This window comes from Pantoea sp. JZ2, assembly GCF_035191405.1.
Taxonomy (GTDB): domain Bacteria; phylum Pseudomonadota; class Gammaproteobacteria; order Enterobacterales; family Enterobacteriaceae; genus Pantoea; species Pantoea stewartii.
The window spans coordinates 687773-744028 of sequence record NZ_CP045247.1 but is presented as its reverse complement, the minus strand read 5'-3'; the positions used below and the strand labels follow the sequence as shown (position 1 = coordinate 744028).

The 56256-nt window shown below is 49.7% G+C and carries 60 protein-coding genes and 5 pseudogenes (1 of these 65 running past the window's edge); 18 read left to right on the top strand and 47 right to left on the bottom strand.

What is annotated here, in order from left to right; all coding sequences use genetic code 11:
• A protein-coding gene (locus GC087_RS03740; RefSeq protein WP_324029702.1) for an Eco57I restriction-modification methylase domain-containing protein crosses the window boundary here: on the bottom strand, positions 1 to 3141 show its 5' portion. It extends 63 nt beyond the left edge of the window; 3141 of the gene's 3204 nt are visible here — the first part of the coding sequence; the start codon lies at positions 3139 to 3141; its stop codon lies beyond the left edge, outside the window.
• A gap of 732 nt (positions 3142 to 3873) precedes the next feature.
• Between GC087_RS03740 and GC087_RS03735 the strand changes: the two genes are divergently transcribed.
• Complete coding sequence (locus GC087_RS03735) at positions 3874 to 6525, top strand: TrlF family AAA-like ATPase (protein WP_324029700.1); 2652 nt, start codon at positions 3874 to 3876, stop codon at positions 6523 to 6525.
• A 439-nt stretch (positions 6526 to 6964) separates the two neighbouring features.
• Here the strand turns inward: GC087_RS03735 and GC087_RS03730 are convergent, their stop codons facing one another.
• The 4 genes from GC087_RS03730 to GC087_RS03715 all read right to left on the bottom strand — a co-directional run bounded on the left by GC087_RS03730 (position 6965) and on the right by GC087_RS03715 (position 10808).
• Positions 6965 to 7591, bottom strand: coding sequence for an inovirus Gp2 family protein (locus tag GC087_RS03730; RefSeq protein ID WP_324029698.1), 627 nt, complete (start codon positions 7589 to 7591; stop codon positions 6965 to 6967).
• Between the two features lie 314 nt (positions 7592 to 7905).
• Complete coding sequence (locus tag GC087_RS03725; RefSeq protein WP_324029696.1) at positions 7906 to 9321, bottom strand: YfjI family protein; 1416 nt, start codon at positions 9319 to 9321, stop codon at positions 7906 to 7908.
• 126 nt (positions 9322 to 9447) lie between these two features.
• A complete protein-coding gene (locus GC087_RS03720; protein WP_324029694.1) occupies positions 9448 to 9684 on the bottom strand; it encodes a helix-turn-helix transcriptional regulator in 237 nt (78 codons plus the stop codon).
• A gap of 125 nt (positions 9685 to 9809) precedes the next feature.
• On the bottom strand, positions 9810 to 10808 hold the full coding sequence (locus tag GC087_RS03715) for a hypothetical protein (RefSeq protein ID WP_324029692.1): 999 nt from the start codon (positions 10806 to 10808) through the stop codon (positions 9810 to 9812).
• A gap of 254 nt (positions 10809 to 11062) precedes the next feature.
• Here GC087_RS03715 and GC087_RS03710 point away from each other — a divergent pair, with 254 nt between their 5' ends.
• A complete protein-coding gene (locus tag GC087_RS03710) occupies positions 11063 to 11221 on the top strand; it encodes a hypothetical protein (protein WP_324029690.1) in 159 nt (52 codons plus the stop codon).
• On the opposite strand, the pseudogene GC087_RS03705 reads toward GC087_RS03710, so the two are convergent.
• A pseudogene (locus tag GC087_RS03705) lies at positions 11218 to 11419 on the bottom strand (cell filamentation protein Fic); the annotation flags it as partial. The gene GC087_RS03710 and the pseudogene GC087_RS03705 sit on opposite strands and share 4 nt — an antisense overlap.
• 496 nt (positions 11420 to 11915) lie before the next feature.
• On the opposite strand from GC087_RS03705, the gene GC087_RS03700 reads away from it, so the two are divergent.
• Genes GC087_RS03700 through ptuB form a run of 3 tightly spaced genes read left to right on the top strand, consistent with a single transcriptional unit; the run spans position 11916 to position 15150 of the window.
• Positions 11916 to 12848, top strand: a complete 933-nt coding sequence (locus GC087_RS03700; protein ID WP_324029688.1) for a retron St85 family RNA-directed DNA polymerase — start codon at positions 11916 to 11918, stop codon at positions 12846 to 12848.
• On the top strand, positions 12845 to 14500 hold the full coding sequence (gene ptuA / locus GC087_RS03695; RefSeq protein WP_324029686.1) for a retron Ec78 anti-phage system effector ATPase PtuA: 1656 nt from the start codon (positions 12845 to 12847) through the stop codon (positions 14498 to 14500). The genes GC087_RS03700 and ptuA overlap by 4 nt, the downstream gene beginning before the upstream one ends.
• A 2-nt stretch (positions 14501 to 14502) precedes the next feature.
• Positions 14503 to 15150: a retron Ec78 anti-phage system effector HNH endonuclease PtuB gene (gene ptuB / locus GC087_RS03690; RefSeq protein WP_324029684.1), complete on the top strand. Its 648-nt coding sequence runs from the start codon at positions 14503 to 14505 to the stop codon at positions 15148 to 15150.
• Positions 15151 to 15362: 212 nt separating this feature from the next.
• On the opposite strand, the gene GC087_RS03685 is transcribed toward ptuB, so the two are convergent.
• The 17 genes and pseudogenes from GC087_RS03685 to GC087_RS03610 form a co-directional block, all read right to left on the bottom strand.
• The gene (locus tag GC087_RS03685) at positions 15363 to 16196 is read right to left on the bottom strand and encodes a hypothetical protein (protein ID WP_324029682.1); all 834 of its coding nucleotides are present in this window, start codon (positions 16194 to 16196) and stop codon (positions 15363 to 15365) included.
• A gap of 206 nt (positions 16197 to 16402) precedes the next feature.
• The gene (locus GC087_RS03680) at positions 16403 to 17719 is read right to left on the bottom strand and encodes a tyrosine-type recombinase/integrase (protein ID WP_324029680.1); all 1317 of its coding nucleotides are present in this window, start codon (positions 17717 to 17719) and stop codon (positions 16403 to 16405) included.
• Between the two features lie 382 nt (positions 17720 to 18101).
• Positions 18102 to 18332: an ogr/Delta-like zinc finger family protein gene (locus GC087_RS03675; RefSeq protein ID WP_105082413.1), complete on the bottom strand. Its 231-nt coding sequence runs from the start codon at positions 18330 to 18332 to the stop codon at positions 18102 to 18104.
• Between the two features lie 52 nt (positions 18333 to 18384).
• Entirely contained in the window at positions 18385 to 19485 is a 1101-nt protein-coding gene (locus GC087_RS03670; RefSeq protein ID WP_324029677.1) for a phage late control D family tail protein, read from the bottom strand.
• A complete protein-coding gene (locus tag GC087_RS03665) occupies positions 19485 to 19967 on the bottom strand; it encodes a phage tail protein (RefSeq protein WP_324029675.1) in 483 nt (160 codons plus the stop codon). The genes GC087_RS03670 and GC087_RS03665 overlap by 1 nt, the downstream gene beginning before the upstream one ends.
• Positions 19964 to 20383 (bottom strand): annotated as a pseudogene (locus GC087_RS25805) (phage tail tape measure protein); the annotation flags it as partial. The pseudogene GC087_RS25805 and the gene GC087_RS03665, both read right to left, overlap by 4 nt.
• A 639-nt stretch (positions 20384 to 21022) precedes the next feature.
• Positions 21023 to 22876: pseudogene (locus GC087_RS25800) on the bottom strand (phage tail tape measure protein); the annotation flags it as partial.
• The gene (locus tag GC087_RS03655; RefSeq protein ID WP_013027006.1) at positions 22869 to 22991 is read right to left on the bottom strand and encodes a GpE family phage tail protein; all 123 of its coding nucleotides are present in this window, start codon (positions 22989 to 22991) and stop codon (positions 22869 to 22871) included. The gene GC087_RS03655 and the pseudogene GC087_RS25800, both read right to left, overlap by 8 nt.
• Before the next feature lie 14 nt (positions 22992 to 23005).
• Positions 23006 to 23308: a phage tail assembly protein gene (locus tag GC087_RS03650; protein WP_324029672.1), complete on the bottom strand. Its 303-nt coding sequence runs from the start codon at positions 23306 to 23308 to the stop codon at positions 23006 to 23008.
• Between the two features lie 58 nt (positions 23309 to 23366).
• Complete coding sequence (locus GC087_RS03645) at positions 23367 to 23882, bottom strand: phage major tail tube protein (protein ID WP_054633114.1); 516 nt, start codon at positions 23880 to 23882, stop codon at positions 23367 to 23369.
• Between the two features lie 12 nt (positions 23883 to 23894).
• Positions 23895 to 25067 carry a phage tail sheath protein gene (locus GC087_RS03640; RefSeq protein ID WP_324029670.1) on the bottom strand — a complete coding sequence of 391 codons (1173 nt, stop codon included), beginning with the start codon at positions 25065 to 25067 and terminating at the stop codon, positions 23895 to 23897.
• Positions 25068 to 25184: 117 nt separating this feature from the next.
• Entirely contained in the window at positions 25185 to 25787 is a 603-nt protein-coding gene (locus GC087_RS03635; protein WP_324029667.1) for a tail fiber assembly protein, read from the bottom strand.
• Positions 25787 to 27070, bottom strand: coding sequence for a phage tail-collar fiber domain-containing protein (locus tag GC087_RS03630; RefSeq protein WP_324029665.1), 1284 nt, complete (start codon positions 27068 to 27070; stop codon positions 25787 to 25789). The genes GC087_RS03635 and GC087_RS03630 overlap by 1 nt, the downstream gene beginning before the upstream one ends.
• Positions 27067 to 27675, bottom strand: a complete 609-nt coding sequence (locus GC087_RS03625; protein ID WP_324029663.1) for a phage tail protein I — start codon at positions 27673 to 27675, stop codon at positions 27067 to 27069. Before GC087_RS03625 ends, GC087_RS03630 begins: the two co-directional genes overlap by 4 nt.
• Complete coding sequence (locus tag GC087_RS03620; RefSeq protein WP_324029661.1) at positions 27672 to 28589, bottom strand: baseplate assembly protein; 918 nt, start codon at positions 28587 to 28589, stop codon at positions 27672 to 27674. The genes GC087_RS03625 and GC087_RS03620 overlap by 4 nt, the downstream gene beginning before the upstream one ends.
• Positions 28576 to 28929 (bottom strand): GPW/gp25 family protein, encoded by a 354-nt coding sequence (locus tag GC087_RS03615; protein WP_324030572.1) that lies wholly within the window; start codon positions 28927 to 28929, stop codon positions 28576 to 28578. Before GC087_RS03615 ends, GC087_RS03620 begins: the two co-directional genes overlap by 14 nt.
• Entirely contained in the window at positions 28929 to 29507 is a 579-nt protein-coding gene (locus tag GC087_RS03610; RefSeq protein WP_324029659.1) for a phage baseplate assembly protein V, read from the bottom strand. Before GC087_RS03610 ends, GC087_RS03615 begins: the two co-directional genes overlap by 1 nt.
• 244 nt (positions 29508 to 29751) lie before the next feature.
• Between GC087_RS03610 and GC087_RS03605 the strand changes: the two genes are divergently transcribed.
• Genes GC087_RS03605 through GC087_RS03595 form a run of 3 tightly spaced genes read left to right on the top strand, consistent with a single transcriptional unit; the run spans position 29752 to position 31458 of the window.
• Positions 29752 to 30681, top strand: coding sequence for a DMT family transporter (locus GC087_RS03605; RefSeq protein WP_324029657.1), 930 nt, complete (start codon positions 29752 to 29754; stop codon positions 30679 to 30681).
• Positions 30681 to 30881, top strand: a complete 201-nt coding sequence (locus GC087_RS03600; RefSeq protein WP_416383426.1) for a DUF5993 family protein — start codon at positions 30681 to 30683, stop codon at positions 30879 to 30881. Before GC087_RS03605 ends, GC087_RS03600 begins: the two co-directional genes overlap by 1 nt.
• A 7-nt stretch (positions 30882 to 30888) precedes the next feature.
• A complete protein-coding gene (locus tag GC087_RS03595; RefSeq protein ID WP_324029653.1) occupies positions 30889 to 31458 on the top strand; it encodes a disulfide bond formation protein B in 570 nt (189 codons plus the stop codon).
• 142 nt (positions 31459 to 31600) lie between these two features.
• On the opposite strand, the gene GC087_RS03590 is transcribed toward GC087_RS03595, so the two are convergent.
• From GC087_RS03590 to GC087_RS03540, 11 genes are all read right to left on the bottom strand, one after another.
• On the bottom strand, positions 31601 to 32047 hold the full coding sequence (locus tag GC087_RS03590; protein WP_324029651.1) for a phage virion morphogenesis protein: 447 nt from the start codon (positions 32045 to 32047) through the stop codon (positions 31601 to 31603).
• Positions 32040 to 32471, bottom strand: coding sequence for a phage tail protein (locus tag GC087_RS03585; protein ID WP_324029650.1), 432 nt, complete (start codon positions 32469 to 32471; stop codon positions 32040 to 32042). Before GC087_RS03585 ends, GC087_RS03590 begins: the two co-directional genes overlap by 8 nt.
• The gene (gene lysC, locus GC087_RS03580) at positions 32434 to 32679 is read right to left on the bottom strand and encodes an Rz1-like lysis system protein LysC (protein ID WP_324029648.1); all 246 of its coding nucleotides are present in this window, start codon (positions 32677 to 32679) and stop codon (positions 32434 to 32436) included. The genes GC087_RS03585 and lysC overlap by 38 nt, the downstream gene beginning before the upstream one ends.
• Entirely contained in the window at positions 32567 to 32998 is a 432-nt protein-coding gene (lysB, locus tag GC087_RS03575; RefSeq protein ID WP_324029646.1) for an Rz-like lysis system protein LysB, read from the bottom strand. The genes lysC and lysB overlap by 113 nt, the downstream gene beginning before the upstream one ends.
• Entirely contained in the window at positions 32995 to 33510 is a 516-nt protein-coding gene (locus GC087_RS03570; protein ID WP_324029644.1) for a lysozyme, read from the bottom strand. The genes lysB and GC087_RS03570 overlap by 4 nt, the downstream gene beginning before the upstream one ends.
• Positions 33491 to 33703, bottom strand: a complete 213-nt coding sequence (locus GC087_RS03565; RefSeq protein ID WP_013027023.1) for an HP1 family phage holin — start codon at positions 33701 to 33703, stop codon at positions 33491 to 33493. The genes GC087_RS03570 and GC087_RS03565 overlap by 20 nt, the downstream gene beginning before the upstream one ends.
• Positions 33704 to 33706: 3 nt before the next feature.
• Positions 33707 to 33910 carry a tail protein X gene (locus GC087_RS03560; RefSeq protein WP_324029642.1) on the bottom strand — a complete coding sequence of 68 codons (204 nt, stop codon included), beginning with the start codon at positions 33908 to 33910 and terminating at the stop codon, positions 33707 to 33709.
• Positions 33910 to 34374, bottom strand: a complete 465-nt coding sequence (locus GC087_RS03555) for a head completion/stabilization protein (protein ID WP_324029641.1) — start codon at positions 34372 to 34374, stop codon at positions 33910 to 33912. Before GC087_RS03555 ends, GC087_RS03560 begins: the two co-directional genes overlap by 1 nt.
• A gap of 97 nt (positions 34375 to 34471) precedes the next feature.
• Positions 34472 to 35116, bottom strand: a complete 645-nt coding sequence (gene gpM, locus GC087_RS03550; protein ID WP_324029640.1) for a phage terminase small subunit — start codon at positions 35114 to 35116, stop codon at positions 34472 to 34474.
• Positions 35117 to 35119: 3 nt separating this feature from the next.
• Positions 35120 to 36331: a phage major capsid protein, P2 family gene (locus tag GC087_RS03545; RefSeq protein ID WP_324029638.1), complete on the bottom strand. Its 1212-nt coding sequence runs from the start codon at positions 36329 to 36331 to the stop codon at positions 35120 to 35122.
• A 44-nt stretch (positions 36332 to 36375) separates the two neighbouring features.
• Complete coding sequence (locus tag GC087_RS03540) at positions 36376 to 37227, bottom strand: GPO family capsid scaffolding protein (RefSeq protein WP_324029637.1); 852 nt, start codon at positions 37225 to 37227, stop codon at positions 36376 to 36378.
• A gap of 144 nt (positions 37228 to 37371) precedes the next feature.
• On the opposite strand from GC087_RS03540, the gene GC087_RS03535 reads away from it, so the two are divergent.
• Together GC087_RS03535 and GC087_RS03530 are read left to right on the top strand one after the other, a co-directional pair.
• Positions 37372 to 39138 carry a terminase ATPase subunit family protein gene (locus tag GC087_RS03535; RefSeq protein ID WP_324029635.1) on the top strand — a complete coding sequence of 589 codons (1767 nt, stop codon included), beginning with the start codon at positions 37372 to 37374 and terminating at the stop codon, positions 39136 to 39138.
• Positions 39138 to 40187, top strand: coding sequence for a phage portal protein (locus GC087_RS03530; RefSeq protein ID WP_324029633.1), 1050 nt, complete (start codon positions 39138 to 39140; stop codon positions 40185 to 40187). The genes GC087_RS03535 and GC087_RS03530 overlap by 1 nt, the downstream gene beginning before the upstream one ends.
• 36 nt (positions 40188 to 40223) lie before the next feature.
• Here GC087_RS03530 and GC087_RS03525 read toward each other — a convergent pair whose 3' ends face one another.
• Both GC087_RS03525 and GC087_RS03520 read right to left on the bottom strand, forming a co-directional pair.
• Entirely contained in the window at positions 40224 to 40523 is a 300-nt protein-coding gene (locus GC087_RS03525) for a DUF1493 family protein (RefSeq protein ID WP_024471077.1), read from the bottom strand.
• Complete coding sequence (locus tag GC087_RS03520; RefSeq protein WP_110957504.1) at positions 40517 to 40981, bottom strand: STM2901 family protein; 465 nt, start codon at positions 40979 to 40981, stop codon at positions 40517 to 40519. The genes GC087_RS03525 and GC087_RS03520 overlap by 7 nt, the downstream gene beginning before the upstream one ends.
• A gap of 436 nt (positions 40982 to 41417) precedes the next feature.
• Here GC087_RS03520 and GC087_RS03515 point away from each other — a divergent pair, with 436 nt between their 5' ends.
• From GC087_RS03515 to GC087_RS03505, 3 genes are read left to right on the top strand one after another with little or no spacing between them, the layout of a single operon-like run.
• Positions 41418 to 42419 carry a PD-(D/E)XK nuclease domain-containing protein gene (locus GC087_RS03515; RefSeq protein WP_324029631.1) on the top strand — a complete coding sequence of 334 codons (1002 nt, stop codon included), beginning with the start codon at positions 41418 to 41420 and terminating at the stop codon, positions 42417 to 42419.
• The gene (locus GC087_RS03510; RefSeq protein ID WP_324029630.1) at positions 42419 to 43489 is read left to right on the top strand and encodes a hypothetical protein; all 1071 of its coding nucleotides are present in this window, start codon (positions 42419 to 42421) and stop codon (positions 43487 to 43489) included. The genes GC087_RS03515 and GC087_RS03510 overlap by 1 nt, the downstream gene beginning before the upstream one ends.
• Positions 43486 to 44169, top strand: coding sequence for a hypothetical protein (locus GC087_RS03505; RefSeq protein ID WP_324029628.1), 684 nt, complete (start codon positions 43486 to 43488; stop codon positions 44167 to 44169). The genes GC087_RS03510 and GC087_RS03505 overlap by 4 nt, the downstream gene beginning before the upstream one ends.
• A 119-nt stretch (positions 44170 to 44288) precedes the next feature.
• Here GC087_RS03505 and GC087_RS03500 read toward each other — a convergent pair.
• The 11 genes and pseudogenes from GC087_RS03500 to GC087_RS03450 form a co-directional block, all read right to left on the bottom strand.
• Positions 44289 to 44498: pseudogene (locus GC087_RS03500) on the bottom strand (DinI-like family protein).
• 15 nt (positions 44499 to 44513) lie between these two features.
• Positions 44514 to 44702 (bottom strand): hypothetical protein, encoded by a 189-nt coding sequence (locus GC087_RS03495; RefSeq protein ID WP_024471080.1) that lies wholly within the window; start codon positions 44700 to 44702, stop codon positions 44514 to 44516.
• Between the two features lie 83 nt (positions 44703 to 44785).
• Positions 44786 to 47071: a replication endonuclease gene (locus GC087_RS03490; protein ID WP_416383433.1), complete on the bottom strand. Its 2286-nt coding sequence runs from the start codon at positions 47069 to 47071 to the stop codon at positions 44786 to 44788.
• Positions 47071 to 48075, bottom strand: coding sequence for a phosphoadenosine phosphosulfate reductase domain-containing protein (locus GC087_RS03485; protein ID WP_324029624.1), 1005 nt, complete (start codon positions 48073 to 48075; stop codon positions 47071 to 47073). The genes GC087_RS03490 and GC087_RS03485 overlap by 1 nt, the downstream gene beginning before the upstream one ends.
• Entirely contained in the window at positions 48072 to 48911 is an 840-nt protein-coding gene (locus tag GC087_RS03480) for a DNA adenine methylase (protein WP_324029622.1), read from the bottom strand. Before GC087_RS03480 ends, GC087_RS03485 begins: the two co-directional genes overlap by 4 nt.
• Positions 48908 to 49135: a TraR/DksA family transcriptional regulator gene (locus GC087_RS03475; RefSeq protein ID WP_039342015.1), complete on the bottom strand. Its 228-nt coding sequence runs from the start codon at positions 49133 to 49135 to the stop codon at positions 48908 to 48910. The genes GC087_RS03480 and GC087_RS03475 overlap by 4 nt, the downstream gene beginning before the upstream one ends.
• The gene (locus GC087_RS03470) at positions 49135 to 49362 is read right to left on the bottom strand and encodes a DUF2732 family protein (RefSeq protein ID WP_210512271.1); all 228 of its coding nucleotides are present in this window, start codon (positions 49360 to 49362) and stop codon (positions 49135 to 49137) included. The genes GC087_RS03475 and GC087_RS03470 overlap by 1 nt, the downstream gene beginning before the upstream one ends.
• A 71-nt stretch (positions 49363 to 49433) precedes the next feature.
• Positions 49434 to 49817, bottom strand: a complete 384-nt coding sequence (locus GC087_RS03465; protein ID WP_024471084.1) for a hypothetical protein — start codon at positions 49815 to 49817, stop codon at positions 49434 to 49436.
• A 1-nt stretch (position 49818) separates the two neighbouring features.
• Positions 49819 to 49998 carry a phage filamentation protein Fil family protein gene (locus GC087_RS03460; protein WP_024471085.1) on the bottom strand — a complete coding sequence of 60 codons (180 nt, stop codon included), beginning with the start codon at positions 49996 to 49998 and terminating at the stop codon, positions 49819 to 49821.
• 10 nt (positions 49999 to 50008) lie between these two features.
• On the bottom strand, positions 50009 to 50518 hold the full coding sequence (locus GC087_RS03455) for a phage regulatory CII family protein (protein ID WP_324029618.1): 510 nt from the start codon (positions 50516 to 50518) through the stop codon (positions 50009 to 50011).
• A 30-nt stretch (positions 50519 to 50548) separates the two neighbouring features.
• Positions 50549 to 50812 (bottom strand): hypothetical protein, encoded by a 264-nt coding sequence (locus GC087_RS03450; RefSeq protein WP_105082444.1) that lies wholly within the window; start codon positions 50810 to 50812, stop codon positions 50549 to 50551.
• A gap of 130 nt (positions 50813 to 50942) precedes the next feature.
• On the opposite strand from GC087_RS03450, the gene GC087_RS03445 reads away from it, so the two are divergent.
• The 5 genes and pseudogenes from GC087_RS03445 to GC087_RS03425 all read left to right on the top strand — a co-directional run bounded on the left by GC087_RS03445 (position 50943) and on the right by GC087_RS03425 (position 55921).
• Positions 50943 to 51524, top strand: coding sequence for a phage repressor protein CI (locus GC087_RS03445; RefSeq protein WP_324029615.1), 582 nt, complete (start codon positions 50943 to 50945; stop codon positions 51522 to 51524).
• Positions 51521 to 52537, top strand: coding sequence for a phage integrase (locus GC087_RS03440; RefSeq protein ID WP_324029613.1), 1017 nt, complete (start codon positions 51521 to 51523; stop codon positions 52535 to 52537). Before GC087_RS03445 ends, GC087_RS03440 begins: the two co-directional genes overlap by 4 nt.
• 528 nt (positions 52538 to 53065) lie before the next feature.
• Positions 53066 to 54167 (top strand): annotated as a pseudogene (locus GC087_RS03435) (IS3 family transposase).
• Positions 54168 to 54342: 175 nt separating this feature from the next.
• Positions 54343 to 55074 carry a DUF6216 family protein gene (locus tag GC087_RS03430; RefSeq protein WP_058708783.1) on the top strand — a complete coding sequence of 244 codons (732 nt, stop codon included), beginning with the start codon at positions 54343 to 54345 and terminating at the stop codon, positions 55072 to 55074.
• A 406-nt stretch (positions 55075 to 55480) separates the two neighbouring features.
• Positions 55481 to 55921: a WapI family immunity protein gene (locus tag GC087_RS03425; protein WP_058708782.1), complete on the top strand. Its 441-nt coding sequence runs from the start codon at positions 55481 to 55483 to the stop codon at positions 55919 to 55921.
• The last annotated feature ends 335 nt before the right edge of the window (positions 55922 to 56256 follow it).

Below are 56256 nucleotides of genomic sequence, written 5' to 3'. Positions count from 1 at the left end.
CACTATAATTTTACGTGCCACTCTATCGTGTTCTTGGTGAGCAGAGTGAACCTTCTCTGCGAGCAGAACATGCTTGACATCACTCTGACTAAACTTCGGTAAATCAAGGTGTTTGAACACGTCTGCCACTTGAATAGATACATTGTGTGCGTTAATCCACTCTTGCACCGTTTTTGAGTTCAGTAGTCCGCATAAATAATAGGCGGTCTCACGATCATCAAAGGCAGCAAAATACACTTTATGGTCAGGAATATAAGTGCGTGTTCCTACCAGAGGAACATCCGCGCTACCAGCTACGGCAGCATAGAAAGATGAAGACATTTCAGGCCATATCACTTTCCATGGCTTAAATGTATATTCTCCAACGTTATAAACCGCATGGAAGGGAGCCCCTTTCATTTGTCGTCGGTATGTAGAGCGTGCCTGCAATAGTGGTTCAAATGAATCAAACCAAGCTGCAGTTTTCTTAAGCTTCTCTTGGTTCATTCGCTCTGCTGCATCTATGTAATCAGCATTAGAGATCCCGATATTTGGCACGAACGTATATAGCCGCTCTTCGTTATCCACATCAGGCGCACTGATTTTGAGGTAGCACTCTTCAAAATCGCTTGCACCTTTAATCAGTGGATACAAATCTTCCGGCTCCACCCAAGCTTTTTTTACCGGGCCAATGTCTTTTTTCCCCGCTTCTGGCCTGCTTCTAATCTGAACATAGGATTCATTGGCATTAAGGATAGGAACGAAGTACACACCATTGAGATCAGTCGTGATCCCCTTGCGGCCCTTGGTCCAGGAACATTGGCGAGATAAGTATTTAATGGCTTCAAATCTATGTGGCGCGAGGATAGCCCAAGGCGAACCCGCCTCATTAACTGGAAAAGCTTCTTTTTCATCGTGCTGTAAAGTATCCATGATAGCTTCAAGCGTTTGAGAAGCTTTAATAGCACGTTTATAGCCTTCACGAGGGCTCCATACGCGATATGGAACCGGATATTCCGGTGCTTTTTCTGACTTCTTGAATACAGCAATCGTTGTATGATTGCTTGCATCTTCAAACGGTTTCAGCCCTTTCATATCATCGACAAATAGCGGTTGAAGGTACAACGAGTCTTCTCTCGAAGGTTCGATCTTGAATGTTCTAAAACCAGCAGATGAAGGATTTTTAAACAACGTACCTGTGATAACAAATGCCAGATGTCCACCGACATTTAGCCATTTGTCCGCCACTGTATAAGTAATCATTGCAGATATATCGAGTTCATTGCCGCCGTGCATACGCGTCTTTGAGAAAATCCCATAGTGTTCACAAGTTGGCTTTACTCGCTCCCGATACAACTCGGGTAATTTAGACCACCTGACCCATGGTGGATTACCAATGACTAGGTCAAACTGTCCGGCAGTTGCCGACCAGAAAAAGTTCCTGACAATCCTGAACCATATTCCATTCCAGTTTTGACGATGTAGAGTCAGGATCTGATCATACGTATAACGTAGAGGCGTATCCCATTCTTTAATCAGGTCTTCGGTAAAATATTTGCTTTTGCGAACCTTCTCCATAGATTCATCAAACTCGAGCCCCATTTCGACATCTTTACCCATGCGATTAAACATGTAATCAAGGCTTACGCGATCGAGTGCCAGTGCTACAGGCAAATGAATGTCGAGCTTGGCAACCTGACTGCCAATACGATATTGGATGACAGGCTCAAGCGAGCCCGGGGCTGCTGCCGGGGAATAAATCGCATCGGCCATCAATACCGGCACTTCAAAATCTTGGCCTGGACATTGCGATAGTAAATCGGCGACTTCAATCAGAAAGTTCACCCTCGCAGTCTGAACGGCTAAGGGGTTAAGGTCAAAACCCCATACGCTTTCACAAAGAAGCTTTAGAGTTTCTTTCGCGCTGAGATTTTTCGCCTTCGCTAATTGACGCTTTTTGCGAATCACTGCTAGTAAAAACGCCCCTGAACCGCAAGTAGGGTCAAGGACCCTCTGGGTAAGAAGTTCAGGGGAACTAACTTTGTCCAGCGTGAAATCTACCAGCCAGTCAGGCGTATAAAATTCGCCTAAGCTCTGACGTAGTTTACCTGGTACCAGACCCTGATAGAGATCACGTAGTACATCACGTGTTTGTGATAACTGATCCAGACGATAGAGTGACAGGACAGAAAGCAATCGCCTCAACGTGGGAAGCAGTTCAGGAACAGTATTCAGTCTGGCTACATCAAGGTACCAGCTAAAAATGGCTTCCTCGACAAATCCATGGATACCGGCTTCTTGGAAAATCGTAGAACGCTCAATAGCCGAGCCGAGAAATTCAAGCATCTGCTCATTATTCTTCAAGGCCGCCATGCTTTGAGCTGGTTGAGCGGTCGAAGTTAGCCCATGTGCTGACACTATCTCTGCAGCTAGTAACTTAATAAGCATTGAGTTGTAGGTATGTAGTACAAAAAGCCGTGCAGGTATCGACTCTGATGGGGAGCCGGACCAGGTGAATTTCAGCTCCTTAGCTATGGCTTCTGCTTGGAGAATTGAAAGATCGGCAACCTGACCATACAACGTTCGCCATTCTGCAAAGAGCATTTTGATTTTGTTGTTACCGCTGGCGACCAGTTGCTGACATAGCCCGTCAGAGAGCTGCTGCATGAAAGCGCGGGCATTTGCTGAACCGTGACCAAAATCAGCCAGCAGATTGTCTGTGGTTAAACCTTTACGCGTATCTGATCGTAACGCATCAATAACCATTTCAACAGATTCAGGAGAAAATGGCATTAGATGTTGAGTATTGATTTTTCCATCAATTACCTGAGCAAAACAAATATGTTCCCCATCGATTGCAATACCAATGAAGTCAGATTCAGGTATTTTGGTTTTTGCGGCTTTTTTGATAATGTAAGGTAGCAACCGCTCTGAAGTCGCATTCAGAAACGCAGGGCTATTTTTTTTACCGTTGAAGAGACCAGGGGCTTTGTATTCAATTATAACGTGGTTGTAACTTGCATCATTACGTTCGCGCTCAGCAAAAAGGTGTAATCCTGTTGCATCTTCTAACGCTTTGTTCCAAGCAAACCGGACTTCTTCTTCACCCTTCCAAGGTTGAAGACGTTTTTCTTGAATGGAGGTGTAAGCGGATTGCTTCATGATAGTAAGGCCTGGTCACAAGGGGAATGTATGCAACCGAGCATTATGAATGCCGTATACTTCTATATCAAGTTCTTACGCTTTAGAAACTCCATGTTTGTCCAATATTCAAGCGGTATCTCTCATTCGTTCCGCTCACCTACGCTAAAAGTTACCTCGTGAATCACTCAACTTAACAATAACCTTAAGCTGGTTCCTTGTTACACCTACTGTGGGCGCACGTTGAATCGCCCGCAGAGCGGTTTAACCAGTATGTTGCATTTATCGGTTGAACCCACAGCGAAAAGCAAAAAATAATCATAAATATCAATAATTTAAATTATTAATATTACTTTTTTAGTCCAGCTCATGAATAATGAAACCGATCGATTATGTTTCCAGTATATCAGGTCATCACCGCTTTTAACTTTCCCGTCACGCGACCATTTGGGGAACGGTATAGCAGATTTACGTTCAAGTATCAGCTCATTCTGATGCATGATGCGGTACACGCATTTGGCATTCATATCTTGCCCCGCAGATGCTTTTAGTTTTTTATTTGCTACATCGAAGATGCCAGCCCCGACGCGGGTACAAATTGTTTACCAGCGGTAACGGCAGTAAGACAGCCTTTCTGATACTGCTTGCGCCACAGGCAGCCAGCGATCAGTATGTTTATCAATGTGATGCAGCGATTTTAAGCGTATTATTTGCTATGTGGAATAATATACTAGAAAGATATGGAGCCTGACGATGTCTGTGAACTGGACTAAAGCTGATTTTTTTAAGTGCGCTTTGCAGGTTAACCCTGCGGGTTACAGTAAGTATCGCGGGAAAGAATCACTCAGCGAGGATACTTATAATCAGCAGCTTCTGGAGTCCTGCCTCGAAGCTGGTATTCAGGTTGTTGGTGTTGCGGACCATGGTGCTGTTAATGCTGTAGACAGGATTCGTCAGCTCTTTAAGGAGCATAACATTGTCGTTTTTCCTGGGTTTGAGATCTGCTCAAGCGAAAAAATTCATTTCGTTTGTTTGTTTGATGAAAACCGGACCGTACAGGAACTGGAACGCTGCTTGAGCAATCTGGGCTATGAAAATCCCGATGATTGCATTTCCCCTTCAAAGCTCAGTGCCATACAGATCATTGAAAAAGTAGAAAGCCTGGGAGGGTTTATTTTCGCTGCACATAGCACGAATGATAATGGAGTACTGAAATGCCGTATGAATCATATATGGAAAGAACGTGGATTGTTGGCGGCGCAGATTCCAGGAACTGTCGATGACTTGAAAGGGATTGAGGATGATTTTTATCGAAAAGCTATTCTGAACAAACTTCCTGACTATCGTCGCGAGAGACCTATTGCCATTATCAACGCGGCAGATGTTGCCCAACCAGTGGAAATTAAATCCCCGGGAGCATCCTGCCTGATAAAAATGACGCGGCCATGCTTCAGCTCATTTAAACAGGCATTTTTAGATCCAGAATCACGAGTGCGCCTCAACGTAGATAAGCCACACTGCTATGCTTCGGCAATTGAAAATATTCGTTTTACTGGTGGATATCTGGACGAAACCGATATCACTTTTTCCGACCACCTCAATGCTGTAATTGGTGGGCGTGGAACTGGTAAATCGACTTTGCTGGAAGCTATTCGCTTTGCTCTGGGTAAACAGCCTTTTGGTGATTCAGCACAAAAGCAACACAGTGCAATTATCAAGAGCAACCTAGGAAATGGTTCGCTGGTTCAACTGCAGGTTCGCTCTGCTTTGATGCAGGGACGTACCTTTACCATCAGTCGAAAATTTGGCGGGCAATCCATTGTAACGGACAGTGAGGGGAATGTTTCACCTTATTCTCCGGATGATTTACTTCCTGGGCTGGAGTTGTACGGGCAGAATGAAATTTATGAAATGACCCGAGATGCTCGGAGTCGTAATCGTCTGGTAGAGCGATTTTTAGAAGGCGAACATAATCAGTACGATGTGATTATCAACCAAGCGTTGTCACGCTTGGGAGAGAGCCGTCTGGCTATCCTTAATGCTCTGGAGCAAAAGGCGGAGGCAGAACTTGAAGTTGCACGATTGCCGAAACTACTGGAGCAAGCAGAGCAATTTAAACAGCTTGGCCTGGATGAAAAACTCAAAATCGTCCCTTTGCTGGAAAAAGAAAAGCAACTCAGTTTACGTCATCAGGAAGAATTATCTAGGGTGAAGGATGCTCTACTTACACTAAAAGGCAGCCTGCCCGATCTCGCTTACCTCAGCGATGGTGTGATAAATGCCTTGCCTCACCACTCTCTTCTTCTCCAGCAACGTGATGTGCTCCAGCGAGCACAGGAGCAGGTGGCAACATTAGTCCAACAACTTGGTGAGGTCGTTCAACGTTCATCTGGGGAACTTGCTCCTTTACAACTTGAGTTATCAGATTTAATCGGTGCAGAAGAGGCTCAGCTTGAAAAAGCCTTTAAAGATATCCCAGCCAGCCAGGGAAAAAGCGGGCGACAGATTGGCGCAGACTATCAAACCTTGTTACGTCAGATTGCCTCTATTCTCCCTAAAGCAACGGCGTTGGAGCACCGGCAAAAGCAACTTACAGAGCTAAACCAGCAGCGAAAAAAATTGCTTCTGGAACTTATCCAAGCGCGTTCTCAGCGCTCGGCGGCATTGGCAAAATCAGTAAAACGTCTGAACAGAAAACTGGATGAAAAAGTACGGCTCAATTTGCAACCTGAAGGTGATCGTCAACCTCTGTTGCATTTTCTGGAGCAATGTAATCTGGAAGGTGTTGGATCACGACGCCTTGCTTGGGTGCTGGAGCATGATTTTACACCGGAAAATCTGGTTGGGAGTATCCGTCTTGGTGAACAAGCCTTACATAATGCCGGGTGGGGAATTACACCAACGGTCATCCAAGCATTATTGCGTTTGAGCGAAAAGCAGCTGCTGGAACTGGAAGCATTATCATTGCCGGATACGATGCAAATTGAGCTGAATGTCATGCATGACGGTGGTGGCGTATTCTGGCGCCATATCGACGAGCTATCTACCGGGCAGCAGTGTACTGCAGTCCTGCATTTACTGTTGTTAGAAAATCAGGACCCACTAATCCTCGATCAACCCGAAGATAACCTTGATAATGCATTTATCGCTGAGCGTATAGTGACGGAACTACGTAGGGCGAAGCTGTCTCGGCAGTTTTTATTTGCCACACATAACGCTAACATACCGGTTTTCGGTGATGCAGAGTGGATTGGTGTGTTGAGTGTAGAAGAGGGTAAAGGGCGAATTCTCCCTGAGCAGCAGGGGGCGATTGATTTACCTGAAATCCAGCATCTGGCGGCGAATATTCTCGAAGGTGGTCAAAGCGCATTCAATCAACGTCGGGAAAAATACGGGTTTAAATAACAAAGAATCAGAAATCAATTATGCTTAAATGCGAATTTCTAGAGATCATTGTCAACGGGGATAGCTCTGGAGTGGAGTTTAAGCGTGATGGTATCCGTAATTTTCACTGCTGTCTCAGCCGAGCCCGAAGCCATCTGAACACCAATGCATATCGCTTTCTACTATCGCGATTTTGTCCTAATGTTCACATTTATGCGGCCCTTGTTTGTCATTAAGTAACAACCAGTTACGTTCGCGTATCATTTTTTAAAGCCGTTTGGTATTCAACGGGGACAGTCCTTCTGTCCGATGTTGTTTCGCTGGAGACGCCACACATGTCGATCATCTAGTGTGTGGAGTATCTTTCAGCTCTGGTCGTGTTTAAGCTACTACCACTAAAATAACGCCCGTCACGGTGTATATAAAAGGCCTTCTTATACCAGAGAAGGCCCTTGCTGTCTTATAAATCGATTTGGCTACAGCCGAAGTTACGATCCCCTTCGCCAAAAACTTTGCTTTCGACTTTGGTTAGATAGTCCAGTCGGGTTAGCAATGCCTGGTACTCATCCTCAAAGTCAGGGGATTCGTTATCCAGTACGTAGCGGCAGTTATCAGGGAATGTCACCAGTTCTGGGCAGTCGTCCCGCTGGAGCTTTAATGCGCTATACCAAGCACCTGTAATCATCCCTCTCAGGTTATCTTCCTGCTCGTAGTCACCAAGGTGGTAGTAGGCGTCTTTGTTGAAAAGTAAGCAAATGTGGTAATGGCACTTACCTGATTTAGAATACTCCTTCGCCCACATAATAAACAAAGGGCAGCGGTATATACGCTTACCTTCACGTTTCTTACGAATACGGTCAGCTTCCAGCTTGGCCCCAAGGGATTCACGCATTCTGGAAATGACCCCAGATTCCAGATTAGGGAAGCAACAGATATTGTCACCGTTATCGACTATTTTTGGATAGTGGAGATCCACACGTACAGCCGTTAGCCTGGGGTAACGGTTAGTCAAGTGACAAAGCAATCTATTAATCTTTACCCAATATTCCAGAACGTGTTCACCATGTGATCCTTCATAAGTTTTCATCTTAGTATTCCTATGTGTTTAGACTTACGCTCTTGTCAGACCGTATTGGTTATTGCCACATAGGCAGAGCTATGCTTACTCAGAGTTAGGTGTATATACTGGTATCAGATCCTAGTACGAATATAACGATCTGATAGCTACTCTTACCCGTTAATACAGATAGTAAGGATTCGTATGGATATTATAATACCTATCCAACATCTAAAATTAAGACGAGTGCAGCCCCTGCCTGGTATGGCAGTTAAAAAGTTACTCCGCAATTAGCTCTGCATTAATATTCAGAAAAAGAATATTTTTGGCAGTAGAGCGAGGGATCAAACCAAATCAGATGTGTCCACTGGTTGAATAAATATCGTCTTCCCCCGTTTTTCAGCCAGTATCTTACGCTGCGAATAAAGTGTACTTAATAATTCGTTAACTCTTGCCCTGTTTCTAAAGCGATTGGGGCCATATTGCAGTATCGTGTTTTTCCTGAGATAAGGGATCATATTCTGAAAACAGTATTCTTTTATCCAGTAGTAAAGTTCATTTGCTTCTGAGCCTACGAGTGTTAATTCCTCGTGTTGTGAGAAAAGCCTTACATACTCATCCACGTACCATGAAATTATCTGTATGGCCGCTTCTACGGCAATGAGTGAAATATCCCCTCCCCCACCTTCGAAATAGTGCAGCAAAGCAGCCATTCTCGCCATATTCTCTGCGACCTTAGAAGCATAGTCTTTGAAGTCAGAAAGAAAGCCCAGCATCCCCATCTCGGATTCAACTTTATTATAAAACTCAATCATTCGTTGTTCCGCTTCAGGACAAAAAATGAGGCGCTCCCGTTTATTTTCATCATCTCGATTCAGATTTTCAGTGATGACCGCCATCAATCGTTGATGGAATACCGGAAGATGTTCGGTTGAAGTAACTGGGCTAGTAATTTTCCTATAGCCTTGAGTTGATTCCGGTTGACAGATCAGGCAGCGGGCAAAAAAACCTATCCCTTTAGCCATATCTCCCTTACGCTCCTGATATGCCCTAAAAATAACAGGTTGTAACATCAAAGATAGGGTAAGTCTGGCATCCTTAATGAACCGTTCAGGACTACATTTCCTTTCCACTGAAAATGTTGAGCCATCCCACATTTTGTTGATGAAAGGTAGCTCATTTAGTGTATGACCATTAAATATGGTGCCTGCTTCATCGGACGTTATGCCAATAGCCCGCGATTGCCCACTGAGAGAATGTTTAATCGCAGCCGAAGTGGCATCATTAAACATCAACTTGTATCTTACTGGCTCTTCCGGGCGGTTTGCCATAAGTTCTTTTAATTTTGCTTCGGTTGCAGAGGAATCTTTATTGCGACGGATCTCCGATTTCAGCTTTGAAGTCAACGCCTTTTTATGGGTGTTAAACACCTGCATGTCATTTTCCCAAACTGCATAATCCTTCATGTATTGTATAAATTGTTGTTCCTCCAGGTCGTACAGCGGCTTCATCAACGCTTTATCCACGCTACTCTTTCTTTCTCCAGAATCAGCCAATGTCAACAAAAACAAAGATACGGGACTATGCAAATTATTAAACCTGCAAACATCAATCCCGTTTTGACAGGCAAGAGAAATAGCACCAAGTGCAGATGCGGCAACTAGAGCTAATGGTGCCTGTGAATTTTTAGTCACCTCATAAACCGCATTTCTGATTACTAATGGTAGTACTTGTACAGGGAACGGACGTCCAATGAGCATGAGAAACCTCTCTCAATTAAGGATAAAAGCATTTCACCTTAGAGGCTATTCCGCTATTAATAGCGAAAATAGCAATATGAAACCATGTTCATTAAAGATAAAATGAACTGAAAATACGACTTTTGATTAACGAAAACTGATCCAGCAAAGAAGGTCACTCAACAGCCAAGCACAAGATTTCAGCCCAATCGACTTACGTAAAGGAAACTGGCCCGCTCGTTCAAGTTTCCATGCTGTAGATCGTGATATTGATGTGATACGCTGGCGCTCCCGTTCACGAACCAGACGATCTGACGTCTCGCCATAGTTCTGTAAAGCCTGCAAACGCTGCTCAGCGGTAGGTTGGGTAAAAGAGTTGTGCATGATTGTCTCCTGTGGTTTCGGTGGAGACAGAATGAGCTATGGAAATGTATCAGGAAAGGAGCAATACTCTAATTTAGAGTTGATGGGTCTTATTAAGACCCGCTTGTGAAATTAAACGTAGAAATTCATTCTGGATAAATATCCAACCACTTCTCAATCTCCGACTCGCTAAATGAAAAACTTAAGGAATAGCGCTCTAATTGCGAGAGTGAATTTAATTCCTCACATAACGATCTTGGAGACCTATCAATTCCATTTTTCTTGCAAAGTTCAGTCAAAAGATATGAAATAGCCATCCTTTGTTTTTCATTAACTCGATAAGATTTTTCCCTTTCCAACTCAGGTCTAATACCATATCCCTTTACTGTATCAATATCAAAATCAATACCAAATAATGACGACAAAGGTTTTGCTACAATAGACGGCCTCAGTACACCGGACTTATCCAAACTACATTCCTGCATCAATATATATAATGCAATAAGCTCCGACGGTACTTTGTAAAGCGTGCCTGGCTTCTCACTCCTTGCATGTTTTATTAATAAATCCTTGCTAACTTCTGGCACCTGAACAAAATTAACAATATTTGCATCATCAACAAATAATGACTTTCGATTTATATAAGTTGGTTCAGAAAAAATAAGGTAATCACGTTCTTGATGAGCATGAATGGTAACATCCCCTAGAGAATCTGGTTTTAGATCTTTTAATCCAACATCCGCAATCAAAAAATCACCACGACAGAATCTGGCTGAATTGGATGGCTTAACATGCCAATAACCATGTGCCTTTCCACGATATTTATACTCGTAAACCATGCCTCCATAACGAAATTCAGGAGTTACTTTAAGGTGCGAGTCTAAAGGTGTTTCAGGCACAAACAGCCTCCACTTGCCTTCGGGACTATCTGGATATTGATACAAATCGCGGCCATACATTATATCGCTGATAGCGTATTTATGTTCATCAATGGAGATGCAACGTCTAAAAGTACATACCGGATGTCTACCATCAAGGTAAACGTACAGAGGAAGCTTTCCATCTATCCATTGCTGAATAATCATATCGTCCTCATCCTCAGAAAAGGATGTCAGTTCCGATAAACGACGAAAATGCCTTGCCATGCAGTAACCCCTCAGTCAACATTTAATGCCTATTATACATCTCGTTATCTCATCTCAAACCAGTGCACAACAATGATTTTTTCCTTAAAAAATAAATGTTCACGTGCATTTCACCGATCACAACTATCCTGTGATTTCGATTAATAGGTAGCCAGATAAATCAAAATTCCTTTGGTAAATGACCAACTGATAACAGCCTTTCTAGCTGTCCCTATCCCAACTAGAATCAGCAGTGATGCGATGAGGCTTTTCACATGACTAAAAAAACAGCACATAGCCAGATCACGAAAAATCAAATCTACCGCGCCGTTGTCAGCTCAACCGCGATAGAAACCGGTGTTTCTGTGCAAAAAATTGAGCAGCAACTCAAAAAAAATCAGGCACAGGCGAAAGCCGTTGGCCTCGCCCGCTAGTCTGGCAAGATGTCCCTCACCAGCTGCATCATAGAGCTGTAATAGCCTGAGACACCCACCTGAATTGCCTTGAAGTAAAACTCCCTGTGTTCATCCCATAAGCTGTAATCCCGTAAGCCCTTCCCCCGCTAGAACCGACAACACATCGCAGAGCAATCTAGACAGACGCCCGTTATCTTCTCTGAATGGATCGATTAACTGAGGCAAACCAAAAGCAGCCCCTTTTCAGGTTGATGTTACACAGTATCCCTGCCCAATAGTGCATATCCCAAAGCTATTTCCTACTTCAGGCAAACTCACCACAAGGCGCTCATGGCTAGCCTATCACGCACTGTCCAAAAGATATGGTCGAGGCAATGCTGTGGAATGTGGAAAAAAATGGGGGGATTTAGCATTGTGATTGCATGTCTTAGGTTACTTATCTACTTGCTTTCATTAACTTGTTGAAAGTGTTGTCTTAAACAATGTTGTTAAGTAGGTCTCTGTGAGATAAGCTTGATCCACTCTTTAGCGTTGGACGTTTTACGTCTAGTCGGGTGATTAGCCAGACTCTAACTTATTGAACGTATTTAGGGTTGCGAAAGTGTCGCAACCCTCACTCGTTCCTCCCTCAGGTTGCGACACTTTCGCTTCCTCTAGTAAAGAGTTGAGCCCGGCAGAACATATCCTACCGGGCTTTTTTACAGGTAACATTATGTCGGTAATTAGCAGCATAGCTACTTCGTTAAACCAGAGCGAGTTAGAGGTGAGAGCGTATCTATCTGATGCATCAGGTAAGTACAAGGTCTACAGGATTCCCAAACGCACTACGGGATTCCGGCTCATTGCGCAACCCGCTAAGGCGCTTAAAGAGTATCAACGCGCCTTCCTCCAGCTTTACCGTTTTCCAATTCATGAATGCGCAATGGCCTATCAAAAAGGTAAAAGCATCCGTGACAACGCACTAGCGCATGCGCATAACCGCTATTTACTTAAAACAGACCTAGAAGACTTTTTTAATTCAATCACCCCAGATATCTTCTGGCGATGTGTTGAGTTGTCTTCTGTTGATGTTCAACTGTTTCTACCCGAAGACAGACGCTATGTAGATCAAATTCTCTTCTGGAAGCCTACAAAACGCAGTACACGGTTGGTGCTAAGCGTTGGCGCGCCTTCTTCCCCAATTATCTCGAATTTTTGCCTTTATGAATTCGACAAGCTCATACACGAAATCTGTCGGAGTTTGGATATTGTCTACACACGTTATGCGGATGATCTGACGTTTTCTTGTAACGTCCGAGATGTACTTGGCTCTATTCCTTCCATGATCGAAACCCTTTTAAATAAGCTTTTCAAAAAAAAGTTAAGGCTTAATCGTGGAAAAACCATATTTTCCTCTATGGCACATAACCGCCATGTTACGGGCGTCACTCTTAATAACGAAGGCAAAATTTCTTTAGGCCGTGAACGCAAGAGGTTCATCAAGCATCTCATTAACCAGTACCGATATGGATTGATAGATGAATCTGACAAGGCCTATCTTGTTGGTCTACTGGCTTTTGCGAACCATATTGAGCCTGAGTTTATTATCAGAATGAACAATAAATACTCAACAGAAACGATGGATCGTTTAAGGAGGCATCTGTGACAAAACAACTGGAACGTAAAGCCAAAGGTGGGAGTTTACTCTCCGCCTTTGAACTTTATCAGCAAGAGAAAAATAATAACCTTCATGACCTAAATAATAAATCTGACCAATGGTTCGAGCTCTGCTGGAATTACCTACAACAACCTGCCCACGATGGTAACCTCGATATATATCATCCTGAAAATCAGTTTTTCCTACGTTCAATGTCATTTACGGATTTCCGCCGATTTCCACAACTTGATATCAACTTTGAAGAAGACCTGACCATTATCATCGGTAATAATGGACAGGGTAAAACCAGTATTCTTTATGCTATTGCCAAAACTCTAAGCTGGTTCACAGCAAATATCCTCAAAGAAGATAGCAGCGGACAAAGGCTTAACGAATACTCGGATATCAGGAACGATTCAGATAACAATTTCTCGGATGTCAGTTCTAATTTCTTTTTTGGAAAAGGCCTTAAGAACATTTCCATTAGACTTTCACGCTCAACTCTTGGCGCATCTGAGCGTAGAGAGAGCATCATCAAACCTGCTAAGGAGGTTGCTGATGTCTGGCGGATTATCAATGAGAGGAGAATGGTTAATCTTCCTATTTTTGCACTCTACTCTGTTGAACGATCGCATCCTTTTAGCAAGCCAGCAAAAGAGAGCATTGAAAAACGAGAAGATCGTTTCGATGCATACAATCACGCCTTGACCGGCGCTGGACGCTTCGATCATTTTGTTGAATGGTTCATCTATCTTCACAAAAGAGCCGAAGCTCAAGGGGCATCGGCAATCGAACTGCTTGAAGAGCAGGTTAATCATCTGAAACAGTCAGTGGAAAATGGGCTGACTTCCATGGTACCACTCTTAGAAGAAACACGAAAAAAACTGCTTACGGCTCAGATGAGAAAAGAATCTCTCCAATCGGTTAACATGCTAACTGAGACGGCCCAAATGGATATTGTGTCCAGAGCTATTACCACTGTTGTCCCCAGCATAAGCCGAATCTGGGTTGAGACCGCATCAGGTGCGGACATTATCAAAGTTACCAACGATCTCCAGGATGTCACCATTGAACAGCTATCTGATGGGCAGAGGGTGTTTCTGGCTCTGGTAGCTGATCTCGCGCGGCGCATGATTATGCTTAATCCATTGTTAAAAAATCCACTTGAAGGCAGAGGTATCGTCTTAATTGATGAGATTGAACTGCATCTTCATCCGAAATGGCAGCAAGAAGTTATCATCGTTTTACGCACCGTATTCCCTAATATTCAGTTTGTCATCACCACTCATAGCCCAATAGTGTTATCCACTTCTGAGATCCGCTGTATTCGAGAGTTCAAGCAAAACAGTGAAAGTGGAGAACTATTTCTTGACTCACCTCCAATTCAGACCAAAGGAAGTGAAAACTCAGAAATTCTTGAGCAAGTTATGGGAGTTTTGTCGACCCCGCCGAACATTGCAGAGTCTTATCTTGTCAGTAACTTTGAGAAATCAATTATTGATGATAGTGAGGAGTTGAGTGCCGAATCACGTCGCCTTTACAACAAAATCATTTCTCATTTTGGTCAGCATAGTTCTGAACTAAAAAAAGCAGACAGCTTGATACGCCTTCACCGCATGAAGAACAAAATCAACAAAGCCAAACGCGAGAAGGATAGTTAAGGATGAAATCACTCAATCGCACCGCAGGCCCGGCGCATTTGCATCAGTTTAGGGCAGGACGCGATCCTTGGATGTCTGTTGAGCAAAGCAATATCTGGCCGCATCTGTTGGAAATGCAAGGTGAATTTTGTGCATATTGCGAGTGCAGTCTCAATCGAAAGCACATTGAACACTTTAGGCCCAGAGGGAAATTCCCCGCATTAACCTTTGCATGGGGCAATTTATTCGGATCTTGTGGCGACAGTTCAAAAACAGGAGGTTGGCAACGTTGCGGGATTTTCAAAGATAATGGTGCAGGGAATTACAATCCGGATCACCTCATTAAACCTGATGATGATAATCCTGACGATTATCTTTTATTTCTGACAACAGGGCATGTGGTTCCAGCCAAAGATATCTCCGGCACCAAGTTATTAAAAGCACAAGAAACTATCCGTGTTTTTAATCTCAATGGAGATCCTTCTCTGCTCGGCAGTAGGAAAAAAGCGTTAAATTACATCATGGAAGAGGTAATACTTCTTCATGAGTCTTATGAAGATCTTGGAGATGCACTATGGCATGAAATGCGTGACGCAGAAATTCAAGCAATTGGTAATAAAGAATTCTACACAGCACTAAAACACGCTTGGCTTCATAACAGTGAATATTAAGTTACTATTGGCAAGAAGCAACCAATACTTCGTTACTTTTTTCTGATGAGAGATGCTTTAACACATAGAATTTATATTAAAGTCTCTCTCAACGTAACTTAAATTTATAAACACAAACCAAGTGTATTCACTCGAGTATAATAATTAATTATTTAGCTAGCTAAATAAGTTGTAATCTACTATAACTTTGGGGTAAAAAATAAAGAATATTTTTACATTCGAGCAAGATATGCTTGGCGAGCTCTATTTTTATAATCAAAATAATTGATATTGCTAAGTTTTTCAATATGTCCTGAAATTTCTCGATAATGCTGATCAAAATCTTTGACTTTATAATCTTCTCTTTCAACCGAAAGGTTGTTAATGGCTGTACTAATTGCCAATAAAAGTTTAGCCTTCTCGCTGATAGTTAATAAATTTTCATTAACAAGAAGAAAAGATATTTTAGTATCGGGGTTAATTTTGAAATAATTTGAATTCTCCCAAGATTCTCCGGGAGTTTTAGAAGTAAATGGATTAACCCATTGCCCATGCGCAATTTTATTTCTGCTCTTTATAGAACTAGAAAAGTATTCTTCAATCCAGTCAGCTATTTCTGAGTATATATTGTAAGAACTGAATCCAACATTCGTGCGAGTTATCTCATCTGAGAAAGATAGTCCAGCACTTTTCTTTACGGCTACAGCTAGAGCGGTAGACCATTTTTTTTCAATAGTGCCACTGTTATAAATAAAAGCACGCTCTTCTTCAGTGAATGCATTATTTTCATACAACAAAACATGAAGACGAGCTTCGATCCATATACCCATCAGCATTGAATAAAGTCGAGTGAAAGTTAACTCACCCTCATCACTGTCAGATTTTACGATAATATCAGTTAACTGTTTTTTTGCTTGCTCAAGAGCAGCTCTAATTGATAAAAAATTCTCATAGTGCCAACCTTGAACTTTGAGTATGTGCGCTGCAGGATCAAAAGAATACAAATCCACATCTGGTCTTTCCGATGTAGTCTGAGTACCATTCAAAGAAATACCATCCTGAGTCATCTCAATTACTCTAAAAAAATCCCGATGCCAAAGAACTCAAGGAATCCTTTGGCATCCAGGATTCGAACCTGGACCTCTCTATTGCTAGAGTGTGCACCTTTACACCATTGCCCTAAGAGCATGCTAACAGCAATCTAATTTTTCATCAACAAAATCAGATAAAAAGAGCTAGTCAATTCTTGTTTAGCACGCAAATTGCCAAGCTCTTACCTCCGTCCAAACAAGTTCACAACGTTGTTTTCCTGCTGCCGTTGATAGCTGTTAACCCGATCCTCCCAGATCTCAAGCTCCCTCCGCTTTTCAGTCAGGTAATCATAACGATCATAGTGTTTCGAGCTGACGTCGTTCAAAGCGTGATTCTGGATACGGTCGCGGATCTCTTTACTGATCCCCGCCTCCCCCATTAGCGTTTTACATGTGCGACGTAAATCTCGTGCCGTAAAAACTTTAAACTCCGGATTAAAAGCCCGAAAATACATGATGGAACGCGCCAGGCTGTCAGTACGTACTGGACGCTCGGCGTTGGTCGAAAGTGGAAAGATGTATGGACTGTTACTCTCCTTAGTCAGCTCTTTCACTGAGGCTAATTCCTGTAGTGCCGATTCAGTCAGCGGGATCAAGTGCTCACGCTTGTTTTTCGATACATCAGCTATAACCAGTAACGTCTTTTGCTGCCAGTCAATCGCGCTCCACTGGCTGGCAATCATTTCAAACGGACGCTGCCCGCCAGCATAAACACAGAAGCGGATTAGGTGCTGCATCAGCGGCCCAACGTTGGTGGCCTCTGCGAACTGCTCCATGACAAAACGCAGCTCTTCCAGCGTTAACCATGTATCACCCACTTTCTCCGCCGAGGACTGCTTCGGTATGGCCGATACCGGATTAACTTCAAGCCCGAACGTAATGCCCACGCTGGTATTCATCGGATCGTTATCGGCTTTAAGCGCGTAGTTGAACGCCGCCATCAGGTAGGAACGAATTCGGTTCGCATGGACCACCGCATCTCGCTGGATAATGCCTGAGAGGATGGTTTTGATCTGTAGAGGAGTTACATCCTTCGCTTTGGTTTCGCGAGGAATAACCGAATAGCACTCTTTTTCAAGACGCTTCAGTACATCGGCCCAGGTCCGCTTATTGTCGAGCTTCATCTTGTTCACATAGCCATGTACCAGTTCTTTAAACGATCCCTGCGAGCGATGAAGCTGCATTATGTGCTGCTCGGCCAGGCGCTGTTGCTCAAGCTCCTGCTGGGGCTCTTTTCCTTCAACAAGCCAGGCTCCGTACTTTTTCGCCAGCTCATTGGCCGTTACAAGTTTCATCTCAGGCCAGATGCCCAACTGGATGAACTTCTCTTTCTTCCCTTTCTCAACGTAGTAACGGAAATAAAAAACCTTGCTGCCTGACGGCTGAACCTTAACGCCAAGTCTGCCGGTACCACGCTGAGCGCTGTTGCTCCACACGTAGTACGACGTACTTTTTGTCTTCAATCCACGTATAGCAGTCTCGGTAAGATTAGCGGCCATGAGGTTACCTTTCTAAGGATAAGCGTTACCTGACCCGATGCCCATGTTGGGTCAGGTAATGGGTCAGGTAACGATAGTACAATGAGGAGATGAGAGAACCAATTAGAAACGAAAATAACATCATAACCAATTGATTATAGGCAATTAAAAATACAATAAGCGTCAATGACGAACGATTAGAAACATGCCGATTATATGACTCATAATCGCTTGGTCGCTGGTTCAAACCCAGCAGGGGCCACCAGATTTAGTGATTAAAATCATGCATTTAAGCCACCTCGCAAGGGTGGCTTTTTTGTTTTTACTTTTTGAGTGGCGATAAAATGGCGATGGATTTTTAACAAGTGGTGGGCTGCAGCTATAAAAAACCCGCCTAAGCGGGTTATAACCATAGATTTTGTTGTTGCTCTCGCCCGTGATTTTTGGTCGGGTGAGGTGTAGCTGGTCTGACTTTACCGGGACACATGATAATGTCTGTCACTGTTTCCAGTGATTTAAACGTACATCCGCAGTTAATATTTTGGCACTGGTTATAGCGTTCTTTAGTCATTTCGGAAATGACCAGGCTACTACGAGTGTGTGCTGCATGGTGACACTTAGGGCAATTCATCATTTAAAATAATCCCCAAAGGAAAATAAGAATTCACTTAAAGTGAATTTACCATTCAATCCATTTCTAAGCTATCGATTTTCACCTCAAGCTCAATGCTTGTTGTATAGCCACTGTCGGCGCTCAGACTGTGCGTCAGCGTGGTAATGATCCACTCCCCATCATCAATCTGCTTTTTAAACCCCGTCACCTTTACCGGCATTTCGGTGTAAAGCTCTGCTCGCCCGCGCGCCAGCTGGATCGAGAAGGTCGCTACGCCACGCTGCAGCCGTTCCCACTGCATTTTTGCTGCCCGCTCTGCGTTTGACCGGTTGGCATAGGTGCGGCTCAGCACCAGTACGTTTTCGTCGGTGCCGACGAGATAATCACCCTGTTTCGCTTCCGGCTCTTTTTTCTTCGCCGTGGTTTTGCGGCGTCGCTTTACCTTTGTTTCCGGCTTTTTCGCTGGCTCGCGCGTGTGCAGCCAGCTGGCAATCACGCCGGTGTAGGCGTCACGGTCAGCCAGGGTAAAGCGGTGGCTGTCGCCGTCACGACGCTGAATAGTGATGACCGGCAGCACCTTGCCGCTGGCGTTTTTGCCCTGCCCCTGCCGGATAAACAGCAGTTTGCCATCTTTGACGCAGGCCAGCGCACCGCACTGGCGGGCCAGGCGCATCAGAAAACTGGCGTCGGATTCGTTGGTCTGGTCGATATGGTCGATTGCCATTTTCTCGACGTCGGCACCCAGCGCTAAATCCAGCTTGTGCTTTTCCGCAATGGCTCTGGCGATTTCGCCTGCCGTGGTTTTGTGCCACGACTTTTCGCGTCTGGTGTTTAGCGTCTGGCGGAAATCGGCGCTGCGGGCGCGAAGCGTCAGCCGGTCGGGCGTGCCGCTGTGCTCAATCTCATCAACCGTATAACTGCCCTTGATGATAAGCGGCTCCCCCTCCCAGCCCAGCGCCAGCTTTAATACGACGCCCCGGCGCGGCAGCTGCAGCAGGCCGTCTGCGTCGTCCAGCTCAATATCAAGCTGGTCAGCCTCAAAGCCCCGGTTATCGGTCAGCGTCAGGCTGATGAGCCGCTTTTGTATGGTCTGCGTGACGTCTGCGCCCGCCATCGTCAGCCGAAACGCCGGGGCGCTGGCCGCCCCTTTTACCCAGCTTTCTGCCTGCATCATCAGAAAAGCCCTCCCGCTGCTGCAGTGACTTTGCCAGCCACGCCTGCCGCCGCGCTTTTCATGGCGTCAAGCTGGCCGCTCAGGCTGCCGAACATCTCGCCCAGCGATTCATCGGCGCGCTTAAGCGTGAGCGTGAACTCAATCCGCCTGCACGCGCCGTTACTGAAAAACTCGGCCTTTGTCTGGCTCAGGCTCTCAATCACGAACATGCCGTAAATGGTGCCGCTGCCCTCAATCAGCGGCCACGCGCGCCCCAGCTCCGCGATTTGCTCCAGCGCATACAGCGACAGCCTGCCGCCGGTCAGCTCGGGCAGCAGCACGCCGGAAAGCGTCAGCGTGTCGGTGTCCGGCCCGGCAAACTGCAATGACGGGCGAAAGCCCACGCGGCTGTTGGACGGAAACCGCCAGCTGCGCTGCAGCTGCAGCTCCTGATAAGGCACCGTTTCCAGCATGAAAACGAACAGCCCCAGCGTCATCATCATTCGTCAAATCCCCCCTGATCACGGTAAGAACTCCGCGCGAGGGCTTTCGCCCGGCGCTCTCTTGCATCCAGCTGCCGCATCACCTCTGCCACCACGTCCTGCGCGCTCTGGCCCGGCTGCTGATGAATGGTAATGGGCGCGTGAATGGTGACAGGCGCGGCAGTTGTGGCGCTTTGCTTTGTTACCTTTTCCTGCACATAGCTGCCAGCGGGCAGGCTCATGGGATGAAGCGGGCGCGCAGCTGCAGGTGCGGCGGCCATACCCATCGCCAGCGCCGCCGAGGCGGCCAGTGCGGCAGTGCGGCGGCGGCTGGTAATGCGCGCCGGGCCGTTGACCAGCTCCGGCCCGTTCTCGCCCGCGATGCCATACTGACCGGCGGGAATGTAGCCGCCGTTATCAAACAGCCCGGCAAAGCCGGTCGCCGTTTTGGCACGCCCGGCGACAGCGGCGGGCCGGTCTGACGCTCCGGCGTCTGGCCTCATGAAATCAGGCAGAAGGCTGAAAACACGCGGCGGACGCGGCGGGACCGTCGCGCCGTCGGGGTGTTTACCGCCACTGGTCGCAGCAGGGACCACGGGCTTGTCGGCGGACGGTTTCATGAAGTCCGGCAGCAGGTCTGTCATAGATGATAATTTAGCTTTAAGCGCCTCCCATTTGGCCGTGATGCCGTCGAGCATGGCGCTGATCATGTTGCTGCCCGCTTCTTTGAACCGCTCCGGCAGCGTGCTGGCCGAGTTAACCAGTTCATCCCACTTCTGCGACACGGCTGCCTTGATGCTTTGCCATGCCCCGGCGATGCCGTCGCGTATCGCATCCCAGCCTCTGCCAATGATTACCTGCAGCGCGTCATCTGCGAACAGGGATTTAACCCACGTCCACGCACCGGCTATTTTGCCTTTGATGGCCTCCCATGCCGCCGACGTGTTATCTGTCACCTGCTGCCACAGTGCCGCAAACTTCGGCCCGAGGGTGTCCCAGTTACGCCAGATATAAATTGCTGCCATTGCGATAAGGCCCAATACGGCCAGAATCGGGTTGGCAAACATCAGGCGGCCCAGCCAGATAACACCGCTGCCGACGACACGCAGCGCCTTACCCATCATTCCGAATGCGCCCACGCCCTTAAAGCGCAGCTGAGCCATGCTCAGCCTGATAACCGCCATCGGCCCGATAATGGCCGCAAAGCCGATGGCTAACGTTCCCAGCCCGATGACGATGGCAGACACCGCCGCGCCGACTTTCACCAGCGTGCCAGCCAGCGCTTTGTTTTTCTCGATCCACTGCGCCGCCATGCCGGTGACCTTTTTAATCGCCCCCATGATGTCCATCAGCGGCTGGCGCAGCGTGTCGCCCAGCCCGCTCATGGTGTTGGCTACGCCGGTTCTGGTCAGCATCCACTGTGCGGAAAGGGAATCTTTGTTGATGTCAGATTCTTTCTGCATTGAGCCTCTGGCGGCATCGCCCTGCGTCAGCGCCAGCTGTCGGCGCAGCTCCGGCAGGTTGTTGGCAAGTTTCGCTGCATCCTTGCCGAACTCCTTGCCGAAAATCATTGTCAGGGCAGACAGGCGTTTGTTTTCCGGCAGCTTTTTGACCTTCTCCAGCACGCTGATGATGGTTCCCATCGCATCCGTGGTCATCTGCTTTTCAATCTTTTTCGGGTCCAGCTTAAGCAGCGTCATGCCTTCCTGAAAGCGCTTGCCCTGCATGGTGGCAATCGACAGCTCGCGCACCATCGCGTTGGCCGAACTCGCCGCAATCTCAGAGGTGGCACCGAGTGAAAGGAACGTTGAACCCAGCGCCGCCGCCTTGCGAAAGTCCAGCCGGTCGGCGTTGCCGCCCATGCGCTGCAGCACGTCGATAATATCCGCCCCTTTCGACATGGCGTTATCGTCTAAATAGTTCAGCGCATCGCCCAGCTGCTCAATGTTGCGGGTCGGTATCTTGTAAAGCTGGCTGATTTTACCCAGCCCCTCGGCCAGCTGGTCGGCGGGCAGCTCAAACGCCGTGGACGCCTTGGCCGCCGTGGTGGCAAAGGCCAGTAAATCGCGCTTCTGGTCGGCGTAAGAATCATTCTGGTTGGTGACGCCCATGCGCGCGCCGCCCTCAACCAGCGCGGCATAGTCAACCGCGCCGTGCTCCATCGGCAGTTGCTCACTGGCGGCCTTGATGGCGGCCTGCATGTCGTAAAACTGCGCGGTGCGGTTGCCCTTGTCATCGCGCAGCCCGTTGACCTGCTTTGCCACGCCCTTCATGGCGTCTTCCATATCCGCCGAGGCTTTAATTGCTGCCGCAAACGGCACGCCCATTGCCATCCCCGCCGCCGTGGCTGTCGCCCCGGCCCCGGCCACCTTATCGCGGGCCTCCAGCGTTTTGCCGTAGCGCTCTCGCACGGCGCGCAATTTAGCCTGGCGCTCGCCCAGCTTTTTCAGCTCACGCTGCTGCTGCTCAATCGCCTCCGTTGCGGCGCTGGCGTCGGTTTTCAGGCGACGCTGTGCCGCGCTCAGCTGCTTTGTATCAATACCGGCGGCGGTCAGCGCGCCGCGCTGCTGCTGTACCGAGCGCAGCAGGCCGTTGTAGCTCTGCTGCAGGTCATTAACACGGTTTTTTGCCTGCTCAAGTAAGCGGGACTGCTGCGCCGTGGGGCGGTTGGTGGCGGCAAACTGCGTCGCCAGTGCGGCGGCCTCCTGCCGGGCCGAGGCAAGATTGCGCTCCGTGATGGCAAGCTGCTGGCGTGTTTTGCGAAAGCCGTCAATGCGCCCGGCCTGATCGTTCAGGCTTTTCAGGCTGTCTTTGCTGGCTTTGAGGGCGGCGGACAGCTCCCTGGAGCCGTCGCGCGCACTGCGGAAAGGGCGGGTGATTTTATCCACCGCGCTTAATACCACCTGCAGGCGCAGGTTTCTGTCACTCATCGTCACCGGCTCCGTTACGCAGGATCGCTTTGTGCCGCCACATCAGCACGTCCGCCAGCGATTCCGCGAACATGACCGGTGGCGGCCAGTGAAACACGGTGGCGATGTCTGCCACCAGATCGTCTACGGTCAGCTCTGCGGGAAAGCCGACAGCGCCGACTTCGGCAACAAAAAAGTGACCACCTCCACCGACAGCGCCAGTAAATCGGCGGGGTCCATTTCGTTGACCTCCTGCGCAGTGAGCGCCGGGGCAGACACGCGCGGTAATACGCCCATCACCGCGTTGACGTCCATTTCCATCAGCGCCTGCAGCCGCACGCCGCGAAGCGCACCGGACTGCGGCTTGCGCAGGACAATCTCTTTAATCTCGGTTTTGCCGCGCTGAATTGGGGTGTCCAGGGTGACGGTTTTTTCGTTAATGTTTTCGTTCATGTTCTTAATCCACTGAATAAAATTGATAAAAGCAGCAGGCCAGCGCCTGCCGCCGTGATTACAGGCCCAGCGCGCTGCGGTGCGCTTCCAGCAGGTCTTTGCCGTCAACGATGTGAACCATATTGACCAGATCCACCTCGTAGAGCACTTCGCCGTTAATGGTCAGCTTGGCGTAGCTGTTGGTTGCCGACACTTTGGTGGTGTTGGAGTCCGCCGTTTTCCACTCGCCGGAATCCAGCTCCTTATAGCGGCCACGAGTGACCAGCTCCACCGCCTGCACCTCGCCCGTGTCGTCGCGCTGAATGGAGCCGGTAAAGCGCAGCTGAATGCCGTCAATCGTCGGCGTACCCATCTGTTTAAACAGCTTCGCCTCGGTGCCGCCAATGGTGAATTCCGTATCCAGCGCGCCATCGTCCAGGCCCATGTCAATATCTACCGCGCCCGGCATCCCGCCGCCCCGGTATTTTTCAAACTTCGTGGTGAGTTTCGGCAGGGTCAGCGATTCGATCACGCCCTGCCAGTTGTCGCCTGCGTTAAACAGGTTCAGGTGTTTTAGCTTACGGGGTAAGGCCATGTGTTCAGCTCCTTATGCTTTAACGCTGGCGGCGAAGTTGACCAGATACTGGTCAGTGATGCGCTGGCGCAGCATCAGGTTTTCCAGCGGCGGCACCGGCGTGTAGTCGTAATCGATAATGAGTTGCCCGGCCTTGAGCGTGTCTTTGGTGTTCACGGTGTCATCCAGCCAGCAGTCTGCGCCGATGAGATAGCCCTGATTCACCATGCTGCGCAGCTTGGCGCGGATACTTTCGATGATGTCGCGGGCAAGCGACGGATTCAGTGCGCCGTCAACGGACCACAGCTGCGCCTCGGCCATCGTGTCGGCCAGCACCTGCGCCGTGCGGGTGTAGCACTCAAAGGCAAACAGCGGATCATCGCTCAGGCAGCGCGAACCCCAGAAGCGGAAACCGTCCTTGCGGATAAGCGTGGTGACGTCGTTCTGGTTCAGCAGGCCCGCATCGGTTGCCGGATCCTGTAAATCCCAGAACACGTCTTTTGAAATGCCGGTGACGCCGTTCACGCCGACGTTAGACAGGGACTTGTGCCAGCCGGTCGCCTCGTCAATTTTGGCGCGCAGTCCGAGCGCGCGGGCGGTGGCATACGCCGTCGCGTCAGCATTCAGCACGGTGTCAAAGCTGATGAAATCAGGCCAGATAAGCATCCCTTCGCGCTGGCTGAAATTAGTGCGGTAGGCGATGACTTCGGACACGGTTTTGCAGCCGTAAGCCGAGATATACGCAAACGCGCGCAAGGTCTGCGCGACGCTCAGCAGCTCGGTTGCCACTGCCTTTGTGTCATGCCCCGGCACGCCGAGAATGCGCGGTTTGACGCCGCAGACGTTCTGCGCGGCCAGCAGCGCTTTCATGCCGGTGCGCATCCCGTCTGCGGTCACGCCGCCGATGATGTTGGATGTGGTTTCCGCCTCGGTTTCGCCCTGCGCGACGCGCACGACGACGACGAGCGGTTTTGCCTGGTCGGCGATGGCGTCCAGTGAATCGGCCAGCGTACCGGTTTTACCGGCCTTGCCGATGGCAATTGTGACGTCGGTCAGTAAAACCGGGCGGTTGAGCGGAAACGCTGCCGCGTCGGCGTCGTCGGCGGTGCAGACCATGCCGATGATGGCCGTGCTGACGGTGGTAATGGTTCGGGTGCCTTCGTTGACTTCGACAACGCGCACGCCGTGATGATAATCCTGTGCCATAGAGCAGATCCTCTGTTAAGGGGTTCCGCTATGGTGAAAGGGATGGCGCGCGGGCGCACCCTGCGGCGATTGTCTGGCAGATGACACAAAGGAAAAAGGCCCGAAGCGGGCCTTTGATTACTGCGCGGGCCGGTCAGGCCAGCTGACAGCGGGCGCGGTGGTGGGATCTGTCGCCTGCACGGCCTGCAGGTAAGTCATCCATGCCGTGAGTTTTACCTTATCGTCGGGGGAAATAATGCCGAGCATCAGCTGCGTCTGCCATGCCTGTGTCACGTCCGCCGCTTCGGTGATACGGGCGCTTTTCTCCGCCTGTGCCGCCTCTACGGCGGCGCGCTGTTTTGCCGCTTTGTCAGTTACCCAGGCTGCGCCGCCCCACCGGTCAAAGGCCGTTTCTGGCTTAACCGGCGTTGTCCCGGCCGGATAATCACCGGGCTGCGTGACTGTCACCGCCGCACCGGTTGCCGTGCTGTAAACCGTTTCGCCGCGATGGTCCGGCACCTGCTGCCAGCTGCCGTCTTTATAAACGCACACCTGCCCGGCAACGTCATCAGGGGGCGCGACTGCCGTAGAGTGCGCGGGCAGACCGACACCTTTTGGCAGAAACTCCAGGCTGCTGCCGGTGTAAATCCCGCTCGCCTGATCAAAGTTAAACACGTTTACGGTAACGGGCGCGACAGCCAGGCCGTCCGCGCTCAGTGCTTCACTGTTCTGCTGTGACATTATGCTGCCCTCACGATGTAGTTAAATGCGACGTTACGCGGGCGGGTAGAGGCGAACGCATACCAGTTGTACGAATCCATCGCACTGCTTGCCTTGTTTATCCAGGTCTTGCCCTGAATCATTGCCAGCTGACCGCCGGTTAACGGGTCACTGAATGCGTAATTCGGTGAACTGATGGCGCTGAAATCGCCGGATTCGTTATCGTCATAACCGCCCACTACCGTCGCCTCCTGTGCGGACAACAGCGCGCGGGACGGGTCAAGCCCGCGTCCGTCATCCCAGCCCCTGATAAACTCGCCGCGCAGGTCAGGTAGCCGCAGCGACGGGTAGGCTTTCGCCAGCTGCGGGTAGTCTGACGCGCTGAACGTGGCACCGTTACACCTCAGCCACCCTGATGGCGCTGTTGCAGCAGGCCACGGCACTGGCACGCCGACCGGCAGCGCCGAACCGTCGCCCAGGCCGAGATTTTTAAGAAACGCGGACACGTTAGCTATGTCACTGCCATTTTTCGCAATGTCCATTTTACCGGCCAGCCTGTTAAGCACCGTCGTGGAAAAATTCGCATCGCCGCCCAGCGCGTCGGCCAGCTCCTTGAGGGTGTCCAGCGCGGCAGGTGCGCCGCCCGCAAGCGCGCTCAGCGCGGCCTGAACAAACGCCGTGGTTGCCAGCTGCGTACTGCTGTTTCCCGCTGCCGCCGTGGGGGCTTTCGGGATGCCGGTCAGGACCGGGCTTTCCTTCGGTGCATACTGCGTATGCGGGTCAGCGGCTTTCAGGTGCGCCGTCATCAGGCTGTCAGCGTACTGGCGTACCTCTAATACTTTTTCGTCCACATACTGGCGCGTCGCCAGCACCACCGACGGATCGACTTTCAGTGTCACGGCCTCGGTACTGCTCACGATGATGAGCATACGCAGGCGCTGCGTGCGCCCGCTGCCCTCCTGCAGTTGCGGCTTATAGGTTTCTGCCGTGTTGCAGACCGCAATCAGCGAGCCGTCAGCGTCAAACAGGCCCATTTCCCTGATCCAGAAACCGCCCTCGGTTTCGGGGATAACCTGCTCGGCAATAATCTGGCTGCTGTTGGCCGCATCCACGGTCAGCGAATTAAGTGCCGCACGGCGCACCTCGTTAACCAGCTTTGTCTGCGCCGCGTTGGGCGTTGGCAGCGTGCCGCCGCCGTCGCCAACGGCCATGTGCGTGATATTCAGTTTTGTGCCGAGCGACACGGCGTTAGCAATCTTCGCCGCGCCCAGGTTGGTCACTATGGCGTAAAATTTCTGTGTCATGGTCCCACTTCCATCATGTCGATAACGTGAACCGCCGCGCCCGCATATGCCGGGCCACTGACGGAGATAAGATCGGGCGTGTAGGGATAAACGGCAAGGTCGTCGCCGTCGTAGCTGACCGCACCGGTGAAGCACGGGCCGCTGCTCTGCAGGTTGATACTCATTCCCAGCATGTGACGGCTGCAGGGTTTGGCATCGCTGATAAGCCGCTCAAGTTCCTGATAGGTTTCCTCGGTAATCCCCTGTTCCTGCACGCCAATATCCAGGCGAAACGTGCCGGGCGCTTCACCGGTTTTCCACCACTCCAGCACGCGAATAAGGAAGCCGAACGGCTCCACCACGCGGCGCACGGCGCTGATGGTGCCTTTATGCTGATGGATGTAAAACGCATCCAGCACCACGCGCCGCTTGACGCTTTCCGGCCAGGCCTCATCCCAGCGGTCAACCGAGAATGACCAGGCGAGATAAGGCAGAAACGATGCGGGGCAGGTGGCTGGATTCCAGAGATCGCGCAGCGGCACGTTCAGCCCGCTTATGCCGCTGCACGCCTCGGCCAGCCTGCGCTCAAGCGCCGAGGAGGCAGGAGGTAACAGGCTCTGACTCATCCTTTACCCCCGTTATCGCTGGCAACCGTGACGGCCACCGCCGTGCAGTTGCCCGCCTGCGTGCGGTTCAGAATGATGTCCTGCGCCGGTTCGGTGATTTCAACCCAGTCAACGCCCGCCACGCGCAGCACCGCCCCGTAAGACTCGCGGCGCACGCTGCGACCCAGCTTTTTCTGGTCAGTCAGGTAGGCATCCATCGCGGCCTGCGCCGCCTCAAGACACGGGGCGGTGGCCACGCCGTCAAACAGGTGCAGCGTGGCCTTTACCTGATAATCGAATATTGCTGCCGCCTGCACGGTGACGCGGTCAGCCACCGGTCGGACGGTTTCAGCGTTTAACGCGACGTTTACTGCATTCAGTAAATCATCCGTTGCCGCCCCGCTGTTGTCCCGGCTAAGTACCGTAATCAGCACCTCCGCCGGTGCCGGACTCGTTGCCGACACGTCAGACACGCGCCCGTCGGCACTTTTGGCGTAGAACTCATACGCCGCCGTCGGCCCCGCCACGCTCAGCCCCTCAAACGCGCCCGGCACGCGCAGGCGTAAATCGTCGTCGGACTCCATCACTGCCGCCACGGGCGGCACGGCGTCGGGGTTAGCCGGGCTGATGGTCAGGCGCTTAACGTTGTTGTTGGCCGCCAGCTGATCCAGATCGGTGCCGAGCGCATAGGCCACCATAACCGCCTGCGCGGCTTCATTAATGCGCTGGCGTAGCAGGATTTCGCGGTAGACGTTTTCCTGCAGGCACTTGACCAGCGGATCGGACTCCAGCGCCAGCACGCGGCGCATGGCATCCTGCTCATCTGACGGATAGAGCGCAATGAGGTTTTCTTTACGTTCGGCCAGCAGCGTTTCAAAATCCGGCACCTCAATGACTTCCGGCGCGGGAAGCTGCGATAAATCAATCACTGCCACGATTTACCCCCGTTGGGATGGTCATTGCCAGCGGCGAACCGTCGGCACGCTGTGCGTTTATCTCAACGACCATCAAACCGTCATAAGCCGTTGTGTAATTCACTGAAATCAGCCGGATACGCGGTTCCCAGCGACTCAGCGCGGCATAGGTCGCCGCCATGACCTGCATACGGGTGACGCCGTTCTGCGGCTGGTCGATGAGCGCGGAAAGCATGGAGCCGTATTCACGACGCGCCAGGCGGCTGCCCTCCGGAGTCAGCAGAATGTCGCGCACACTCTGGCGAATATGATCGATATCGGTCAGCGCTTTGCCGGTGTCGCGGTTCATGCCGAGATACATCACGCCGGGCCTCCTGATGTGTCATTACCAGACTTAACGCCGCCGTGTTTATGGGTATGCACCACGACGCCGTTAGAACTCATATCACCGCCGCCCTGTGTGACAGCGCCGTTAATGGCCGTTTCAGTGTTGAGGGTTGTTTTACTGGCCTCAACGCCGAATGCCTCGGTCAGCAGCTGAATGCCGTCCGCCGCTTCGATGCGCACGCTTTTGATGTTCTTTATCAGCAGCTGGCCGGTTGCCGGTTCGTACTGAAAAAAACCGCCGTCGCTGTACTGCGTGGCGCTGCCATTCTCTGAATTCGCAGGCGGCGGGAATGCATCGGAATAGATGGCGGGCAGTGCAAAGGCGGTTTCAAGGTTGCCGCCCATGCTCAGCAAAATGACCTGTTCGCCAACGGTGGGCTGCCACCATGTGCGCGTGTTACCGGCGCGAAGGGTGAGCCAGTTAATCCAGTTGGTTTCGAGGTCGCCCGTTTTCACCCGGCACAGCCAGTTAACCGGATCAACTTGGGACACGGTGCCGGTTCGGATCAGGTTGGTGATGAGGCGCATGATTTCGGTAAGTTTTTCGTTCATGGCGTGAGAATGTCACCAGGGAAGGTTTAAGGCATCTCCACGCCATTGCGTGGTCAATCTCACAATATGAAACCGGCTGATAAAGTTTGTAACTAAATAAAATTTAATTACTGAATTTGATACATCAGGAGATGTTTTATGAACTTCTATGGAGAAAAAAATCCCCTATTAACATGTAAAAAGCGCCAAAAAGGGAAATTATTTCTATTCATTCACAGTTAAATTGTTCTCAGGGAGGATTCAAATGCAAAAGACTGCTGTAGTAATTTTATTTCTTATTGTCACACTCACATGGGGTACAACCTGGCTTGCCATGCAAATCGCTGTCCAGACAGTCCCACCGTTATTTGCGACGGGAATGCGTTTCATCTTTGCCGCCCCGTTTTTAATAACAATTGCTTACGCGACTAAAACTCCACTTTTATTCCCTTCCGGGCAGAGGTTATTTCAGGTAATCATTAGCATTTTCTATTTCTCCATACCTTTCACTTTAATGATATACGGAGAGAAGTATGTTAGTTCAGGACTTGCATCGGTTATTTTCTCAACAATGCCTGTTGCTGTAATGGTGGCTTCAGTTCTTATTCTCAGAACCCAAACCAACGCCTTACAAATTGCAGGACTCGCTCTGTCAACGATTGCGCTTACTTGTATGATATTTAATGAGTCAAAATCAGGATATGGGGGGCAATGGCTGGGAGTCCTGGCATTGATAACCGCTGTTATTATGCACTCCATACTCTACACGTGCTGCAAAAAAAGGAGTTGCAACGTATCGGTGATAACTTTTAATGCCCTTCCTTGTTTACTCGCAGGGATATTACTTATCATAACGGGCTGGGTATCAGAAAAGCCTGACTTACACTCATTCTCAGCAAGTTCTATACTCGCTACATTTTACCTCGGTGCCTTTGCCGGCGTGTTTGGTATATTGAGTTACTTTGCCCTTCAAAAAAAAGCTGGCGCTTTTAAAGCCTCTCTGGTTTTCCTGATTTTTCCTGTTATAGCATTGTTTCTTGAGAACAAAGTTTACGGAAATTCAATATCCCTTTCATCTTTATTCCTTATAATTCCATTACTTACAGGGATATTACTGAGTCTAATCCCAGTCAAAAACCTTGATAGTCTCTTAAAATCTGACAGCCCAGACACAAAATCAATCGAAAGTGAGTAATGAATTACTGCCAAACCAACTATGACCAAGGAGGCTCTATCATGTATATGTTTTTACCATTTCTGATATCATTAGCATCAGCTGTATGTGCGATTTTAAAAAAAGAAAAAATTACTTATATTTTGTGGTGGTTGTTATTATTAGTCACAATATTAAGCTTCAAATACCATGCAACGGATGCATTAAATCTTTCATTCTGAGGTAAAAATGGAATACAAAAAAATAAATTCTCAAGTTCATACGCTCATGAACATTGTTGGCTTAGCAGGAATGCTGGCTGTTCTTACAGTTGCTATTATAATACAGATTACAAAGTCAGAGCTTCCTTGCCCCCTTTGCCTCCTCCAGAGGGCTGGACTCATAATGACTGGCTTAGGATTTATGTTCAATCTGAGCATAGGAATAAGAAAGAAGCATTATGCAATGATGATTACTGGATGTCTTCTGACAGGCGGAATTGCAGCCAGACAGGTTCTATTACACATTCTTCCTGGAGATGCGGGTTACGGTTCAACTTTTCTTGGTTTACATTTTTACACCTGGTCGTTGATAGTATCCTTCGCGACATTAATATACATATCATTAATGTTATTACTTCCAGAGAAGTCTGGCAAAATTTATTTATCCTTCGACCTGTCAACATTATCAAAAACAATATCAATTCTATTCGCCCTGATCATTTTGGCCAACCTTGTTTCTACCTTCCTCGAATGTGGTACTGGGCAATGCGCTGAAAACCCGGAAACATATCTACTACTAAAAAAATTGCACATCTGATAACTTCAGCAAAAAGCCCCGAAGACGAAGTATTATTATCAGGCGGGGCTCACTCATAATAATTTTCCCAAAAAACTTTGCATGTTCATTCCCCCCTGACATTGGGACTCTTTTACAACCTTGTATTTTTCGGCATAAAATTTCAAACAGCCAACCACCTGTTCAGAATTTTGCCAATCCTGTTTTCTGTTTCACCGCTTATACCCAGCAGCGGGCGCTCAGCGTATTTCACCGTAATGCCTCGCCTGCTCACGCGGTCACGCAGCCCGTAGTGGTGAACGCGTGCCAGGCGCTGCACGGCAGGCACGAAAGCCACCTCGGCACTGTCGCCGGTCGCCTTTGTCTTGAGATACTTTGCGGTTTTCAGCTTCACAAACATCTTGCGCTTTATTCGCCCCGGCTTTGTTCTGGCGGATACGCGGCGCGGCTCCCATGCGCTGCCGTCAGGCGCACGCTGTGCCGTCATGTTGGCCTGCTGAAGCCGCCTGACGTCGCGTGCCACCTCGCGCAGCATTTTTTTGCGCTCTGCCGGTTCCAGCTTTGCCAGCAGCGCATCCAGCCAGGCGTCAACCTCGTGCAGATTATCCACGTTTCACCGTCCAGGCTTCCTCTGGCCCGTCCGGCTCCGGCACGGCTCTGACCTCGGTCACGCCGCTGACTTCCTCGGCAATAACACGCTCTGTCAGCTTTAAATTTATGCTGATGTCACACGCGCCGTTGCCGAGAATATCCACTTCAAACGTGCACAGCTGGTCGCGCTCAGTGGGATTCTGCAGCGCATCAGGCTGGTTGGTGCGCAGCCAGTACACCACCGCCGCCATCAGCAGATTTTGATCGCCGGTGAAGTCCGTAATGATGACGTTAAGCGTATAACGGTATTCCCACGACACGGACGCGGCACTGGTGGCAACCAGCGCACCTCTGTCAACAAAGAGGTGCAGCCTGTCGGGGTTCTCCTGCAGGTAGGCAACAGCGCTATTCAGGGCTTCGCGTAAGGACTGCGGCTTGTTCATCGTCTTTATCCTGGCAGGTTACTATGGTGTCCACCTTGTCGGCGCAGGCCGCCCAGGCGGTTTCTGTTTCATCCAGCGCGGCCAGCAAATCGCCGTTAGTGCGCGCCGACGACGGTCCCAGCTGGCAGCGGGTTATTCTGGGACAGCCACTGACGGTAAGATTCACCTCCGGTGATGGCCGGTCGCTGGCGCAGCCGGACAGCAACATCAGGCAGAGGGGCATCACTCCAGCGGCGAAGGGCGTCATTTTCACGTTTCAGATCCTCAATCTGGCGCTGCCGCTGGCGCAGCAGTGCGTTGTTTTGTTCAGCCGCCGCATACAGCTGCGTCTGTGCAAGGTTGCTGCTCTGCGCCATGATGTTGACCGCCATCAGCTGGCTGTTTTTCTGGCTCAGCTTTTTATCTTTAGCGGCCAGCTCTGCCGCCTGCGTGCCGATGGTCCTGTTTGCGCTGTGCAGCTGCCACGACAGCAGCCCGGCAGTCACCAGCAGCACGACAAAGCAGGTCACCACAACGGCGCGCATCATGATGCCGCCCCTTTCAGGCACCAGCTCAGTTCCCGCCCGCGCCGGTTATCCAGTCCCTGATTAAATACGCCTTTCACGTACACCCATCGCGGCAGCTGATGACAGGCATCGCGCCACCGGCTGGCCCTGATGAGTTTCACCATGGTTGATGCGCACACGTTGCCGGTGCCGACGTTAAACGCCAGCGACACCAGCGCGTCATAGACCTGCTGCGGCATGGTGACCGCCACGCAGCGCGCCAGTGCCCCCTCAACGCGTAACACATTGGTGATAAACGTCCCGGCGGCCTGCCGCCCGGTAATGCTTTTGCCGGGCACAACGCCCTGTGTGTTGCCGATGCCGTCGGTCCACACACCCGCATCGCACAGGTATGGCTTAAGGCGGCAGCCTTCGTAATCAGCAATCAATTTCAGCCCCTCAACCGAGGTGTGCAACTGCTGAAAGCCCGGCAGTGTGGCAGCGATGGCCAGTACCGCGCCGACGGCGCAGCGTTTAACGGTTTGCAGATTCATAGTCCTCCCGTGTGATGCGCCCGCTTGCCAGTAACTGGTAGGTTTTGTGCTTGTAGTACCAGCTGATCAGCGCCATGCCGATGCCGATAATCAGCCCGGCCCACGTTGAAACGTCCTTAACCGATAAGTCGCCCAGCCATGCCATAAACACGGCCATCGACCAGGTAATAAACGTGCTGATTCTTTCCCACATGATTCAGTCCCATAGCTGCACGGTCTGCGCCGTGGCTGCGGGCGCAACGTCCGGCAGCTCGACCTTTAAACCGTGGGGTAAGGTGGGGCCGTATTCCGCCAGCCCCGGATTGGTCTGTAACACCAGCTCAGACAGCCCCTGCGTGCGCCCGTAGTGACGCCAGCACAGTGCGTCCACCGTGTCATACTGCTGCGCACGCACTTTCATCAGATAAGCTCGACGGTTACGTGCGGCAGATCCTGCACGCGGCTGATGGCCCAGCGCGCATCGCGCCACAGATCGCCGCTGGCATCGTCCAGCGTCTCGCCGCGCTTCGCGCCGGATGCGGTGGCGTCAAAGTCGCTGTAACGCTCGTTGAGTACCGCGCGCGTCCAGCACCACACGGCGTTTTCATAGTGGTGCAGGCGTGCGCTCTTTCCGGCCAGTTGCTCAGCCGGTACGTCACCCAGCCCGTTGTAACCGGCCACCTCCTGCCGTTCCCGCCACGGGTACAGCTCGGCGTTCACCTCTGACATGGCGGTCAGCACCACCTGCTTAAGCCGCTCCTGCGTCACGGTGCCGTCAACGCGCATCGCGCTGCGAAACTTAGCCAAATCCAGATCCGGCCAGAATGAATTGTTCGGGATAATGACCGGCGCAACCGGCGACTGCTCTGGCGCTGTAAACTGCATCCTTACTACTCCTGAATAGGTGGGCGGTGGACGGGGTTTTGATGCGGCGCTGCCTGTCGCCACCCCGTGCCGCCCCGCGCGTGGGCACGTTCGGTTATCAGCTGTCTTTGCGGAGTTTCCGCTCAAGCTGCTCAATGTCTTTTTTCACCCCGCATCTTTCGTCCAGCTGCAGGGCGTGCTTAAGGTGATTCAGTGCGGATGCCGGGTTGCTTTCGGTCTGCACCCAGCCAATGGACTTGTGCAGGCGCGCACGCGACTGATCCGGCATGTCTTCCCCGTCCACCGCATCCAGCGTCTGCAGCAGCAGGTCAGCATCAAACGGGGTTCCGGCCAGAATGGCGGCTTTGGCGGCGTCGGCCATTTCCTCAGTAAGCACCGTCGCCGTGTTGCGCTTGCCGACCGGCATCACCCAGCCATGTTTAAGCGCATGGCGGCCAATGGTCAGCGCACCGGCATAATCACCGGCATCAATACGCCACAGCATGACGTACATGATCACGTCATCCTGCTGCGCCCCGTCGGCGCTCAGCACGCCCTCTGCCCAGGGGGCATATTTCGGCAGCACCTCAACCTTAATCTGCGCTTTGGTGACAGTGGACTGAATGCCCTTGAGGCGGCGGCGATCTTCGTTAAGCTGCAACAGCATCAGGTCATAGCCTTTTGCGTGGCGGCCATTGCCGCCCGTGCGGGCGGCCTCCTGTGCCTGAATGAATCGCGTATGTGTGCGAAAAGGATTGGTCACGGGTTACGCTCCTGCGCTGCCGGTGCCGCTGGCCACCGTGCTGCCTGACGAAGCGTCTGTGTCGTCTTTCGCCTCCGGCGCATCTGCATCGCCGAAAGACCTGGACGCGCAAATCCCCATACCAATGATTTCTGCCAGCTCACCCTTGCTCATGCGACTCAGCTCTTTTTCCGGCTCTGGCTCCTGCTCCAGCATTTCGATGTTTTCGATCAGGCAGGTGCAGTCGTAGTCTTCGACCACATACGCCTCGTTGACCGATTCAAGGTTCTCAACGCGATCCCGTTTAGGGTTGTCGATGAGGGAGCGGCGGCGCGTGTCGTCCTGGACATAAATCGACAGGTTATCAAGGCGCGTAATCAGCATGGCATCAGCCGGGAAGAACGGCGCACGCACCGCAGGCAGGCCGCCGATGCGCTTCTGGCTGATAATCAAATCAGCGGCCAGCGCTTCGGTGTTGGGCTGGTCTTTGTTGACGATCGGGAAATACTTGTCGGCCAGCAGCTGGCGGCCGCAGATCACAACCAGCTCGGTATCATCCTGATACTGCACGGCGATTTTTTCGGTAACGGCCCCCATCACCACGGCATCCAGATTGCGGAACAGGCCCTTTTTACCAATGGTGATTTTATCGGCGATAACTTTTCCGCTGCTGTCGATGTGCTGACCGACCACCTGTGACGGTTTCTCCTGGCGGATTTTTTCCAGCCAGCCGATGTTGACATCCTGCAGCAGCGGGTTCTGGACGCGGTTAGAAGTTTTCTCACGCTTGAGGCCGTTAAAACCGATCATGATGCGGTCAAGCGCCTGGCGTTTGACAATCATGTCGCGGATGCGCACCTGAAAGTCGGCAAACTTCGCCCACATGTCCAGCTTCGGATAAGGCAGCGCCGTGTCAAAGTTGGTCTGCGTGCACTTATAGCCTTCGCCGTCGATATAGGTCGGATCGGTAGGCTCGCGCTCTTTCTGCGTGGTGTCGGTTGTACCCGCAATCGTGCTGCCGATACCCAGCCCCAGACGTTCGCCGCTCTGCTCAGGCACCGGCACAATGTTGATGCGCGTCAGAAAGTCTGATGACTCCTGAATTTTGGTTTCCAGCGTCTGCGCGACGGATGGCTCAACGGTAAATTTGCTGTTGAGGGCCGACAGGTTGATGTTGTTGATTTCCGCCAGTACCGACATGTAGGCGTTTAACTTAAAGCGGGTGTTGTTTTTCATCGTTTCGTGTTCTCTGTTCGTTAAGAGTGTTGGCCGCACCTGCATCAGCAGTCGGTGCGCACGTCCTGGCTGTTGCTGTTGCCATTACCGGGTGTGCGCGGGCGGAAGTCCTGGCGCCCGTCTTCACGGCTCAGCTGTGCCTGCAGCTGGCTGAAATCCGCCTGCAGCTGCTCACGGGCTGCAGCTTCTGCGCTCAGCTGCACCTGCAGGCTGCTGGCCTGCTCGCTCAGGGCGGTTTCGATGCGCTGGCTGAATGCCTGCTGCTCGGTGGCGACCAGCTCGACGGCTCGGTGAACGTCACTGAAACGCGCGTCATCAGACTTCTGTTTGTTGCTGAAAAGCGCGACAACGCGGCTGTAAAGGGACGGTTTTTCGTCGGCCTCGTCCTCAAACTCGATCACGGTTTCGGTGGCGGCGGTAAACAGGTTGTCAGGATGTTGCTTGCGGTTAGCCAGCGGGTTTGCGCCTGCACTGGCGCTGAACTGCAGCATTTCGGTGCCGAGGCTGGCCGGATTGTCGGTCACGGCCAGGCCAATCAGATACGCCTCGCCGGTGTCGGCGAACTCCGGGCGAATCTCCATTGAGGTGAAAAGCTTCTGCATGTTGCCGGTCATCGTCACCAGCTCATCCGTCGGGTTAATCACCGCGTACAGGCCCAGCTTGCCTTTCAGCAGGCCGTCGCTGATTTCTTCGGTGTCCAGCGCATCGACCACACCGAAACGGCGAAACGCGCTGTCAGGCGTGTAACCCTTGATGTGCTCCATGTTGATCACGGCGGTGTAGACAGCCGGATCGTAATTGGCCGCCATCTGTTCCAGCCAGCTGCGCTCGATGGTGCGCCCGTCCGTGGTGGCACCTTCCACCCCGATGCGGAAACGCTTTGCTTTCTTTGCCATTGTCCAGGCTCCGGTTAGATAAAAACTCTGTGAGTCCCTATGTTTGCGGCGACGGGGGTACTGAAACAACGCGGCGACGTTGTACCGTAATTCACACAATCACGGGCGGCAGAAAAGGAAACGGGCGGGCCGTATTTTGGGGCCATGACAACGACAATCGCCCCCGCAGACCTCGATCCCCGCAGACAGGCTTTGCTGCTGTACTTTCAGGGATACCGCATCGCCCGCATTGCTGAAATGCTGGGAGAGAAACCCGCAACCGTTCACAGCTGGAAGAAGCGCGACAGGTGGGGCGACTATGGTCCGCTTGACCAGATGCAGCTCACCACCGCCGCGCGCTACTGCCAGCTGGTCATGAAAGAGGTGAAGGAAGGAAAGGACTACAAAGAAATTGACCTGCTGGCCCGGCAGTCAGAGCGTCATGCGCGCATCGGGAAATTCAACAACGGCGGCAATGAGGCGGATTTAAACCCCAATGTCGAAAACCGCAACAGAGGCCCGCGCAAACCGCCTGAAAAAAACGTATTCAGCGACGCGCAGATCGAAAAGCTGCAGGACATTTTTCACAGCACGATGTTCGGCTACCAGCGCCAGTGGTGGGAAGCCGGAAATAAATATTCGGTCCGAAACCTGCTTAAGTCGCGCCAGATTGGGGCGACGTTCTTTTTTGCCCGCGAGGCGCTGATCGATGCGCTCACCACAGGGCGCAACCAGATTTTTCTCTCAGCCAGTAAGGCACAGGCGCACGTATTCAAGCAGTACATCGTGGAGTTTGCCCGCGAGGTGGACGTGGACCTGAAAGGCGATCCAATGACGCTGGCTAACGGTGCGTGCCTGTACTTCCTCGGCACCAACGCCCGCACGGCGCAGAGTTATCACGGCAACCTGTACCTTGACGAATATTTCTGGATCCCGAAATTTCAGGAACTGCAGAAAGTCGCCTCGGGCATGGCGCTGCACAAGAAATGGCGCGAAACCTATTTTTCCACGCCGTCCAGCCTCACGCACAGCGCTTACCCGTTCTGGTCTGGCGCACAGTTCAATAAAGGGCGCGCCAAAGCCGACCGCGTTGATATTGATTTAAGCCACGCGTCCCTTGCCGCTGGCCGCCTGTGTGCCGACGGCCAGTTCCGCCAGATTGTCACCGTTGAGGATGCCGTACGCGGCGGCTGTGACCTGTTCGACTTAGAGCAGCTGCGCACGCGCTACAGCCCCGAGGACTATCAAAACCTGCTGATGTGCGTGTTTATGGATGACCTTGCCTCGGTGTTCCAGCTTGCCATGCTGCAGAAATGCATGGTGGACAGCTGGGAAGTATGGGACGACTTCGAAGCGCTGGCGCTGCGCCCGTTTGGCTGGAAAGAAGTCTGGATCGGTTACGACCCGGCGAAGGGTACGCAGAACGGCGACAGCGCGGGCTGCGTGGTGATTGCCCCGCCAGCCGTGCCGGGCGGCAAGTTCCGCATCCTTGAACGTCACCAGTGGCGCGGCATGGATTTCCGCGCGCAGGCCGAAGCTATTAAGACCCTTACGCAGCAGTACAACGTGACCTATATCGGCATCGACTCGACCGGCGTCGGACTCGGCGTCTATGAGAACGTGAAAGCCTTCTTTCCGCAGGTGAAAGAGTTTGTTTACAACCCGACGGTGAAAAATGCACTGGTACTTAAAGCCTACGACACCATCAGCAGCGGGCGCATGGAGTTTGACGCCAGCCACCTGGACATCGCGCAGTCGTTTATGTCCATCCGTAAGGCCACCACGGCCAGCGGCAACCGTCCGACCTATGAAACCAGCCGCAGCGAGGAAGTCAGCCACGGCGATTTAGCCTGGGCGACCATGCACGCGCTGGCAAACGAGCCGCTGCAGGGACAGGCGGCACACACGCAGAACATTGTGGAGATGTATTAATGAGCAGACGCAGGAACCGCACGCGCATGCAGCCCGTGCAGCAGCCGGAACAAATGACCAGCACAGCCACCTCGGAGGCGTTTACCTTTGGTGACCCGATCCCGGTACTCGACCGGCGCGAACTGCTGGACTACGTGGAGTGCGTCATTAATGACCGCTGGTATGAGCCGCCCGTAAGCTTTGACGGGCTGGCGCGCACGTTCCGCGCCGCCGTGCATCACAGCTCACCCATCAGCGTGAAATGCAACATTCTGGCGAGTACCTTTATCCCGCATCCGCTGTTGAGCCAGCAGGCTTTTACCCGCTTTGCGATGGATTATCTGGTGTTTGCAAACGCGTACCTGGAGAAGCGAACCAGCCGCCTCGGCACCACGCTGAAACTGGAACCCTCGCTTGCCAAATACACACGGCGCGGGCTTGACCTGGACACCTACTGGTATGCGCACTACGGCCTGAACGCGGAGCCGTATGAATTCACAAAGGGGAGCGTGTTTCACCTGATGGAACCGGACATCAATCAGGAAATTTACGGCGTACCGGGCTACCTGTCGGCCATCCCGTCCGCGCTGCTGAATGAATCGGCCACGCTGTTCCGCCGCAAGTATTACATTAACGGCAGCCATGCGGGCTTTATCATGTACATGACCGACCCGGCGCAGAGCCAGCAGGACGTTGACAACATCCGCAGCGCCATGAAAAGCGCAAAGGGCCCTGGTAACTTCCGCAACCTGTTTATGTACAGCCCGAACGGGAAGAAAGACGGGATTCAGATCATCCCGCTGTCAGAGGTGGCGGCCAAAGATGAATTTCTGAATATCAAAAACGTGTCACGGGATGACATGCTGGCCGTGCATCGCGTGCCGCCGCAGTTGATGGGGATAATCCCCAATAATACCGGCGGGTTCGGGGATATTGAAAAGGCCAGCCGCGTATTTGTTCGTAACGAACTCATCCCGTTACAGGCACGCATGAAAGAATTAAATGACTGGCTCGGCCAGGAGGTTATCAGGTTTGTGCCTTACAACCTCGATCTGGAAGATGGCAACTGATATACGTTAAAGACAAAGCGCCTACGGGCGCTTTTTTTATTTATCCACCCATTGTCCGGCGCGCGCTGAATCAATCAGCAGCTGAATAGTCAGCGGCTTTTCCGCTTTTCCGTTATCTGCCGGGAAATAACGCCCGAAATTTATTTCACCTGGATTGATTGAAAACTTATCAGCAAACTCTTGGATTAAATCATAAGCGTCTATCGGATCCATTTTAAAATCTTCGTTAAGGTCAGTGTCGTGCTTTAACTGATACCGCTTAAAGGTGAATATGCTCGGTGCGTTGTAAGTCTCAACGAGATCAAACACCGCTTTTTCTGTTTCGTCCCTTACCATAACCTGTCCTCTTTACTGACAATTCGGTTATATCTTACTGTTGCCTCGTAGCTTATCTGCGCCACATCAGCAGCCAGAACTACCCAGCCTAAAACGGGTATTGCTCGGCCCGTAAAAGTTGCCAGCTTGTGAGTCATCAACATCTTAATTCTTAACGGGTTGCCGGGTACTGGCGAATGAATGAACGTTGGCAGTCTGAAAGGCAGATGAATATTTTTGAGTAACCGTCGTGAATATTGAGACGCATAGCTTGTGCCTGGCGTTGCGTCACCGGGTTTACCTCTGACTGCAATCTGGTTACTACCTGCATAAACCGCAGCTCCGGCTATAACATCCTTTGCCCCCGTAAAATGCTCAGCTGTTACATCAACCATAATCCAGAAAAAAAGCTCACCGGCAGACAGGTTCGAAAGTCCGCCATAAAAATACGTTCCGTTCAGTTGTTCGGTTGTATCCATACCCACACCCAGTAGTGACCAACATGATTAAACTTTAACCGCAACGGCTTTGAATTTCCAGCACCCTGCCATTGCGCCTGTAACGCATCGTGTCGCACCTGTGTCCTCACCCGTCGCACGGGGTCAGCTGTAACCCCATCTCGCGGCGGCGGGTCGGAAATCGGGCCGAATGGTGATGGCCTAAACGTCGTGGCGCGCGCTCGTAGCCCCGCCACGCCTGCGCGCTTTATGTAGTGGTTTTCATGCAGGTGCATGGTGTAAGCAAAAGCCCGGCAGAACTGGCGGACCTCAGCAAAAACGATCCTTTTGCGATCATTCATTTTCATGCGCTATAGTCATGCAACAAACGCATACGAAAAACATGGTTATATTACTCATCAAGTCAGATGGATTTTCAGGCAGATTGCGACAGCAATTGTAAAGGAGCGAGATTGAAATGGGTGGAGAGACTTCGGCTATACAACGAGTCGCGGGTAAGATTTCTGATGATATTTTCTTAGTGTTCAAATGGGATAGAGCCGCTAGAGCGGACATGAATTGGGATTGCTGCCAAGAGGCTCATTCGAAGAAAACACATCCAAGCGACGTTGTCTTTTTCTACATAGATCCATATGAGGAGGAAATGGTCTACCTCAACACAGACCTCAAAAGCTATGCAGAAGGTACTATTGGGAAAAAAATAGTCGAGGGAGCTTTAACATCGCTTGCTTTAGCTACCGAGTGTGCAAATGTAAGTGAAGAATGGCGATTGAAATATGTTCATGATGATTCTTTAGGTTATAACGTAAGAGGCTTATTATTCTTATATAACCATGATAATTTATATGATAAGGACTTCTATGAGAATATCACAAAAAAATTAGATCACTCATCTATAAATTGCCCTCCAAACATCAAACTACATTTACTTGATCCTTATAAAATATCAGATTTGATAAACATATCTTCTGACATAACCAAATTAATTGGTTCAGGCAAACTTCCTCAACCTGATAAGTTCACATATTATTACCCAGACCTTTCCCTAACAAGAATAAAACACCCTATTAATCAGACAACACCTGCAACAATTGAATTATTAACATCACCATACATTATAATAAAACATGAGGCTTTTAGTTGGCTAAGAGATAAAACCCCTGAGGGATATGTTGTTTATTACAATCAACCGGGGGATTCAGTAGACGAATTTGTTTACTTTTTTGACATGTTATCAACTTATCAGATACTAACTGAAGGTAAACCAATTGTATTACGCCATTGTCACATTCATCCAAATGAAAATGCCATTCATCACTTTGAAAGAGCGAAAAAGAAATACAGCACAGATTGGCTTTTAGGTGAGGATGAAAGACTTTTTCTTAAAATTGACTTCGACAAGACGGACAAAATTGTTGTTGAATATAATCTTGAACAAATCGGCATGGAGCAACGATAATGGCTAAAAAATTATACTTCGCAACTGACAAAAATATTTATGATGCATTACATCATAAAAGAATAACTTCTGCGAAGCTGCATGAGTTATTGTTAAATAGAGGTGTATTTTTATCGCCAGAACTCGACAAGGAAATATTAATTGAGGAAATATCCAAACTCCCTCACGGATTTAATGAGTTAGAACACATAAAAAAACTTGTCAAAACATATGACCCAAGAGAAAGCACTACTAATGTGAGCTTCCAAACCTCAACAAATCAGGCCGAATTAAAAATTGCTGCTGAAGCACTAAAAAAAACATGCTCCCCTAGTAAAGGTCAAAGCCTGAATATTGTAGCTAAAAAAGATGGCTCGCTTACAGTAGAATACAACTATGAAGAAATAGACCTGTCCAAAACTGCATTACGTCAAATCGACAAGCGGAATATTATAATTGAACTTCGCCCTGGAACTGACAAAGTTGAAGTACGTATGCCTCAAAACCCCGAGGCAAAAAAAGTTATCGAGAGCCTGCAAAACGAACTATCTAAAATAAAGTCCGAGCCTATCGAGCGCTTCGAAATATCATTACTAGCAATAACTGATCCTACATTGCGAAGTCAGTTCTTCCAAGAATTAATGAATGGCCTAAGTGGTTATGAGACTGATGACGTAACAAAAGTCGAATTAAATCGCAGTACTGATGCTAGTGAGGATGAAGACAAAGAAGAAACTATTGATACCGGCTTTGTTAAGAAAGCCGTCCTGAATGGTGAAGGGGTAAATAGTTCAGCTATATTTTCTCAACTACATGAGAAAGGTTATTATATCGGGCGCATTGCATGGTCTTCAAAGACTACAAGTGGAATTGGAGATAGAATCAACGTCGAAGCATTTTTCAAAGACTCAGAGAAATGCTGTGACTTTGCCTATCAAATTAAAGGGATAAATAATCAAAAAGAAGACGGTTTCAATGTAACCATTCGCGCGGCAACGGCACAAGAGAAAAAACATATTAGTGAATTAATTGAGTCCGCCGCTGAAAATGCCTATAATATAATAATAGGATCAGAGGTGAACGAAAAATGAAAAAGGTTAAATGGCTTAAGTTAAACATACGGCTTGAGTTTGAAACAGCCGTTAGACGTCTCTCTCTTGATTCTTTTACGGAGACTAAAGGGAAAGGGTTCATTTTTGATAAAATACGCCATAATTTTGCAAATGGGCGTTTTGTCGAACGTATTGTTTATCATGACAAAATATCAAGCTTTGACGGAAGTGAAACTACCGTTGAAAGAATCGAATATCGCACTACTAATTTTAGCATAGCTTTAGACTCTCTTCCTATAATGCAGATTACTAACCCACCCAGAACTTTAAAGCCTTTTTCGCAGGCTTTGGTAAAAAATATTGGCTTAGGTGTTAGTTTGGAAGAAATTGACATAAACCCTATAGATTGGATTAATGAAATATCTTCAAGTGTAAATATCAATTTAACACAACTTGATATTTCAAGGGTTAGAGTATCTGATTACGCCACGGCTAAAATGCAAATAATTGGCAGCAGTGACCTTAGGAAATACTATAAAGAGGAATTAGAGGGTAAAAAAATACGAATTGACAGACTTGTTTGCTCGGTTAATTCACTAGAGTATTCCGGTAAGCTCAAGATCACCAATAGCGGCCTTGCTTATATTGATGTAAGAAATGAAAATGAGTTCACAAAAATCGTTTTTGATACGTTAAAAAAAATCATCCTTCATTCATAGATGGCTTATAAAAAATTACTTCACCTAACGCCTCGCCTTACTCGTTGTTCAACCTCGCATGCGTCAGAATCAAGTTCTGACGCATGCGAGGTTTCTTAATACAGCCAGTTATCGTCTTTCTAGATGGCCTGTAAAATTTCGATCACGTCTTTTTTATCTTAATCCAGCTTTAAGCCTGACAGCTCGACGCCGTTCGCACTGCCTTTGCGGATTCGGTTAGCCATTTTTGGATACTGAGGTTGCAGATTTTTTATGATTTCTGACTCAAGCGCCTCAATAGCCTCCTGGATGACCTTTTGCTGTTTGTCGATCTTGATTACAATGCGCATCCCCTCCCCCTTTTCTTACTCTGAAACTTCAATCGAACGGGCGTATTCGTGACTCCTGACCTTTTTCATTAGCTCGTCGGTCAGCTCAGACACCCACTGGATCGCCAGACTCTTTTCATCTTCACTGCAATCACTCGATGCAACCAATTTAAGAAATAAATCAATACGTTGTAACTTTAATGACTCAAAGAAATAATCCTGCATAGCATTTTCTCCCTACAAACAACTGTACATAAACACAGTATATTAGAGAGTTCTTAAAGTGAAATGTTTTTTTACTTTTATCCTTACTTTTTGTGCGCTTCGCTTTCTGCTTTAAGTAAGTTGGCAGCCTGTGCCCTTTCAGCGAGCCTGTTGAAACGGCCAAGTATTTCGTCTTTACGTGAAGTGTCAGCCTTGCTTTTGAATGGCCGCACTAAATCACCGTAGCAGGTGCTGCGGAACATTTTCCCTGCGATTTCTGTCTGTGTGCCACCTATCAGGCGCACGGCCAAACCGCGGCTGATGATTTCGCCGCTTAAATCTCTGACCTGACCGATCACGTTGTCGCAAGCTGTCTCGATTTTTTCTGGCCGCCGCAGCACTAAGTGTTTTTTATATGGTCTTTCACCCCTCAGTCGGGCCAGAAGCCGTCGCCGTTCTTTACGGCTCATCCCTTTAAGGTCGATTTCTTCCACACTTTCCGGCGGGTTTGAATCCTCAGAACTCAAACGCCCCGTACAGTTATTGACAGAACTCCGAGAGGGCGCGGGCGCGCCCTGAAGGTCAAAACCAAAATCAACGGCACGTTTTGGGACAATCTTCCAATGTGCCAGACGGGTTAAAATCGGGGTGTCAGCGCCAACCTCAGTTGCGTAAACGCCCTTGATGCGCACAGTTTCCTCACCGTATGCATTCAGCTCATCGCCCGACTGATACCATGTGCGCACGGCCAGCTCATCAAGACGCACGAACGGGCCGCCCTGCGCGTTAACGTATGCTGCCCAGTCGCCCACGTCTGCCGCGTCATGCGCAGCGGCAAACTCAACACTCAGGCCGTGGGCGGTTTCGGTGTCATCCATGCGGCGCAGCTCGCGGTAAACCGTGACCGGCGCACCGCCTACAAACTGAAACTGTCGGATATGCCAGCGTGCCGCCCATGCAGAAACGGCGGGGGCGGTTTCTTTCAGCTCTTTGCCGCTTTCGTCGTCCAGCTCGCCATCCAGCGCGTAGCCATCGATATTCTTAGAGATATATTTAGCCACGTACCCCGTAGCGCTGCCTTTTTCCGGATCGATGGCCTCGGCATGAAAACGCGCTTTACGGGCTTTATCCGTGGTCAGCTCGTTGCTGTCCTGCTGAAAGGCGTAGTCACGGATTGTCTGGCGAACCTGATCCGCATCTTCGGGACGCATAAACATCAGCATGTGCCAGTGTGGCGTTGCGTCGTGATGAGGTTCAGCAACGCGAATGCCAAAGATTCGAATGTCATCACGGTGCAGCTTTGCCCGGATGCGCTGCCACACGCTGCAGAGGTAACGCTGCGTGTCTGCCGGGCTGGCGCCATTCCACTTGCGGTTGCGATGGCCGGTTTTGATTGTGGCGTGATAGCGTGACGGCGCGGTCAGCGTATAAAACTCGCCAACATAGCCCAGCTCATTACAGATATTTTCAAAGCCACGGATGCGGGTCATCAGCTCACAGCGACGTATTGCCGGATTTGCCACGCTGCCGTCGTATTTTTCAATCAGGCTGATGCGGTTGCCTTCCTCGTCTTCCAGTTCCATACCCTTTAAAAACTCACGGGTGCGGCGTTTCTGCTCCCGCCATTCGGAAACCGTCATTCTGCTGGCATAGGGGGTGTGCTTTTTGCTGACGTTAGCCAGGGCAATCTGCAGGTGTTCCCGCCATGACGCAGCAACGCGGCGCAGTCGCCCCGTCCACCATTTCTCTGTCTGCATACGCAGCACGGCGGGCGTGACTTCTTCGGGATCAAAGAAACGGGACGTCACCTTATCCCACAGTGGCGGCGTCTGATTAAATTCACGGGTGATGGCCGCCGCTGTCATGTAAACGCGGTGCGTGTATTTATAATCTGACTCATCAGCTGCCTGCGCGTGTGCCTGTACCAGCTCGGCCAGAATGAAACTGGCGATATCACCGGCCAGTAAATCCACATCGGCGCGCGACATATCAGCCAGGCGGTTAAAGCGCTTCATCAGCTCCCACAGCTGGCCGCCGGCACGCGCCGCGCCATTCTCTTTCGGGGCGTTTTGCGCCAGCAGGTTAAAGGTGCTGGCGTCCATAGTCTTAACCCGGTACTGCTCGTTAACGCATTCAACACGCGGCAATGTGCGCTCGACGAAGGTTTTCGTTAAGTACGCATTGGCGCGGGCAATGCCCTGTGATTTTTCCAGCTCGTTGACGCGACGCTTAACGTCAATCTGGATCAGCGTCGGCTGTTGCTCAAGTAGCTCCTGCGCACGCACTAAAGCCGCAATCATCTGACTGCGGCTGTGCATTTCCTCATAAGTGGGATAAGGGCTGGCGATGGCTTCCCGTGGGGCATTCCACGGGTAAGCGTAGTGCTCGATCACTCGCACACCCCTGCATAAACACTGTTGCAGACACCTTGATCAGTGGCGGTTGCCAGCAAATCGAACTGACTACCTCCACGGGTTGTCAGCGCCCAGTCCCGGTAAGTTTCAATACCGTGAGATTCAATTGATATAAAATCTATTCTGCGCTCTGCCTTGCGCGGATCCTGTGTTGACGGGAAAAAAGTGGAATTGCCACGGCGTGAACAACGCGCAACAAGTTTCTCCCATGCTGCTACACGTGCTATCTCTTCTGGCCAACGGCTGAAAATTTCTGCCAGCTCTGACTTGCGGGCATGGATGCACGGCATACACCCTACGCGGCTGCAGCCTTGCTCGTAGAGAGGGTTAGGCTTGATTCCGTGACGACGCGCCAAAGCAAAAACATCTTCATGTTTCCATTTCAGGATAGGCCGATAAATTGCCAGGCCCGGGCCAATGTCAAACCCCTCTTCCCATGGCTCCAGCATCGCGCGCTGTGGTGATTCCTGCGCACGGACACCCTGCCATGAGATAACTTTTTTCCCGGCAGCTATTAAGGGATCCACTATCTGAACTTTTATTGGCTCATGCTTCAGTTCGAAGGTGCAGAAACGGGCTTTAGTTGAAGGAAAACGCCCTTTCCATAAGCACAAATCAAGGAAAGGAATGCCCGTGGGTTTGAGTGTTTCAAGCGCTAAAGCAACAGCGGATAGCGCACGTTCAGAAGTAAATCCACACTCCTCAACCAGAGATACAGGCCATTTTTCCGCGATAAACTTGCGCTTGTTTTCAATGCGGGAAGTGAAATCAGCCTTAACACGCTTAACCGGCCCCAGCTTCGATTCCAGATAATCCAGATATTCCATGGTCTGCGGGTGCTCATGGCCGGTGTCTGCAAATGCCGTCTGAAACTCAACACCGGAATCAACAGCCAGCAACCAGTCAGCAAGGCTGTCTTTTCCGCCAGATATGCTGACCACATTCATGACGTTCTCACCAAAGCAGCGTTTGTCGATCATGCGACCACCTCCGAAGATGCTGCAGGGTCAAAACCAACCCAGACAGCGGCAGGACGACGAACGGCGATGATTTCTGCCGCGCTTTTGCCGTCACCTGCGGCCACGCCAACCGCGCGGGCAGCCCTGATGCTGGTCAGCTCGTAGGCATTAAAAAGCGTGCGCGTAAATTCGGTATCGCTGTTCGAAGCGATGACCGGGCAGCGCTCTGACACGCTGGTTAACATACTGGCTAAGTCCTGCTGAGCGGCCTTATCAAATCCGCCTGCGTGGTAGTCGCTAAACGTACCGTCATAGGGCGGATCGCAATAAACCACGTCGCCGGTCTGAATCATGCTCAGCGTCTCGCGGAAATCAGCACATATAAACGTTGCACGGTGAGCTTTTGCTGCGAATGTTTCGATTTCTTCCAGGGGGAAATAAGGTTCAGAATAGTTACCGTAAGGAATATTAAATTCACTCTTACGGTTATAACGGCAAAGGCCACGATAGCCGTGGCGGTTCAGGTAAAGGAAATGTGCGGCTCGCTCAAGCAGCGGCAGGGCGGGGTCATGATTAAACGCTTCGCGGATGCGGTAATAATCCTCTGCACTTTTGTTTTGGGTAAACAGGCTCATCGCCACTACGATAAACGGGCGCGCGTGTTCTTTAATCTGGCGGTAAAGATTAATCAGGTCGGGATTAACGTCAGCCACTAAATAAGCCGGGTAATCCGTTGCCATCATCACCGCGCAGGAACCTGCGAAGGGCTCAACGAGGCGATGCCCCTGCGGCAGATGATTAAGCAGCTCGGGCATGAGGCGGGTTTTGTTGCCCGCCCACTTGAGGATCGTACTCATACAGCACCGCCTTTATAGTGGGCGCTTTTCAGCTCGACGATTTCCTGACAGGCGACGCAGTGGGTAACACCCTGTACCGCGCGGCGACGGGCCTCCGGTATCGCCTCATCGCAGGCCAGACAAAAGAACTCACCAGCCCCGACAGGCTGGTGACGTGCGTTAGCGAGATTGCGCTGCAGTTCTTCCTCAACGCGCGCCTGGACTAAATCCATTGAATCGGCCATTAATGCAGCTCCCGCGCCTGATGCTCAAAACGCTCTGCCTCTTTATCCAGCAGCTCAATGATTTCCGGCGCGGTCATTTCGTGCCTGCGGGCATGGATGACCAGCGCCGCAATGCGGATTGACACGGCCAGCGCATCATCGCTGCGCTGTTCTGTTTTAGCCTTGTTCAGCAGTGCATTAAGCGTGTCTGCGTCGGCTTCAAAATTACGGGTTTCGGTATTTCTCATGTTTCTAATCTCCAGATTCAGGGCAAAAGAATGCCCGGCGGGTTTACGCCATTAATTTTTTTGAGTCTTATTTACTCAGGTAAAAAACAGTCTGCGGTAGAAAACTGTCGGGGCAGAATCTTTCCCCAGCGCGCCATTTTATTCATCGCCATGATGATTAACTCGCGGCGGTATTCGTCGAAGTATTCAAACGGCTTTCCAATTTCCTCCTGTGAAAATGTTTTAGGATTTTCGCGGTTAGCCAGGGTTAACACGCAAAATTTAAACTCGTCATTCTGACGGTTGAAATAACGCAGCGACGGGTTAGCGTTATTGTCACGCTGCTGCCGCCAGCTTTTCCGAAACTCATCAAACGACATTTTGTTAACAGCATCAGCACGATTGCCCGTTGAATGAGTTTTGGCAAAAGATGCCGGGCCTTGCTGTGCGGTTGTGTTGCCTGTTACTCGCTGCATGTTACCCCCTGAATAAACGCGCCATGAAACCGGCGGGTTTGCGTTTGCTGGTCAGCCCCTGCAGCAGTTGCTTTTGGCTGTTGCACGGATGCCAGGGCTTGCCATTCTCACCCATGATCCAGCCGTTGCCGTATGCTACTGACGGGCTTTGACGCTTAAGACGTGATGCCAGTGAAATCATTATCAGTCCCTCAGCTCAGGCCAATGGATGCGCCGAAGCCGCTGATCGCGTCTACGGTTGATGCCATAGTGGGATTGGAATGAATGCGGGCCTGCACTGCTATAGCGGCCAGACTCAGGCAGCGAATGCCGGTATTAACGCTTTGCATCAGACTGCGGCGACAGGAAGTGCTAAGCGCATCCTGATTCACTGCACCGGCTGCCAGTTGCCCAACTTCTGCCGTGGCCTTCAAAACGTAGGCTGACAACTTTTCCTCGGCGTGTTCGTTCATCGGTACGCAAGGCAAACAATGTAGCTGTGCCAGTGCGCCATCCATTAAGGTTGCATCTTCGGTCAGGTCAATAAGCAAAAGCATTTCCGCAACGGCCAACTGGTGGGGCTGCTCAGGGTTCAGCTTGTTGCGTAGGGTCTGCACATTCATGCCTGTAGCCTGTGCAAGTTCTTTCATGTTGTGGGACAAAGCAAACCGGCGGCAAGCCTCGTCAAAGTGGTTATGTTTGGAAACGCGAAAATCAAACATGTGGATTTCTCCAAATTCACATAATGTGAATTAAGCGCCGATGATGAGTTGAAAACGGGAATGACCCAGCGATTTACGTAACTGCTCTTCTTTCCAGCGTGCGTAGTAGATTCGAACGGGGCCGCCAGCTTTTTTACATCCTTTACGGATTTTGCGCGGTTCAATTGGTACACAAGGATTTTCGCCGGTAGTCCAGCGATAGGCGGTGCGCTCAGATACCCCTTCCAACTCTGCGAACTGCTGCAGAGATACCATAGGGGCTGGTATTTTGAAGATTGCGATCTCAGAAGCCATGTTGCATCATTCCCTATTTGCCAATATTTGCCATCTGGTTGCCAACGTTTGCCAACGTTTGCCACTAATTGCCAACACAGTTGTGTACATTACTCAACAAATGGGTACTGGTCAACACGGAATACACTAAATGAAAATCAAAGAATACACTTTCGAAGCCACCGAGATTCTTGACCGTGTATGCGAAACATACGGATTTCACCAAAAAGCCCAGCTCGCGGAGTATTTCAAAATTTCGCCTAGTTCCTTATCAAACAGATACATGCGTGGAACTATTTCATATGACTTTGCAGCTATCTGCGCCTTAGAAACCGGTGCAAATTTGAAATGGCTTCTTTTGGGTGAGGGTGAAAAATTCTCAGCAGAACAACCTAAAAGTGAAGATAAAACTTTCGACTTATTCACTCTTAGTGAAAACCGCTTATCTGAAAAGTCACAATTACGGATTGGCGTAGGTTTCTTCGCGAAACAGCCTAGCAATGGCTTTGCGGTTAGGTTTTCTGGTGACGTCTATTTTATTGATAAGGATGCAAAAATTTCTGATGGCTCATGGCTGATAGGTATTGATGACTCAATAAGTATCAGAAAGCTTACAAAGCTTCCCGGAAATAAAATCCATGTTTCTGGTGGCGCAGTTGATTTCGAATGCACGCAAGAAGATCTAGAGATAATGGGCCGTGTCGTTGGGATTTATAGCGAGATGGATCAGTGACAGTACGTAAAAACCCTGCCGGTGGATGGATATGTGAACTTTACCCCAACGGGGCTAAGGGCAAACGCATCAGGAAAAAATTCGCTTCAAAAGGTGAGGCCCTAGCTTTTGAACAATACACCGTACAAAACCCGTGGCAGGAAGAGCAGGAAGACAGGCGAACTTTAAAAGAGTTAGTTGACGCATGGTTCAGCGCTCATGGAATTACTTTAAAGGACGGCTTAAAGCGCCAATTGGCAATGCACCATGCATTTGATTGTATGGGCGAGCCTTTAGCGCGCGATTTTGATGCACAAATGTTTTCACGCTATAGAGAAAGGCGTCTTAAAGGCCAGTTTGCTCGCTCCAACAGGGTTAAGGAAGTTTCACCCCGCACACTCAATCTCGAATTAGCTTATTTTCGTGCGATGTTCAACGAGCTAAATCGCCTTGGGGAATGGACAGGAGAAAACCCCTTAAAAAATATGCGCCCTTTCCGAACTACTGAAATGGAAATGGCCTGGCTGACTCATGATCAAATTTCGCTACTACTGAATGAGTGCAATCGCCATGAACATCCAGATTTAGAAAAAGTGGTCAGGATTTGCCTATCAACTGGCGCACGATGGTCTGAGGCTGAGAGCCTAAAAAAAAGCCAGATAACTAAATATAAAATAACTTATATCAATACTAAGGGTCGTAAAAATCGCACTGTTCCAATTAGCGTGGAACTCTATGAAGCGCTCCCGGATGTTAAAAGTGGCCGACTCTTTAGTGAATGCTATGGCGCTTTCCGTTCCGCGATGGAAAGAACCGGAATTGAATTGCCAGCAGGCCAATTAACTCACGTTTTGCGCCATACCTTTGCAAGTCACTTTATGATGAACGGCGGAAATATTTTAGTTTTGCAGCGCGTGCTTGGTCACACCGACATTAAAATGACAATGCGTTACGCGCATTTTGCGCCCGAACATTTAGAGGATGCTGTAAAACTCAATCCACTGGCGGTAAGTGGCGATAAAGTGGCGATGTAAATGGCAAATATTGGCAAGGTTTTGGCATATAGTGGCAAACTATGTCAATGATTAATAAGCTAAAGCATTGATTTACCGTTCTATCTCTAGGAACTCATAATCGCTTGGTCGCTGGTTCAAACCCAGCAGGGGCCACCAGATAAAACAAGGAGTTAGATGAGAAATCGTCTGACTCCTTTTTCTTTGGGTGCGATTCAGGTGATGTAGTGGATGACGCAAGTGAATGGCTGGGTGACGTAAGTAGTATGGGTTTAAATGTCTGGCTGGCCGGTTGCCAGAAACCTGATTTCCTGTTTTCGAAAAGCCTGAAAGCCCTTCGAGTTCAATAATAAACACAGCCTTATCTAAACCATCCTAGGGTTGCAGTACAAAACAAGCCATGAGTTTCGACGATTCCATTCAGCAACTGCGTAATGAGCAACTAGCGTGCCGGTCAGATACAGAACGCTTTATAAGCATCCCGGCAAACCCGACCATTCACTTTAGAGATCTTCCGGCATACTGATTATGTCCACGGAGGAGATCGCCATGCTTAAAGCACGATTCACTGAACACCAGATCATAGCCGTTCTGAAGCCCGTCGAAGCCTGACGCACGATTAAGGATGTCTGCCGCGAGGCCGGGGTCCCTGAGGCCTCGTACTACAACTGGAAAGCGAAGTTCGGCGGCATGGAACCCTCTGATATCAAAAAGATTAAGGAACCTGAGGATGAAAACCGTCGACTGAAACAGATGTTTGCGGAACTGAGTCTCAAGTGCCGCGCCCTGATAGACGTTATTGAAAAAAAGCTTTAAAACCAGCGATAAAGCGTGAGCTGGTCAGCTATCTGACCGCGCAGCTTGCCATGAGCTTACGTCAGGCATGCAGGACATTGTCACTGAGCAGGACGGTATTCGTTATCAGCCGGATACGCGACGTGATGAGCCGGTGATTATGGAACTGACCGTGGCGGCTGAACGCTATCCGCTATCCGCGATACGGATTTAAAAAAGCTTTTTCAGGTGCTATGCAGGCAGGGCAATAGGTGGAACCATAAAAGGGTTCGCCGTATTTATTGCCTGCTGAAACTGAATTTTCGCCGTAAGAGAAAACAGCGCCTGCCGGTGCGTAATCTGGCTCCGCTGGCGACGCCAGGAGGCGATGAACCAGAGCTGGCCCGTCGATTTTATGCACGATGCGCTGGTGTGCGGCTGGCGCTTCAGGACTTTCACCGTGGTGGATGATTTTAACCGCCAAGCACTGGCGATCGAAATTGACCTGAATATCCCGGCGCAGCGGATTGTGAGAGTGCTGGACATGATCGTGACAAACCGCGGATATCCGCTGAAAACGCGGATGGATAACGGTCCGGAGCTGATCTCGCTGACGCTGGCACAATGGGTAGAAGAACATGGTGTGATGCTGGAATTTATCAGGCCCGGCAAGCGCACGCAGAATGCCTTTATCGACCGGTTCAATCGTACATAAAGGACAGTAAAACTGGATTTTTATCTGTTCAGAACGCTGAATGAAGCACGGGAAATTACTGAGCGCTGGCTCAAAGAATATAACAGCGAGCGCCCTCATGAATCCCTGAATAACCTGACGCCTGAAGAATACCGGCTGACGGTCGAAAACCCGGAGATCTAAAAAAGTGCGTGAAATTAAAACAGGCATGCTTACAATAAAGTGCATTAATTCGGTGAGTTGTGTGTTCATGCTGAAATGATCGCAGTCTAAACATATTAAGGAAATCATTGCATTATGTGTGGCAGATGATACAAATTTATACACATTTTCAATCTGAAAAAAGCTGGAGAGCAATATGGTAGAAACACATGCTGTTAGCGGGCTGCTTAATAATCTTAGCATGAAGGATATAATTGTTAGCTTGGCAGGATTGACTGCTATATTAACTGCCTTAGGTAAATTTATAAGTACAACCATAAATAAATTAAACCTTCCTATAAAATATCATCAAGAAACTTATCGGAAAGCAGGTATAAAAACATGGCTATTAAAATTATTTTCTATAAGCATCAACCTTAAAAAGGTTCCAAAGTTAGATCGCATTGATCTTTTCTTTATTTATTTAATGATGGCGGTATTTATTTCTGCAGCTGTAACTTTTACATACCTAGACTGGAAGATCGCAATAGTTCCTAAAAACTGGACTGCATTAACGTTAAAATCAACAAAAGAAAAATTCCTTATTACATATGATAAAGCTTCTGCACATGCATTGAAACCATCTTGGTCAATTAGTAGTGAGCAGTGTAAATCAACCCCTCACACTACCCTAGCCTACAATAATAAAATATCCAATGAGCTTGCGAATGTAATTTGTGAAATTTTAAGTGCAACACCTCCTGATAAAAAACTCAAGCAATCCATACTGGAGTTTAACAAAAATCGTAATTTTTATATTATACTCCTTTCCCTATTAATATTACTTATGGTTTGGTTATCAATTGGCGCCAGGCTTAATATAAAGTACACAAAAAAATTAAGGGAGCATATTTTAAAGGAGCAAGAAATGGTAGAGAGATATACGTAATTTTATTTTCAATATATTCCCAACCAACGGAGTAATGCTTTCCATATTGCGTTGGTTAAATCACCCCTCTTAGTGAAAACTCATCAAGAATTTAAATTATATAAGCTTCTTACCTGTTCACTAAGCAATTAGTTATGTTTCTCTTAAATAAAACAATTATTATTGACTGTAAAGATAGTTCCAACATAGCTCAAGTTGGAGGTAAAACGCATTAGCTCAACAATTTTTTTCATAGTGTTATAATGACATGAAAATAACTACTATACCTTAAACAGAAATTTTGACAAATTACATAGCACGATATACCACCTAACTTTTAAATTATATGATAAATCCATCTGATAAGAGAATCCGACTGGACAATCACCCACTTTATGTATTTTTAAAAACCGACAGGAACGCATCAATGTTTGATATTAAAGACGAGAAATTTACGTTTGCGGTTTCTCCATTTGAAAGAGTGGTCGATAACGACATTGACCCTGAACATCATCGCTGGGACTGGATAAAATCTTTTGTTGAATTTTCTGTTCCTGGCCTGAAAGCACAGTTTCAAACTGAATTTACGGTAGGTGAGCTACTGGAACTACGTGAGCAATTTGCAGCGCACCATAACGCTTTAATTGCTCAACGTGAGATAAAGCCTTTCGAGTTTCAAAGCCAGTGCCATCAACTGAATATGATAATCAGGAAAGTAACCGGCGAAGAGGGTGTAATTATTGAATATAACCTTCGTCCTGAAGCGCATGCTGACAGCGCTCAGGTGAAAGGTGATTTCGGCATCAATGAGAGCTACTTCCCAGATATTTTAAAACGGCTGGATGAGATGATTGAATGGCAAAATTAAGCCTTCACGCCTCTAAAATTTTCCTGATAGTCCCCGCTGTAACGGGGATGTTTCTGTTTAGGCTTTCCCGGCCAACTAATATCCGGTGCCGTTAAGGTCTCCACGCGGTAGGTTCTTCATTGCTCCAGTAGCGCTTTCTCGCTCTCCATGGCGATGCCCAACTCGTCCGCATCCTGCAAGGGCGGAATAACGTATTACACCTCACATTACGCTAAGAATGGCACACTTTGACCTACTCACATTTCCCCCATGAGTTTGCGCGGACCAGCCACTGTAAAACAGGTCCGCAGATCCTATACGCTTTCCTGGATTGCTTTCGCTCAACGTTTTCAGCT

Bases quoted from the DNA above. Each gene is read 5' to 3' on its own strand.
- GC087_RS03700 (WP_324029688.1), top strand. From the start codon at position 11,916: ATGTCGGTAATTAGCAGCATAGCTACTTCGTTAAACCAGAGCGAGTTA.
- GC087_RS03450 (WP_105082444.1), bottom strand. From the start codon at position 50,812: ATGGCTTCTGAGATCGCAATCTTCAAAATACCAGCCCCTATGGTATCT.
- GC087_RS03565 (WP_013027023.1), bottom strand. From the start codon at position 33,703: ATGTGGGAAAGAATCAGCACGTTTATTACCTGGTCGATGGCCGTGTTT.
- GC087_RS03605 (WP_324029657.1), top strand. From the start codon at position 29,752: ATGCAAAAGACTGCTGTAGTAATTTTATTTCTTATTGTCACACTCACA.
- GC087_RS03670 (WP_324029677.1), bottom strand. From the start codon at position 19,485: ATGATGCAGGCAGAAAGCTGGGTAAAAGGGGCGGCCAGCGCCCCGGCG.
- GC087_RS03720 (WP_324029694.1), bottom strand. From the start codon at position 9,684: ATGCACAACTCTTTTACCCAACCTACCGCTGAGCAGCGTTTGCAGGCT.
- GC087_RS03585 (WP_324029650.1), bottom strand. From the start codon at position 32,471: ATGAACAAGCCGCAGTCCTTACGCGAAGCCCTGAATAGCGCTGTTGCC.
- GC087_RS03665 (WP_324029675.1), bottom strand. From the start codon at position 19,967: ATGATGATGACGCTGGGGCTGTTCGTTTTCATGCTGGAAACGGTGCCT.
- GC087_RS03465 (WP_024471084.1), bottom strand. From the start codon at position 49,817: ATGCAGCGAGTAACAGGCAACACAACCGCACAGCAAGGCCCGGCATCT.
- GC087_RS03725 (WP_324029696.1), bottom strand. From the start codon at position 9,321: ATGCTCATTGGACGTCCGTTCCCTGTACAAGTACTACCATTAGTAATC.
- GC087_RS03630 (WP_324029665.1), bottom strand. From the start codon at position 27,070: ATGACACAGAAATTTTACGCCATAGTGACCAACCTGGGCGCGGCGAAG.
- GC087_RS03730 (WP_324029698.1), bottom strand. From the start codon at position 7,591: ATGAAAACTTATGAAGGATCACATGGTGAACACGTTCTGGAATATTGG.
- GC087_RS03625 (WP_324029663.1), bottom strand. From the start codon at position 27,675: ATGAGTCAGAGCCTGTTACCTCCTGCCTCCTCGGCGCTTGAGCGCAGG.
- GC087_RS03540 (WP_324029637.1), bottom strand. From the start codon at position 37,227: ATGGCAAAGAAAGCAAAGCGTTTCCGCATCGGGGTGGAAGGTGCCACC.
- GC087_RS03430 (WP_058708783.1), top strand. From the start codon at position 54,343: ATGGTAGAAACACATGCTGTTAGCGGGCTGCTTAATAATCTTAGCATG.
- lysB (WP_324029646.1), bottom strand. From the start codon at position 32,998: ATGATGCGCGCCGTTGTGGTGACCTGCTTTGTCGTGCTGCTGGTGACT.
- GC087_RS03555 (WP_324029641.1), bottom strand. From the start codon at position 34,374: ATGCAGTTTACAGCGCCAGAGCAGTCGCCGGTTGCGCCGGTCATTATC.
- GC087_RS03615 (WP_324030572.1), bottom strand. From the start codon at position 28,929: ATGTATCTCGGCATGAACCGCGACACCGGCAAAGCGCTGACCGATATC.
- GC087_RS03650 (WP_324029672.1), bottom strand. From the start codon at position 23,308: ATGAACGAAAACATTAACGAAAAAACCGTCACCCTGGACACCCCAATT.
- GC087_RS03675 (WP_105082413.1), bottom strand. From the start codon at position 18,332: ATGATGAATTGCCCTAAGTGTCACCATGCAGCACACACTCGTAGTAGC.
- GC087_RS03735 (WP_324029700.1), top strand. From the start codon at position 3,874: ATGTCTGTGAACTGGACTAAAGCTGATTTTTTTAAGTGCGCTTTGCAG.
- GC087_RS03610 (WP_324029659.1), bottom strand. From the start codon at position 29,507: ATGAACGAAAAACTTACCGAAATCATGCGCCTCATCACCAACCTGATC.
- GC087_RS03595 (WP_324029653.1), top strand. From the start codon at position 30,889: ATGGAATACAAAAAAATAAATTCTCAAGTTCATACGCTCATGAACATT.
- GC087_RS03505 (WP_324029628.1), top strand. From the start codon at position 43,486: ATGAAAAAGGTTAAATGGCTTAAGTTAAACATACGGCTTGAGTTTGAA.
- GC087_RS03535 (WP_324029635.1), top strand. From the start codon at position 37,372: ATGACAACGACAATCGCCCCCGCAGACCTCGATCCCCGCAGACAGGCT.
- GC087_RS03530 (WP_324029633.1), top strand. From the start codon at position 39,138: ATGAGCAGACGCAGGAACCGCACGCGCATGCAGCCCGTGCAGCAGCCG.
- GC087_RS03600 (WP_416383426.1), top strand. From the start codon at position 30,681: ATGAATTACTGCCAAACCAACTATGACCAAGGAGGCTCTATCATGTAT.
- GC087_RS03545 (WP_324029638.1), bottom strand. From the start codon at position 36,331: ATGAAAAACAACACCCGCTTTAAGTTAAACGCCTACATGTCGGTACTG.
- GC087_RS03715 (WP_324029692.1), bottom strand. From the start codon at position 10,808: ATGGCAAGGCATTTTCGTCGTTTATCGGAACTGACATCCTTTTCTGAG.
- GC087_RS03685 (WP_324029682.1), bottom strand. From the start codon at position 16,196: ATGACTCAGGATGGTATTTCTTTGAATGGTACTCAGACTACATCGGAA.
- GC087_RS03640 (WP_324029670.1), bottom strand. From the start codon at position 25,067: ATGGCACAGGATTATCATCACGGCGTGCGCGTTGTCGAAGTCAACGAA.
- GC087_RS03445 (WP_324029615.1), top strand. From the start codon at position 50,943: ATGAAAATCAAAGAATACACTTTCGAAGCCACCGAGATTCTTGACCGT.
- GC087_RS03460 (WP_024471085.1), bottom strand. From the start codon at position 49,998: ATGATTTCACTGGCATCACGTCTTAAGCGTCAAAGCCCGTCAGTAGCA.
- GC087_RS03525 (WP_024471077.1), bottom strand. From the start codon at position 40,523: ATGGTAAGGGACGAAACAGAAAAAGCGGTGTTTGATCTCGTTGAGACT.
- GC087_RS03680 (WP_324029680.1), bottom strand. From the start codon at position 17,719: ATGGCCGCTAATCTTACCGAGACTGCTATACGTGGATTGAAGACAAAA.
- GC087_RS03710 (WP_324029690.1), top strand. From the start codon at position 11,063: ATGACTAAAAAAACAGCACATAGCCAGATCACGAAAAATCAAATCTAC.
- GC087_RS03425 (WP_058708782.1), top strand. From the start codon at position 55,481: ATGTTTGATATTAAAGACGAGAAATTTACGTTTGCGGTTTCTCCATTT.
- GC087_RS03560 (WP_324029642.1), bottom strand. From the start codon at position 33,910: ATGAAAGTGCGTGCGCAGCAGTATGACACGGTGGACGCACTGTGCTGG.
- GC087_RS03520 (WP_110957504.1), bottom strand. From the start codon at position 40,981: ATGGATACAACCGAACAACTGAACGGAACGTATTTTTATGGCGGACTT.
- ptuB (WP_324029684.1), top strand. From the start codon at position 14,503: ATGAAATCACTCAATCGCACCGCAGGCCCGGCGCATTTGCATCAGTTT.
- GC087_RS03455 (WP_324029618.1), bottom strand. From the start codon at position 50,518: ATGTTTGATTTTCGCGTTTCCAAACATAACCACTTTGACGAGGCTTGC.
- GC087_RS03570 (WP_324029644.1), bottom strand. From the start codon at position 33,510: ATGAATCTGCAAACCGTTAAACGCTGCGCCGTCGGCGCGGTACTGGCC.
- GC087_RS03515 (WP_324029631.1), top strand. From the start codon at position 41,418: ATGGGTGGAGAGACTTCGGCTATACAACGAGTCGCGGGTAAGATTTCT.
- lysC (WP_324029648.1), bottom strand. From the start codon at position 32,679: ATGTTGCTGTCCGGCTGCGCCAGCGACCGGCCATCACCGGAGGTGAAT.
- GC087_RS03480 (WP_324029622.1), bottom strand. From the start codon at position 48,911: ATGAGTACGATCCTCAAGTGGGCGGGCAACAAAACCCGCCTCATGCCC.
- GC087_RS03635 (WP_324029667.1), bottom strand. From the start codon at position 25,787: ATGTCACAGCAGAACAGTGAAGCACTGAGCGCGGACGGCCTGGCTGTC.
- GC087_RS03475 (WP_039342015.1), bottom strand. From the start codon at position 49,135: ATGGCCGATTCAATGGATTTAGTCCAGGCGCGCGTTGAGGAAGAACTG.
- GC087_RS03485 (WP_324029624.1), bottom strand. From the start codon at position 48,075: ATGATCGACAAACGCTGCTTTGGTGAGAACGTCATGAATGTGGTCAGC.
- GC087_RS03470 (WP_210512271.1), bottom strand. From the start codon at position 49,362: ATGAGAAATACCGAAACCCGTAATTTTGAAGCCGACGCAGACACGCTT.
- GC087_RS03495 (WP_024471080.1), bottom strand. From the start codon at position 44,702: ATGCAGGATTATTTCTTTGAGTCATTAAAGTTACAACGTATTGATTTA.
- GC087_RS03510 (WP_324029630.1), top strand. From the start codon at position 42,419: ATGGCTAAAAAATTATACTTCGCAACTGACAAAAATATTTATGATGCA.
- GC087_RS03645 (WP_054633114.1), bottom strand. From the start codon at position 23,882: ATGGCCTTACCCCGTAAGCTAAAACACCTGAACCTGTTTAACGCAGGC.